This window comes from Vibrio nomapromontoriensis (assembly GCF_050337205.1).
Taxonomy (GTDB): Bacteria; Pseudomonadota; Gammaproteobacteria; order Enterobacterales; family Vibrionaceae; genus Vibrio; species Vibrio nomapromontoriensis.
In genome coordinates this window covers 1-57671 of the sequence record NZ_JAKJSS010000018.1, presented here as the reverse complement: position 1 = coordinate 57671, position 57671 = coordinate 1, and the positions used below count along the sequence as shown (strand labels likewise).

The window sequence follows — 57671 nt, the reverse complement described above, 5'->3', positions numbered from 1 at the left end:
AGATGACGGCCATCTCGAATAACCTAGCCAACGTCAATACGGTCGGTTTTAAGCGCGATCGCGTGGTTTTTGAAGATCTATTTTACAGCATTCAGCGCCAGCCAGGCGCACAAGTCGACCAAGTTAATCAACTGCCAACTGGGGTTCAGCTAGGGAGCGGTGTACGCGTGGTCGGCACGCAAAAAGTGTTTACGCAAGGCAGTGCACAAAATACCGGACAAGAGTTGGATTTAGCGGTCATGGGGCAAGGCTTTTTCCAGATAGAAAATTCCGATGGTCAGATCATGTATACCCGAAATGGCCAGTTTCATGTCAACTCAGAAGGTTTGATGGTGAACAGTCAGGGCTTGCCATTAGAGCCACAAGTTCAGCTGCCTGATAACGCGTTAAGTCTATCGGTTGGAGTTGATGGTACGGTTAGCGCCACTACTGCAGATAGTACAGTGCCGCAAAATTTGGGGCAGATTTCGCTGGCAAAGTTCATTAACCCAGCTGGCTTGGAAGCGGTCGGTGGCAACTTGTTTAAAGAGACTGAAGCCAGTGGTCAGGCAGAAGAGTTGATTCCCGGTGAAGATGGGGCTGGCAGCATTAAACAAGGGGCGCTTGAGGGTTCCAACGTGCAGGTAGTGGAAGAAATGGTCGATATGATCACCACTCAGCGTGCTTATGAGATGAATGCCAAAGTGGTTTCTGCGGCTGATGACATGCTCAAGTTTGTCGCTCAATCAGTATAAGTGGTCGCGTTACGCGTAAGGATTTTTGACATGACATGGCGTTCAATATTGATCACTGCAATGCTATTGCTCGGCGTAACCGGATGCTCTGTCCGTCAAGAGTTCGTGCCGCCAGAGCCCGACGAGCAAAAATACGCGCCACCAGTGCTTAACTACGATTTACCAGAAGCGGAGGGCGGCAGTCTGTATCGCCACCGCTATAACTTAACCTTGTTTCAGGACCGTCGAGCATACCGTGTTGGTGACATGCTGACGATTTTGCTTGCTGAAGAAACGCAATCCAGTAAGAAAGCCGATACCAAATTTGGCAAATCGTCGAGTGTGAACTTTGGAGCGGCCACCATTGGCGGTAAAACGCTGGATGAAACCGCTGTTGGTCTCAATGGTGACCGTAATTTTGATGGCTCCGCCGCCAGTTCGCAGGGCAACAGTTTGGAAGGGGCGATTACCGTCACCGTACATGAAGTGTTGCCTAATGGCGTATTGCGAGTCAGTGGAGAGAAATGGATTCGCCTTAATCAAGGGGACGAATTTATTCGTGTGACAGGGATCGTGCGCATTGATGATGTCGACCGTTACAACCAAGTATTTTCCCATCGTATTGGTGATGCCCGTATCACTTACTCAGGACGTGGCGCATTAGCCGACAGTAACTCAGCTGGGTGGTTAACGCAGTTCTTTACCAGCCCATGGATACCTTTTTAATGAATCGACAACAAATAATGTGCACCACGCTGTTTTTGGTGCTGACACTCGGTATGGTGACGACGACAAAAGCAGAGACGCCGATTCCAATTATGGACTTGGTGGATGTGCAAGGCATCCGCAACAACCAGTTGGTCGGTTATGGTTTGGTGGTGGGATTAGACGGTCAGGGTGACCGTAACCAAGTGAAATTTACCGCTCAGTCCATCATGAACATGTTGCGTCAATTTGGCGTACAAATTGATGATGCCGACAACCCAAAACTGCGTAATGTGGCGTCGGTCAGTGTCACGGCGATGGTCGATCCAATGGCGGGGCCGGGACAAGCCTTAGATATTGTCGTGTCTTCTATTGGTGACGCGAAAAGCCTGCGAGGCGGCACGCTTTTACTTACGCCATTACGAGGCGTCGACGGAGAAGTGTACGCGGTCGCACAAGGTAACTTGGTGATTGGTGGTGTATCGGCAGAGGGTCGAAGTGGTTCGAAAATTGCCGTGAATACGCCAACCTCGGGACGCATTCCTAATGGCGCCATACTAGAGCGAGAAATTCCATCAGACTTTAATAGCCGCGACCAAGTCACCTTGCATCTGCGCAAAGCTAGCTTTACCACGGCGAAAAATATTGCTCGTGAGATTAACGCGACGTTTGGGCCAGATGTCGCCATTGCGGTGAATAAAGCGCGCGTGGATATGCGTGCCCCACAAGATACTCAGCAGCGAGTCACCATGATGTCGATGTTAGAAGAAATGAGTGTGGTCGAAGGGCGTAAGCCTGCGCGTATCGTATTTAACTCTCGTTCTGGCACGGTGGTGATTGGTAAAAATGTCAAAGTTAGCGAAGCGGCAGTGAGCCACGGTAATTTGACAGTGACCATTTCCGAGTCACAACGAGTAAGCCAACCGAATGCGTTTGCCGATGGCGATACCGTCGTTGTTGACCAATCAAAAATCGATATTAGTGAAGACCAAGCTCAAATGGTGATTTGGCCGCCTGGTACTGAGCTAAATACCATTGTGAATGCCGTGAACAGTTTAGGAGCTACCCCAACGGATTTGATGTCTATTTTACAGGCGCTGCACGAAGCGGGTGCGCTTAACGCAGAACTTGTCGTGATTTAGGAGAGCAGTATGAAGATAGATACGACGAATTCGGCGATGAAAACGCAAGTGCTGTATCACGACAATGCGGCGTTAGCGAACATCAAGCACAGTACGGATTCTCAAACGGCACTCAAAGAAGTCGCCGGGCAGTTTGAGGCGATGTTCTTGCAAATGGTGCTGAGACAAATGCGCAGCAGCAGTGATGTGCTTGCCGATGAAGACAGCCCATTTTCATCGCAGCAACAAGGGGTATTTCGAGATATGCACGATGGCCAGTTGTCTATTGAGCTAGCTAGAAAGCAGCATTCCGGTATTGCCGACATGCTGGTTAAGCAATTGAGCCCCTCTCATGCAGAAGTGCAGTTCGATACCAACAGCGCATTGGCCATGGCGTCTGCGAATGATCTGGAAGCAAGCTCACAAGCCTTGCCGATAGAGAACAACAAAGTTGCCTCTGAGGTTAATGCGCCACCTGGCAAGGTCGCCTTTACTTTGCAATCACCGCAAGAGTCTGCCACCACGATGGCATTTTCCCAGCCTCTCATGAGAACAACGGAGCGTGAGCTATTATGAATCTCGTTAACATTGCGTTATCTGGCATGAATGCCAATCGCGTTGCGCTTGATGTGACGGCGCAAAATGTGGCCAATATTAATACCCCAGGCTACAGCCGTCAGCAGGCGATGATGGCGTCCGTCGCTGGGGGAAAGTACAACGCGACTAGCCCGGGTATGGGGGTCGAGGTCACCAGTATTCGCCGTGTTACCGACCAGTATTTAGTGTCTCAAACATGGTCGACTAGCAGCGCTGCCAACTACTCAGCCAGCTACATGAGTAGCATGAGCCAGCTCGAAAGCATGCTCGGTGCTGATGGCTTTAGTTTGAACCAAGGATTGGACTCTCTGTTTGCCTCGCTTAATGATGCGACATCAAAGCCAGAGTCCACACCACTCAGACAGCAAATTATTAATGAATCTGAAGCACTGGCTCGCCGTTTTAATACCCTGACAGAGTCTTTGCACAATCAACACAAAGATACGCACGAGCAGAGAAATGCCGCAATTTCTCATGCCAACAGTCTTCTGGCCAATATCGCAGAAGTGAACAAACAGATTGTTGAGACCAATGGTACAGGCGGCAATCCTGCTCAACTCATGGATACCCGCGATAACCTCATTGGTTCGTTGTCGGAAGTGATGGCCGTGAAAACCACGAATCAACCCGATGGCAGTGTGCAGGTATCACTTGCCTCTGGGCAGCCTCTCGTCTTAGGCGGTGATGCAGGTTCAATTACTGCGATTCCAGATGCCAGTGATCCGTATTTAGCTCAGCTGCATATAAAGTTTGGTCAACAAACTTTTGCCACCAACGGCGATATTGGCGGTAAGTTAGGCGCACTGCATGAATACCAAATCGACGTACTCAAACCTAATCAAGATGCCTTGAATGACATGGCGATGCATCTCGCCGATGAATTTAATACCACGTTATCGGCGGGTTTAGATCTCAATGGCAATGCGGGTAAGCCTTTGTTTACCTATGACCCTGCCAACCCAGCAGCCAGCCTTTCTATCAGTGATATCAAAGCCGATGAATTGGCCTTGTCTGGCGATGGTAATCCGGGTAACAGCGACAATTTAACCGATCTTATTGCTATCAGTAATAAACCAGTAGCGGTGTCGGGGTTTGGGTCGTTATCACTCAATGATGCTTTTACCGCCATGATTGGTGAAACGGCGATTAAAGCCCGCCAAGCCGAGTCTGATTATCAGGCGAAAAACGCTATGAATGAACAAGCTGTTGCAGCGCGCGATAATGTGAGTGCGGTGAGTAGCGATGAAGAAGCGGCAAACCTGATGACGTTTGCCAATGCTCATAATGCCAACATGAAAGTGATCAGCACTGCGAATCAATTGTTTGATTCCGTGCTGCAACTGTTTTAAGGAGCAATGATGAGAATCAGTGATACCCAATTTAGCCAAATGATGCTGCAAAGCTTGCAGTTAAATAATGCCGGTTTAGGCAAAGTGATGCAGCAAATGGCAACCGGGGATAGGCTCACCAAGCTATCGGATGATCCCATGGCGTCGATCAAGTTGCTCAACTTAGAGCGAGAGGGCAGCGCCATTAATCAATATCATCGCAATATTGCCAACGTTAAAACGACGCTGTCGAGTCAGGAAATTCAACTTGATTCAGTGACAGAAAGCTTACAAAGCATGAGAGAACTCGTGCTTTGGGGTTCCAATGGTACGTTAACCGATGAAGACCGTGCTGGCATGATCACCGAGCTTGAAAGCTTGCGAGACTCTGTCGTGTCTTCGTTTAACGCTCAAGATGAAGAAGGGCACTTTTTGTTCTCTGGAACCAAAACGGATACCGCGGCGGTGTCGAATTCAGGGGCCGGTTATACCATTGATGGTAATAGCGATAAACGGGTTGTGACGGTAGCCAAGGGCGTGACGATGACGTCCAACATGACGGCACAAGATATTCTCGACCTTGGTGGAGGCAGCAATGCTCTTAATCAAATTGATGCACTCATTGTCGAATTTAAGAACCCGAGCCCAAATTTTAGACCTGAAGTTGATGCCAGCCTTGCGGCGATCGATGATAGCTTGGGTAACGTTTTGGGGGCGATGACCGAAATTGGTGGGCGTCATAATAATCTCGATCTACTCGATGACGCACACAATGAAAGTCAATTATTTGTTGATAAGGTCACCAGCGATATTTCTGCTTTGGATTACGGAGAAGCCTCGGTACGCCTGAGCAATTATATGGCGGCGTTGCAAGCCACGCAGGCCAGTTATGTGAAAATCAATGATCTGTCATTGTTTGATCGAATTTAACGCATGAAGAGTCAATTAGGGAACGTAATATGGCAGTAAGTACCGTGGAAGTAAGACCGCATAGTATTAAATTAAGCGGGCAGGAAACCACTAATATTGCGCTATCCCAAGCCTCGGAACCAAGCTCATCTCTGTCTAAACGTTACCTAGCGCCCCAAGCGAATATGACGCCTACGTCCTATTCGCTTTCTGGTATTTTGCTCACGCAAGGCCAGCAACAGGCAACATCGGTACAAATCGCTGATAAAGCGCTGCATAGTGTGGGGAAAGAGCTGACTCAGATAAAGCGCACGTTAACTCAGGCGCTTAACCAAGGGGCGTCTCCCGCTCTGACCAATGTACTATCTCGGTCAAAACACAATATTGAATCAGCGCTAGATCAGGCGCGCTTTGATGATAAGCGTGTCGTGGATAATGAGCTTAAGCTGAAATTAAACAGTGCGGATGTCAGGCACTTTTCTATTCCTGGCTTAAACGTCAACAGAATGAGTGAGCGCGGTGAGCAAGTGCGTCTTGATTTTCCCGGTCACGGCACGGTTATCATGCAGTTTGATGGACAATCTCAGGGTGATCGCACCGTTAAGCAATTGGATCGAAATTTGATTCCAATGGGTATGCGAGCAAGCCTTGCTCAGGATGGTAATATCGTGTTTCAAGCACAAGAGTCCGCTTACCTTGCGATGCAGCAACAAGTTAACGTTACCGGACAGGGACATCGTTTCCCCGCAGGTCAAGCGAACACGTTTACCGTAAAAGCAGAGCCAGATGGCATCGCTGAACTGCGTTTTGATTTGGGTTCTCGCGAGGGTATTAAACAGTCTATTACCACCGTGAATCAGCACCTTCAGCAAGCCCAATCTAGCCTGAGAGAGAGCAAACAATTCCAGTCTCAACTTAACGCGCAAATGTCGCGACTTCAAAGCCAATCCAACCTTCCCTCAGCCAATCAGGTGAGTGGTTCTCTGGCGCAATTTAGCCAGCAATCCAATGATTTCACCAGCACCTTCCAAGCCCTCAATGCCCAAGCTAACGTGCGTCGCCACACAGTTGTGGCGTTGTTGAAGTAGTGCCTTAACGAAGCGGTTCTGCTCTTTATCCTAATAACGCCAGCATCAATATAAAAACAGCTTACCCATTGTAATGAGTAAGCTGTTTTTATACCAAAAAGAAAAAATACAAAAAGCAGATAAACGCCAGTAGGGTGGCGGAGAGAGTGGGGTAGATGATATAGCCATCTCTTTGCTGAGTACGGCGAAAACAAAGAAAGCTGAGTAACACGTTGTAGATAACCAATAACAGGCTGATCCCGGTTCCTGCTTTAAGGGTGAGAGTTGGCAACTGGCTTAAGAACAATGCCAGAAGAATATAATCAATAATCACCAACCACAGGAACGCCTTCTTTAGCGAGTCCGGTTGAGACGCAGCAGTATGTGGAGGGGTTTGATTCATAAAGACTCAACTTAAATTCATCAACTGGCGTTCGATTCTTGGTCGGTCACCATTATTCATCACAAACACATGTGTCTATTGCTAGCAAGTTATCTAAAGCATAGAACTTGCTAGCAATAAAACCACTAGAGAGGCTGAGGGGTTATAGGGGGAGAGGTGTCCACCGAATAACCAATCGTGTCGTGCCTGAATACAGGTTGATTGAATTTAGCTTTTTGTCGCGCTTTATTTAGTTCACTGGTTGGTTGCTCGCCAAATAACGTACTGATGACTTGGGCGGCAGGTGTGGTGAGAACAAACAGTTCGATGCGTCTATTTTCGCTCGATTTGGGTTCTTCTCGGTTTAGCAGTGCCCGATCCGACATGCCGGTGACTTGCAATACTCGCTGCTCTGGCATGCCTCCTGCGACAAGGGTTTGCCTTGCTCGATTGGCGCGGGAGGAAGAAAGCTCCCAGTTTGATGAGTCACGAAAGGCTTTTTGATATTGCGTGGCATCGGTATGACCACTAATAATCATCGGGTTTTCAACGCGGTTAAAGATAGGCGCTAAAGCCAGTAATAAGTCTTCAAAAAATGGCGTTAATGTTGAACCACCTCGTCGGAACATATTTTGTTTGTAGTCATCTTGCAGCACGATCCTTAGGCCTTGTGGCGTGACCGTGATGTCGACATTACCTTCAGCGTTAATTTGACGCATCATGTCATTGACGACTTTTGCCAGCGCAGCGAGACGCTCCTGAGTATCAAATGTGCCGTCAATCAGCGAGTCGGATTCGGGCCCATCGCGATCCCCTTGAAAAAAAGAGCTCACCGTATGCACCGAATCATGACGGCTAGCAACAGAAGAGTCTGAAGTCAGATCGATAGGCGAGATACTTTGTGAGGTATCAAAGAGGTTACCTGTACTCTTATCAAAGACACTGGCCATTTGTAGGTGAGCGACAATCGCTTTTCGCTCTTCTTTATCAACGACTTGCATCACCCATAATACGAGAAACAGAGCCATGAGTGCGATCATAAAGTCGGCGAATGCGACTTTCCATGCGCCGCCATGGAATTCTTCTTCATGGCGGCGGCTTGAGCGCCTAAAGACAACGTGCTCTTGTTTTTGCATTATCCCTCCTGTTCAGCGAGCCACCTCTCCATTTGGTTGAAGGTTGGTTTGATGTCGAGCTGAATGTGTTTGCGGCCAGCGTCAATGGCGAGCAGTGTTGGCTTTTTGGCAACATACGCCACTAGGGTGGCGCGGATGCAATCAAAGGCTGACATGTCTCGTTTTACGCGCTGAGCCATGGCGTTACTCGCTGGGTCTAAGCAGCAATAACAGCCAAAAATTCCTAAAAATGTGCCCACTAGAGCCGCGGCAACGTGATAACCAATCATCGCGATTGAACCATCAATGGCCTGCATGGTGATAATAATGCCGCCAACAGCTGCCAAGATGCCAAAACCTGGTAGGGCTTCTGCCGTTCTTTGCATCGAACGTGACGGCAGAAGAAGGTCCGCTTGTATGGCTTCGATCTCTTGTTCTAGTAGCCCCTCTAATTCATGAGGCGACATTTGTCCCATTGCCATTAAACGTAAATTGTCGGTTATGAAAGAAACGAGGCGATAGTCACGGCTAACCAGTGGGTAGCGGTTAAATAATGGGCTTTCTTCTGGATTTTCAATGTGCTTATCCAGCGCTTTAAAGCCGCCGCTGCGCACAGTTTCTAACAGGATTTGTAGTAGTGCCATCAGCTCCATGAAAAAGGCTTGCTCTTCTTTATGGGGTGATAAGATAGAGCGCAGTTGGAGACGCATTTCTTTGAGTACTTGTGGTGGGTTACCAATGATCAGCGAGCCAACCGTTGCACCAATAATGATGAGGAATTCAGCCGGTTGCCAGATCGCCATTAGGCTGCCTCCAGCCCAAACGTAGCCGCCGAAGACACACATCAAAATGATGACCGCGCCCATAAATTTTTGCATAGGTGACTCCTAAGAAGATAACAATTGATTGAGTTGCTTGAGAGCTTGCTTGTGAAGCTGACAGATGCGTGGTGGCGTTAAATCGAGTACTAACGCAATTTCATGAAGATTCATGTCGTGTTGGTAAAACAGGGTCATGAGGAGCTGTTCACGCTTGGCCAATTGACCTAGTGCGACTTCAAGGCTGCGCCGATGGTGTTCATGTTGAGTAGCGTCATAAGCAGAATGAATGTTACCTTCAAGACCACTATCGAGCAGTTGATCGAGGCTTTGCATTTCTCCTGCCATGGAAGCATTAAGACGAGCTAAGTAATCCGCTTGGTCAGTACCCAAAGCGCTGATGATTTCTTTGTCTGTGGGCAGGCGACCTAAAGATTTGGTGAGGTCACGCGTGATGTCGTTGAGTTCGTGGGCTTGCTGACGGTTTTTACGCGAGCGCCAATCGAGCCGACGTAATTCATCTAAAATCGAACCACGAATTCGGCATACGGCAAACGCTGGAAATTGACTGTCATCGATATCGCCATAACGTCGCCCCGCTTCCAGTAACCCAATAAGTCCTATTTGCTGCATGTCTTCTATGCTGCAATGGGTGGTGGCGTGATGACGCAGTTGGTTAACGACGCGTTTGACGAGTATCTGATGCTGACTCAGTAATCGCTGCTCATCAATGGGTACAGAGGGAGATTGAATCTCTTCTTCCATACCGTAACTGTCCTTGTAATTCATATCCAACATAGCGTCACCTACTGCACGACATATTTAGTCAGGAGCACATCGTCAATATCGCGGACGAGGTCCGTTTTCTCGAACGCGCCAAGTACAGTCACTTTGACTTCATCTTGCAGCATCGCTAATGCATTTTCGCCGTGCAGCTCCTCATAGGTTTTTTGGCTAAAGAGGTTGAGCATGGCGTTGCGAACCACTGGCATGTAGTCATTTATATTTTCCATGCGCTCTGGGCGACGGGTTTCAATGGCGAGCTCTAGCATGACAAAGTGAGTTTGCTTCTTTCCTCTCACACTGAGAACTAACTTATCAAGCGCTTGAAAGCTTGGCTGTAGTTGACGCTCTGGCTGATTATTAAATAACTCCGATAGCCATGAATTACTGGTCAAGGTGTCGTTTTTTTCTTGCTGTAGGTACCACGCGGTGCCAAAAATCGTCCCGCCAGAGACTAATGCACTGCAGATAATGGTGGCGATAAAGAGAGCAAAAATTTGTTGTTTGGTCATGACCTATTTCCTTATGAATGCACTAGGCGTGAATGTTGAGCCAGTGGCCAGAAGATGAGTGTGATGAGAAACTCGTCGGCTGCTCATTTCGTTCTCGCGCGGCGAAGATGCCTACCTCTTCATCGCGATTTGGTGTGTTGGAAGAAGGGTTAGGGTTATCACCAGAACCGACTTGCACCTCGACTTGCAGAATATTTTGTTGCTGCAATTCACTGCGTAGCCGATCAGAAACTTGCATTAACGCCTCGCGCGTGGCCGCGGCATTGGCGTTAATTTGCACACTGAGCCTATCGCCCTCGACTCTAACGGTTAGGTCGAGCTTGCCTAAATCAGGTGGGTCAAGTCGAATGCGTGCCTCTTGTAAGTTTTGCTGGGACTGCAAGGTCACTCGGTCATGCAGTACCTGAAGCATCTGCTCTCCCCATTTCCCAGCTTGAGTATCAATACGGACATTGGCCCACTGCGCCGTACTGGTTTCTGTATTGCTACTGACTGCAGGCGGCGCTGGAGAATGCGTGGCTGACGGGCTACTAGCTGCGGTTGCCGTCATTAGTAATGAAGGAATGTCATTGCCTAATGCTGACGTATTGAGTCGCGAGTGAGCCAAAGTCGTAGCATGAGCCTGTTGTCCAATTGATGCTTCAAAAGATCGCTCTGTAGACTGACTAGGTGTGCTTACTCTGGCATCAATAAGTGGACTAACTCCCTGTTCAGAAAGGTGAGCTTGAGCCTGCATAGCACCGTTTTGAACGGTACGGCTTTGTGTAGCCAGTGTCATATTACGTAGCGCGTTCGGTGGTGCGTGAAATGCTCCGTCACTGGGAGGGTGAGGAGTGAGCGGCAATGCCGTGGTCAATGGTGGTACTAGCGTATCTGCGGTGGCATTCATTGCTATCGCGTCGCTAGGCAGCGCATCCGCTTCGTTTGATGATGACGGTTGTGTTTTTTTGTCGCCGACCAATTTTTTGAATGACGCGGGCGGGCTTTGTCGCGCATTTTCTTGGCTTGATGGGGCGATAGAGCGCTCACCCTCAGTTCCGCGATGCGGCGGCGTTTGAGTGGTGGTATTTGTTGCAGAAGGTATGGTTACCATGGGTTACTCCAGACTCATCGCCAGTTGGTAAGCTTGCGCCCGTTCTTTTTGCTCATCGGCTTCACCAAGCTGTGTTTTTAACGCATTGGTTGCTTCGGATAGCGCAATAAATGCTCGTAAGTGCGCTTGTTTTGCCCGCTCTATCTCAGCGGCTAAACGTGGGTCTTGGCGGCCTCCCTTAGTAAAAGGATCATGGGTGACCAAAAGCTCCCTAAGCTGCACGTCGTAGCGCTGAAGGGTGGGCCAGTCTTGTGTTTTTGTCGCAATTTCAATGAGTTGACTTAGGTGTCGAAATCGCTCAGGGGATACCTTATGCGTGTTTGCCAAAATTTAGCCACCCCTCTTTGATTGTGTCCATGACGCGCTCAACGTTCGTCAATCTGTCAATATCGTTGTTGACGCTTGCCTGATACAGTTCGACTTGGCAAAAGTCATAGAGCTGATGGAGATTTTCGGCAATTTCACCGCCAGTATCGGGATCGAGCGCACTGTCGAGCCCGACCAAAATGTTCATGCTTTTGCTGATGCCTTGACCTTTTTCAGCGAGTCGACCTGCCGTGATATGACCGCGCACCCGTTCTATTTCATCGAGTAGCCCATCAATGAGCATTACAACTAATTGATGAGGGGTAGCAGCTGCTGCTTGTGCATTGAGATCGACTTGTTGGTATGAGTCGTAGCCAGAATCCATTAGCATAATTGTGTTCTCCGAGTGCTAACCAAACATGCTCATGGTTTGGTTCATTTGATTCATGATGGTGTTCATCTGCGTAAATTGTTTTAGGTAGCGGTTGTAGGTCATATCGTATTTTCTATCGAGCCCAGCTTGTTTATCGTCGATGCGATCGAGACTTTGTTGTAGGCCATCTTTTCGTCCTTTCAGTAGGCCGGATGAAAAAGAAAGGTAGGGGTCAATCATGTTGTCGATATTATCGAGTAGGTTGTTTTTGCCGTTAAACATGGCTTCAAGAGCAGCACCGTTGGTTTTTTGTGCTTGTTCGAATTTATCTGAATCGAGGGTCATTTTTCCATAACGGTCGATTTCCAGTCCAACTTGGCTCAATCGCAGCCCTTCATATTCGCCGCGCACTAAGCCACTTAATTGACTCTCAATAGAGCGTAATGTGGCATCGCCCGCTAAGACACCGCGTTCGCTATCTTCTCCACCGATTTGGGTGTACTGATCCAGAGTGGAAACAAGAGTGTTATAGGCATCGATAAATCCATTAACTTGCTCTTTTGTGGCTTCAGAGTCCGCCCCAATTTCCATGGTGAGTGGTTGTTCTCCGATGCTTTGTGCTTTCGTGACAGTGAGGTCAACCCCATCGATGACACCAGTGAAAGTATTGCTGCTGTTTTCTAGTTTCAGCCCTGAATCTTTGGCGCCGAGCCAGATCACTGCATCTTGTGGACTGCTGATGGTATTGGTGTTGGTAAAGGCGTCTTCAAACCATGTTGCGCCTGTTGCGGATGCGGACACATTGATGGTATTGGCAGCGCCAGTTTCAGTACCTGATAGCATGAAGTGGGTTTGACCATTTGAGCGCACCAGTGTGGCATTGACTCCAGGATTATTAGGGTCGCTGTTAATCGCAGAGACCAAGTCACTCATGGTCGCGGTGCCACTGCCATTGGTGTCTAATGTTGATAGATCGATCGAGAGGCTTTCACCGTTAACGGTAAAATCTAATGTGCCTGTGGTCGGGATCACTGTGTTCGCATCGAGATCGGCAGGCATACTGGTTGATAACTGGTGCGTTGTTGCAAGTTGCTCAACAAAAATTTGGTAACTGCCTTGCAGTGCATTGGCGTCAGCAGTAGCAGAAAAAAAGCCATCTTGAGAGACACTTGCGCTATTTTTTATGATGCTTGAACCGGCTTCATTCATTGCCTCAACGGCGGACCGAAAGTCGCTTAGTGCCGTTTCAACCTTCCCCCATGCGGCAACTTGCGCTTGAAAGCGAGCTGCCTGGGCTTGATAGCGCTGCTGAAATGGTTGAACCTCTAGCGCGGCGAGCTGCTGTGCCATTGTGGCTGGATCAATCGAACTCATTACTGCTCCTTAGTATGGTCTATAGCCGTTTTATCGAACAAAGCTATGAAGGGTTAAATCAAGAACTATGCCACGCATTCATGTGTTATGAATCAATGGGTTAGTTATCTTCTGTTTTGATTGCGGAAGGCCAGTTTCCAGTGGTGTGGTTCCGCATTTCCACTAAAATAGCTTCTAGCTTCTAGCTTCTAGCTTCTAGCTTCTAGCTTCTAGCTTCTAACTTCTAGGTTGTTATGTTAAGGCGACCAAGGTGTGTGCGGGGTTTAACGGTTATGGTGAGTATTGTGGAAGAGTGAGATCTTGCTTCACGATGTGGTGTTTTAATCAGTGGGATGTGCAGCGTGATTGGTGGTTTAGGACGATAAAAAACCTCCCGAAGGAGGTTCTAAAGGACGGATGAAACGTTAACAAAGGAACATTCATCTTATCCACAATCAGCCGTACGTTAAAAGGTACGGCTGATTAGGATGCGATTAACCTAGTAGAGACATTGCCATACCTGGTAGTTGGTTGGTACGAGATAGAACTGTCGTACCCGCTTGCATCAACATTTGGTTTTTCGTCATGCTAGAAGACTCTACTGCGAAGTCAGCATCGGTGATGCGACCTTTCGCCGCTGATAAGTTTTCGCTCATATTCATCAGGTTAGTTACTGTGTGCTCAACACGGTTGACGTTAGCACCTAGTGCTGAACGTGCAGTACCGATAGTTTCAATGAGACTTTGCATGCCAGCTGCAGAGCCTGCCGCATTAGCCCCTAGTCCACCAATAGCGGTATCAATAGCACCAAGTTCAGTCGAAACATCTACAGAAAGTGCATCTGCTGCTGTTGTACCTAATTGAAAGCTAACTGCTGCTGCACCTAGACCACCGCCTTTTAGTAGTGCTTGACCACCAAAGTTGGTATTCGTCATTATTTTGCCCATTTCAGCGCTAAGTGCTGTAAATTCCGCATCAAGTGCTGTTTGGTCTGCTGCAGTGTTAGAGCCGTTATCGGCTTGTAGTGCAAGGTCGTTCATGCGTTGAGCGATGTTTGTCATCTCATCAAATGCACCTTCAGCGGTTTGCATCATCGAGATAGCGTCTGCGCCGTTACGCATTGCCACTGACATACCACGAGTTTGTGTATCTAGACGGGTTGAAATTTGCATACCTGCCGCATCATCTGCCGCAGAGTTGATGCGGTAACCCGTGCTCAGACGTTCCATCGCTGTGTTTAGTAGGTCATTTGTTTTCGTTAGGTTGTTTTGGCTAACTAACGAAGCGTAATTAGTGTGCATGGTAAGAGCCATTGTCATTCTCCTTGAATTACTATCAATTTGGGACATTCGCCCCGCTCACTAACAAGAGGCGGTCAGTTAATTTCTAGGATTAACTCAAAAGTGAAAAAAATAGCCAAATTGTTGAAATTGGGCGTGAATGTGTGAGGTTGGTTCAAGCGAAAGGAGGGTGAATTCGGTTTATGGGTATAGAGCGGTCCCTGGTGCCTAGCTCCTAGAGGGGAGGAGGAGAGTTGAAAGTGGGTCGACATTATTCGCTTTTGTTGACGATAATTATTCGTCCCACATGCTCTCCTCGAACCTTACATCACTTCATTATGCGCATCGCCAAACGATTTAAATGACATGGCAGTGGGTAAGTCACTGAAATAGCCAAAGTAATAGCTCGCCCCAAGTCGTTTGAATTGCGTTAACTCTTCTTGACTGCAGATACGGCCTGCCACCCATTTTATTTTATGTAGCCGACAAAAACGTACTAATGGTAATAAGGCGCTGCGATCTTGTTTACTCTCAATTGTAACTGCGACTTTAAAGGCATCAGGTGCGAGTGGCAGCAAACGGTCGAGTTGCATTTGTGATGGTGAAATATCAAACCACAATGCGTAGGCGTATTCTTTGAGCGTTTCGCTGAGTGGTTGAGTATCGGGATGCAGCGTACTCGTCTCACTTAATTGCAACGAGGGGATGATGTGATAAAACGCACCAGCATGAAAACGTATGATCTGTTTTAGGAAGAACTGCCCTTGTTGCCACAGCAGCGCATCGTGGCTGATGGGAACGACCACATTGCTGATGAGATCAGGGTGGAATGTTTCAATCTGGAATTTAGTTTGTCGCACTGCCAAATATAAGCTGTAGAGATCCAAGCAAAATCGCATGGACGTCGACAAATCGAATTGATAAACACTTTGCTCGCTATGACTGCCAAAGCGCAGAGTAAGATGCTGATATTCAATATCTCCACTATTGGTGTCTCGAATCGCCTGACAGGCATGATGAATGTCGTTGGCTTCGAACGCAGAAAATATCAACTGGTCGTCTTCCGTGACGACGTGCTGACTGATCAATTGGCTGAGATAGTAATACAGCGCTTGATTTGAAGTGAGATTATCCAAGGTTTCCTACCACATTTATCTGTTTGTTATCTGGAATTTCGTTATATGACAGTACCGCTAATCCTTGTGAGAACGTACGTGCATAGCGAGCGAGCAAGGGTCTTAATTGCGGCATCACCAATAAGATTGGCGCCAGCCCTTGTTGTTTAAGTTGCTGTTTGATTAACGGCATATTTTGTTGGAATTGATTGAGAATATTTGGCTCAATCGGGAAACTATCGAGCATGACAGTGCCGCTGGCCTGCGCCTGTTGCAGGGAGGTCATTAACATCTGTTCCAGCTCATCGGACAGCGCATACACATTTAAGTCTTTACGTTGACCCGCGATCAAATTCACTAATGTACGGCGCAATGCGCAACGAACATCAGCGGCGAGTAAAATCGGGTCTTTAGTGTTGTCAGCCGATTCCAGCATAGTATTGGCAATGGTGCGAATATCTTTAAGGGGTACCTGATCGACAAGCAGTTGCCTGTACACCTTTAATTGTTGTGACAGGCTTAATGCTGCACTTAATGCTTCGCAAAGTTTAGGAGCTTGTTGGCTTAAGCGCAGGTTCATTGCATCGACATCATCGTGATTAAACAGCTCGGCAAGATGGGTTTTCATTATTTTACTGATATGAGTGGCAATCACGGTCGCATCGTCTACTACCTGATAACCCATATTAAGAGCTTTGGCCTTGTCTTGATGTGTTATCCATACCGCTGGTAAGTGATAGGCGGGGTCACTACCCAAAATGCCGTCAATTTCTCCATAGGTTTCGCCCACCGCAATGGCCATTAATCGGTCAGGCTCGATCAAGCCTTCTTCAATGACTTCACCATTGAGAGATAAGGTGTATTGGTTAGGTTTGAGGTTTAAATTATCTCGTATGGCGACCTCGGGTAACAAATACCCCACCTGCTCGGAAAGGTTTTTTCGTACGCCACGGATGCGTTGTGCCAGCGGTGCACCTTGCTCTTTATTAACCAAATGAACCAAGCGGTAGCCTAGCGCTAGCGATAGACTATGGACATGGGGAATATCTTCCCACGCCAATGCAATGTCGGGGTTGTCGTGCATGGCCTGAGAGATCGCTGCGACTTCATCAAGCTGTGGATCGACAGGGGTCGATTTGGACTGTCGCCAGCCAGCAAACCCGAGCGCTGCAGCAAAGGTAAAAAAGGCCAAGTGAGGCATACCGGGAACCATGCCGATGATCAGCATGACGGTTGCTACCGTGAATAAGGTCGACGGAGTCGCCAGTAATTGCTTTTGCATGGTCTCAGCCATGCTATTTTCGCTGTCGTTAATACGAGTCACGATGATAGCGGCTGAGGTTGCCAAGAGTAGAGACGGAATTTGTGCGACTAGGCCATCACCGATGGTGAGTAGGGCATAGGTTTTAAAGGCTTCTGAGGCGGCAAGACCGTGCTCAAATACCCCGATACTGATACCACCAATAATATTAATGAACAGAATCATTAAACCGGCAATAGCGTCACCGCGAACAAACTTTGAAGCGCCGTCCATAGAGCCGTGGAAGTCGGCCTCGTTCGCCACTTCTTGTCGACGTTGTCTTGCCGATTCTTGATCGATGAGACCTGCGTTAAGATCGGCGTCAATGGCCATTTGTTTGCCGGGCAGCGCATCAAGGGTGAAACGCGCGGAGACTTCCGAAATACGCTCGCCACCTTTGGTGATAACGACAAAGTTGATGATCATCAAAATGACAAATATCACCATACCGACGACGTAGTTGCCGCCGATCACGACCTCACCAAAGGCTTGAATAACTTTACCTGCTGCATCGCCACCTTGATGCCCTTCCAATAGGACAATTCGAGTAGAGGCGACATTCAGCGTTAATCGCATGAGTGTCGCGATAAGCAAAATGGTCGGGAAGATTGAGAAGTCCAATGGTCGTTTTGCGGTGGTGCTAACCAGCAGTACTAAGATGGCAAGAACAATATTGAAGGTGAACAACGCATCCAGCAATAGAGGTGGAAGTGGCAAAATGACCATTGCCAGAATCATCAGCAGCACGACAGGGATACCAATGTACCCTTTGCTGGTTCGCTGAAGTTGTTTGATTCGGTTCAACATGAAGGTTCCTTTTTCTCTATAGTTGGCGGTGAGAGATAGTTGGCGATGAGTGATAGTGGTGTACTGCACTCAATATAAATGCCGTAATTTCAACGCTAGTGTTGTAAATGTTTTGGGATCGAAAACTGCGGTATCGGCAGCGGTTTCTCTCCTGCGCCACGGCGAAATGATCTCAGCTGCATGACGTAGGTCAGGATATGTGCGACCGCAATGTAGAGCTGACTCGGTATGGCTTGTTCTATCGCAGTCGTGTGATAAATCGATCGTGTCAGGGGCGGTGAGTTTAAGATCTCCACCTGATTTTCACGTGCGATGCGCTGGATGTGCATGGCGGCTTCATCAATGCCTTTTGCTACCACAAATGGCGCATCCGATAGGCTGGTGTCGTATTTTAAAGCCACCGCATAATGCGTAGGGTTGGTGATCACCACATCGGCTTTCGGCACGGTTTTTTCTATTTTACGACGCGCAAACTGTTGCTGTATTTGTCGAATTCGCTGTTTGACCTCAGGTCGACCCTCATTATTTTTGTACTCTTCTTTGAGTTCTTGTTTGGTCATTTTGAGCTGTTTTAGGTGTTCCCAGCGTTGATAGGGAATGTCGATGACACCGAATATCAACAGTGCCACCCCCATCAATAGTAAGCCTTCGAATAAAATGGTCATCACCATGGTGACGCCTTGGTTTAGGGTGAGCTGTTGCATGCCTAACAAGTGTTGAAGGTTACTGTTGAGGTAGCTGTAGAGCAGAGCAAAAATGACCGAAACCTTGAACGTTGATTTGAGCAACTCGGCCAGTGAGCGAGTAGAAAACATGCGTTTAATGCCAGACAGCGGACTGAGTTTACTGAGCTTTGGTTGGACGTTAGCGGGGCGAAACATCCAGCCACCTAAAATCAGGCTGCTGGCAACCGCGACAATCACAATAACTAAGAACATGGGCAGCAGCATGTCGATTAGGATCCCCAAGCTATGACCGAGCTGCTCAATCATTTGCATTGGGTTGTCAAGATCCTCGCGAGTCAGGCTCATGTTGAAACGAAAAATACCGGAAATATGCGCCCAAATACTGGGCAGTTGGCTGTTAAAAAACAGCGCGACTGCAAGGAAGATAACCGCGGAGGAAAATTCTTTGGCCCGCGGAATTTGTCCCTCTTGGCGCGCTTTTTTTACCTTCTGCGGTGAGGCTTTTTCTGATTTGTCTTGGCTAGATTGTTCGCTCATACGCCCCCCACAACAAATCCATTGAGATGGCGAAGCACCTCATGAACCAAGGCGGTATAGCGACTTGGAATACCCGTAACGGTGAGCAGGATGCTGAATAGACCAAGCAGCATGGTCATCGGAAAACCGAGCGCGTAGACATTTAAGCTGGGTGCGGCGCGATTCATCACACCAAAACTGATATTGGCGAGTAACATTGAAACAATAGCAGGCAGTGCGAGCGCAAGAGCGGAAGCAAACATCCAGCCAAATAGCCCAATTACTTGATTGAGCGCGCTCATGCTGAGACCAGAGCCTACCGGCCAAATCACAAAGCTTTGTACGAGAATATCAATCACTAAAAGGTGTCCTTCTAGCGTTAAAAAAAGCAGGGTGGAGAGCAGTAAAAATATACGCCCTAGAATCGCGACCGACAGCCCGTTTACCGGATCATTCATGATCGCCATGCCTAGCCCCATTTGCATGGAAACAATTTGTCCAAGCATGGTGAAAATAGTAAAAAACAGATGCAAAATCAGACCGAAAAACACCCCCCATAGCGCTTGCTCAAAGGCAAGGAATAAGGATGTCATAGAAAATAATTCGACCGCAGGCATGGGCGGCATAAGGGGCGCGGTAATGACGACGATGGACAGCGCGAGTAAGCTGCGTACCCAAACCGGAATCAGCGCATCACCAAAAAAGGGTAAGGACAGGAATGCCGCCCCAATGCGAAAAAACGGCCACCATAGCTGCCCTAGCCATTGTGATAGATCGGCAAAGGTCAGATGCATTAGCCAATCATCCCTGGGATGTTGTGGAACAGGTAATCGAACAATTCCATGATTTTTCGTAACATCCAGTGGCCAGCAAAAATCACCATTAATAAGGTCGCCAGCAATTTAGGTAAGAAGCTTAGCGTTTGCTCTTGTATTTGAGTTGCTGCTTGAAAAATAGCAATAATCAAACCTACACCTAATCCCGGCAGAACCAGCACCATCACCATGTTGATGATAAGCCAGATGGCATTAGAAAATAGCGTGACGGTCATTTCTGGGGTCATAGGTTGTCCTTTGCGCTATCCAAAGCTGGCCGAGAGTGTGCCAACGGTCATCGCCCAGCCGTCCACTAATACAAAGACCACAAGCTTAAAAGGCAGAGAGACAATGAGTGGTGAAAGCATCATCATCCCCATCGCCATTAGGACACTAGCGACGACGAGGTCTATGATGAGGAACGGGATGAACAGCATGAAACCGATTTGAAATGCGGTTTTGAGTTCGCTAATGACAAAGGCCGGCAAAATCACCGCAAAGGAAATATCTTCAATATTTTGATTCAGCGGCTCGTTGGCGATACGCAGCATTTGCTCTAGCGCGTTTTGCTGGGTTTGTGCCAACATAAAGTTACGCACAGGTTTTTCTGCGGTGGAAAATGCCTGCATCAAGGTGATTTCACTCTGATCGTAAGGTTGAAAAGCATTTTGATAAACGTCGCTCCAGACAGGGCGCATGATTAAAATACTTAGGCTAAGTGCGATGCCGACTAACACGCGATTAGGCGGGCTTTGCTGCAGACCAAGCGCTTGTCGCAAAATGGCGAGGACGACGATGATCCGTGTGAAGCTAGTGGCCATCAAAATAAACGCAGGCAGAAAGCTCAGCGCGGTCATGAGCAGTAAAATCTGTAACTTGACGCTATACGCTTGGTCGGTCTGTCCATCATTGACAGTTAGAAAGGTTAATCCGTTGTCAGCAGCAACAGGGAAACTGATTAAGCTCACCAGTACGATGAGCTTCCAAGGGAGATGACACAGCAAGGTAGGGAGGCGTTTTAGCGGTTTAATAACCTTGTGAGTAAGCGGATGAGACACTAACTATTGCCCCATTGTTGTTAGTGTGGAATCCACTACGTCGATCAGCTTTAAACCGTATTTGTCATTGATGACAACGACTTCTGCGTGCCCCATTAATGAGCCATTCACTTTCACATCGAGAGGCTCACCATTGAGCTTGTCTAGCTCAATAACACTGCCTTCACCAGCACTCATTAGCTCACCTAACGCGATTTCTTTACTGGCGACTTCAAGGGTGACGGTGACAGGAATACTTTTAAAGAAGCTGAGGTCACGTTGGGCTGAAACTGGTGCAGCAAGTGGTGCATCCGTGTCAAAGCCTTCTAGCTGAAAGTCATCAAAGCTCAATTCGTCCCCATCAAATGCATTTTGTTCAGGCGTATCGCTCATGAGTTACTTTCCTTTTCATTATTTAAAATTAAGACCAGTTGTCCGTCTTGCTCTGCGACACGACCGGTAAATAGGCGCTCTTTTCCAATATGGACAGGGACGCTAGAGAGTAAGTTGATAGGTAAAATATCGTCGGGTTGTAGACGTAATACTTGAGTTAATGGCAGTTGAGTTTTACTGAGTTGTACATTAAGCCGCACAGGCGTTGCTTGCAGTGCATGTTGAAAGTCGCTGGCGATATGAGGGTTGGGCGTGAGGGACAGTTCATTCACAAGTGTTTGCACTAACATACTGTCGAGCTGAACGATAAGGTTAGCTTTCATATCACCAAGGGTTGGGTGGCAGTAAGTAATGGACAGGGTCGCAACAATCCCTATCCCCTGATGAGGGGTTGCTTCACTGGGATGCCAGTGATCTATTGGAGCAATCCAAGCGCTGATTAATTTTGCGATTCGTTCCTGAAGCCTTAGGTCACTGGCAGAGAGAGCTTGAGTCGTTCGCTCAATGTTCGCGCCATAAAACTGGTCGGCTAGGTGGATAAGCAATGTGCTGGAGAGATGGATAGACAGCTGTCCACCAGTTTCATGCTGTAAAGCACTGATGTTCTCGAAATCCTGATGTTTATGGCTGTCACTGCTAATCGTGATCGCTTGAATGATAACATCTACATTAGATGAATTGAGCCAAGATTGTATGGCTTGGCGCAAGGAGTGACGAGAGCGCTTAAATTCGTCTTCCAGCTTATTTTTTACTCGATGAATCGGCTTTCCAAGAAGCTCGATATTGAGTGATGGTACGTGATCTAATGTTAAAGAATGCTCAGAATCCATAATATTTCCGAAAAGTGATTGAGATGCTGATATGGCTAAACACTAGCCTCTCAAATTAATAACTAGCCGTTATTGTTTTAGTCTACTCTGATTTTTTTATATCTTTTTAGTCGTAAAATTTAAATTTGTGAGCTTGGTTCATATGTTTGTTTATGCATTATACAAGCATCTTTAAATAAAAAATAAATAGGGTTAGTTTGTTTAAATAATAAATATTATAAAAATCTAAATATAGCGACTATCTATCGAAGCCCTCGATTATGTTTGCTTCGAGCATGGTGTTGCACGATTAAGATTTTGTTTTGAAAGATATAAATATAGTTTCTTTTTGTGTGCCGATATTCACTTGAATATATGAGCCTAGTTACATGTCAGAATTGGTATTGATATGAATAGTAAAGTTATTCGTAATGATGACTTCAAATTAATTACTTTTTTGCAAAGTCTACTTGTGAGGAAGGTGAATAATTCATTCCGGGCGGAAGGGTTATTTCCGCTAGTGGTTTTCTGCATCGTTATTTTTTGGGGCAATGTCTCATTTGCTGCTAAAAATAACATCCCAATGGATATGGTAAATTGGCAATTTGTTCAGAGTGAATTTAAATGTCAGTTGCGTTACTCATTATCTAACTCGGAATATATTTCTTTTGTCGCCGAGCCGAATAGCGCGATGGCACTGATAAAAACGCATGTGAATTACCCTCAAGCAAGGTTGCTACAAACTTCTCCGCCTTGGCAGGCGCCAGCGTACTCCAATACGATTTCAACGTCTCGCCAAACTTCATCGGGTATGGTGGAATTTCGTCATGGTATCGACGCTTTTTTGACAGCGTTTGCTAAAGGGGCGTGGATGCGCTTGGAGTTTGGTCACGAGCGTGACCAAGGTGAGCTTTTAGTCAGTGAAGGCGTTACCGTTCCTTCGGTACGAATCGAGCAAGCGTATAGTCAGTTCAACGATTGTCGCGCAGCATTGCCGAGCATGTCTTATGAGCAAGCTCGAGATGTTGAATTGAGTTTTCGTGTTGGGCAACGAGTACTTGACGCCTCGCAACGCCAAGCGCTGAAAGCGATATCGAGCTATATCCAATCTGACAAAACTGTCCAGCGAGTGTTGATTGATGGACACACAGATAATCTGGGCTCCTCAATGGCGAATCTGCAACTCTCGCGGGTACGTGCCGATGATGTGGCCAGCCTCTTAACTGAGTTTGGCACACCAAATCCGTTAATTGAGGTGAGAGCACACGGTGATCGCTATCCCGTGAGTAGTAATGCGACAAAAAGTGGTCAAGCCAAAAATCGACGAGTGACCGTCAGAGTCATTCGTCAGTCTGTGAACACATTGACGCCTTCTCAGGATGAGAAGACGGGGGTGACATTGAAATGAATAAGGATATTTTACTCGTTGAACCTTGCGACAATGATGCTCGACCGATTATTGATGTATTGCAGCAGCAAGGGTTTCTTGTTCGTCATGTGAGAACAGGGCGAGCAGCATTATTGGAGCCGACGGCGGCGATCAGTTTAGTCAGTTCCAACCTACCGGATATGAGTGTCCGTGAGTGGGTGGTGTGTCAGCAACGTAAGGCGAACGCAGGCGTTGCTATTGCTATTGTTGAACAGGATCAAGGCGTGCTCGCTGCAGAATCTATGAAAGCGGGCGCCACGGATTATCTGTTGCGCCCTTTTGAAGCGATGCAGCTAATCAATTTACTCAATCGTGTCGAAGCGATGGAAAAACCCATGGCCAACATTGTTGCGGAGTCATGGCGTAGCAAGCAGGTGTTGCAACTGGCTCATCGTGCGGCGTGCACCAGCGCCAGTGTCTTGATTTCAGGTGAGTCAGGGACAGGTAAGGAAGTGCTTGCGCATTATGTGCATGACCAATCTCCTCGAGCATCCCAGCCTTTTATCGCAGTGAACTGTGCGGCGATACCGGAGTCAATGCTGGAAGCGGTGCTATTTGGTCATGTTAAAGGCGCATTCACTGGGGCGTCAGGCTCTCAGAGCGGTAAGTTTGAAGAAGCCAACGGCGGCACGATTTTATTGGATGAAATTGGTGAAATGTCACCGGCGGTTCAAGCTAAGTTGCTTCGCGTGTTACAAGAGCGAGAAGTTGAGCGGGTTGGCAGTCATAAGTCTATCAAACTCGATATTCGTGTGATTGCCGCGACCAATAAAGACCTGAGAAGTGAAGTGCAGAAAGGCCAGTTCCGGGAAGACCTTTATTATCGATTGGATGTGCTGCCGTTGTATTGGCCACCACTTCGTGAGCGTCAGGAAGATATCTTGCCGATTAGCCAATTTTTTATCAATAAATATAAAGAGAAGGCGGCTTGCCATCTTTCTGAAGATGCGCAACAAGCGCTTTGTCAGTATCACTGGCCAGGCAATATTCGTGAATTAGAAAACGTTATTCAACGTGCATTAGTGATGCGTCACGGCGATTTTATTACTGCCCAAGATCTGATGCTTCCTATTGAACTTGCGGTATCACCACATTCACTCTCTGCCCCATCCCTGTCAAATACCGAGACGTCTACTCATAGAGCAGCGAGTGCTTCTTTCGGACACGTGGAAGTAAAAAAACAGGCAGAGTTCCAATTTATCCTAGAGCAACTGCGTCAGTTTGGTGGTAATCGAACTAAAACGGCGAACGCGATGGGTGTTTCAACGCGTGCGCTGCGCTATAAGTTGGCGGCAATGCGCGAGCAAGGAATTGATCTGCAGTCGGCATTAGGCTCGGCTGCGTAAAGGAGAAATACGATGGCAATGCAACCTATCAATAGCGCGGTCTCGGCGGAACAACTCATGCTGACCAAGCTTCAATCGATGCAACAACAAATACAACCAGACTTTGTGGTGTCATCAAATCCGGTTGATGCGCAGCAATCCTTGTCACCTTTATCTTTTTCGACGGCGATGAAAGGAGTGTTGGATCGGGTTAATGAGCACCAGTCATTGGCAAGCAGCAAAATGACGGCGGTCGAAACTGGACAAAGTGATGACTTGGTTGGAGCGATGGTCGCGAGCCAAAAAGCGAGCTTATCATTTTCGGCCCTGATGCAGGTTCGTAATAAAGTCGTGTCTTCATTTGATGAAATCATGAAAATGCCGGTGTAGATAATGTCAGAAATAACCTCTCAAGCGATACCTAGCATAACGGCGATGGATTCGTCATCCTCTAATAATCAGCCGCTGACTCAGAGCAAATCAGTCGGTGATGTGAGCCAGAAGTTGAAGCGATTGTGGTCAAGCTCGCAGCGTAACCTAGTGCTGTCAGCCGTACTGGCTGCCATTGTTGCGGCGATTATCGTTGTGGCTTTATGGAGCTCGTCGCAAAGCTATCGCCCTTTATACAGTCAACAAGAACGCTTTGATACCGGTGAAATCATCTCAGTGCTGGAGTCGGAAAGCATTGCTTATCGGTTACAGGAGGAAAATGGGCAAGTCTTAGTCGCCGAAGGTCAGGTGGCAAAAGTGCGTATGTTACTTGCCGCAAAAGGCGTAAAGGCTCAACTGCCGACAGGCTTGGATGCACTGAAAGAAGACAGTTCACTTGGTACCAGTCAATTCATGGAAAACGCTCGTTATCGTCATGGGTTGGAGGGCGAGTTAGTTCGCACCATTATTTCCTTAAATTCGATAGTGAATGCGAGAGTTCATCTTGCTATACCTCGTCAGACGTTGTTTGTCCGCCAGCAAAGTGAAGAGCCTTCTGCGTCAGTCATGCTTGAACTCAAGACCGGTGATGACCTAAAACCGGAGCAAGTGGAGGCCATTGTTAACTTGGTGGTGGGCAGTGTGACGGCAATGAAACCTGAGTTTGTTTCCGTTATTGATCAATATGGTCGATTGCTAAGTGCTGATATTGGCTCGATGGAAGCCGGTAAGGTAAATGCAAAATATCTAGACTATCAGAAGAGTGTCGAAAAGCAGGTGATTCAACGTGCGGCCGATATGCTCACGCCTATTGTTGGACCAAGTAACTACCGGGTTCAAGTTGCTGCCGATCTTAACTTCAGTCAAGTGGAAGAAACGCAAGAGATCCTTGATTCGACTCCCGTCGTTCGTAATGAACACAGTATTCAAAATAATAGCATCGATAATATTGCGTTAGGTATTCCCGGAGCGTTAAGTAACCAGCCACCGGTTACGGGTGAGGTCGAAACACAAGACAGTAAAAATACCAACGCGCGCAGTGAGTTGAATCGCCAGTATGCGGTGGGCAGCAGTATTCGCCGAACGCAATATCAGCAAGGCGAAGTAGAGCAATTAAGTGTGTCGGTATTGCTTAATGAAGCGGCAGCGCCGAATGGTACAGCCTGGACAGACGCTGAACGCAATCAGATTTCGGACATGATTATGGATGCGGTGGGGATCTCTGCAGGTCGTGGCGATCGCCTTAACGTGATGAGCTTTAACTTTACACCGATTGAAATTGACGTTCCAGTTGCCATGCCATGGTGGCAAGATCCGACGGTCCAGCAACCTTTACGTTATGTGATTGGCGGCTTGCTGGGTATGGCGATGATTATGTTTGTGTTGCGTCCTTTGATCATGCATTTAACGGGTGCCGATCAGCGCAATGTAAGCCTTGAGTTTGCTGAGAGTCCTCAGGATGACTATCAAGAGAATGTGCAAACTAGAGAAGAGCGAGAGCGAGAGGAATTACTCAACCGCAAGTTGTCTGAGAAGGGAATTACGTCGGCTTCATCGGGTCTGGATGCGAGCAGCGATATGTTACCGCCGGCGGGTTCTCCGCTAGAGATTCAATTAAAACATCTGCAGCTTATTGCTAACGAAGAGCCTGAGCGTGTCGCAGAAGTACTAAAACAATGGGTGAACGTGAATGAAAACAGCGCAGTCAAAACCAGCCACGCTTAGTCATGTTGAGCGCACCGCGCTTGTATTGCTAGGGATGGGAGAAGATGCCGCCGCACAGGTATTTCAATATTTCACCCGTGATGAAACCCAGCGTGTGACCAAAGCAATGGCACGGTTGAGTGGTATCAAAAGTGATAATGCTAAGCAGGTGATTCAACATTTTTTTGATGACTTTCGTCAACATAGTGGCATACGCGGCGCCTCCAAAGCGTATTTATCGAATACGTTACGTAAAGCTTTGGGGAATGATTTAGCCAAAGGGCTGCTCAATAATTTATATGGCGATGAGATTCGCAATAACATGCAACGGCTGCAGTGGGTTGATGCGGACACGCTGGCTCGTTTTATTTCACAAGAGCACCCTCAGATGCAGGCTATTTTCTTGGCTTATTTGCCCCCAGAAACGTCCTCTAAGGTATTGGAGCAGTTACCGGCGGATTACCATGATGAGCTGCTGTATCGGATTGCTCGCTTACAGGACATCGACCATGACGTGGTCAGTGATCTTAATGAGTTGATTGAACGTTGTATTGAGCATGTATCTAGCAGCCAAAGTGCGCCACTATCTGGTGTTAAACAGGTGGCGGATATTATTAATCGTTTCTCTGGAGACAAGGGCATGCTGATGGAAATGCTCAAACTTCATGATGAAGACGTGGTGAATGAAATTGAAGAAAACATGTTTGACTTTATGGTGCTTGGACGACAGCGTGAAGACACGATGGACCGGTTGGTGCAGCAAGTGCCGCTTGAGTTATGGGGGACAGCACTGAAAGGGGCGGAAATTGCTCTGCAACAAGCAATAAAACGCTCTATGCCTCAGCGTTTAGTTCAAGCGCTGGAAGATGATATGCAATTGCGGGGCGCTGTTCCTGTTAGTGCAGTTGAGCGGGCGCGCAGTGAGATTATGCAGATGGTTAAGGCCATGTCTGAGGCGGGCGAAATAGAATTGGTGTTGTATGAAGAGCAGACGGTGGAATAGTGATGACTCAGAAATACAGAACGTCATTTTCAGCAAAAAACGCTCTTGCCGTAGAGAATAAACCGATACTTCGCTTAGCCGCTTCTGAGTATAGACCTCATCGCTTCCCTCCTGTCGCCCCTGTAATTCAGGATAATGAGCTTTCTTCGGAAATGATGTGGGGAGAAGAAGCGTCACAGGCAGACGTGCAAGAAAAACTCGAGATAGGATTTCAGCAAGGGCTTGAGCAAGGGCATCGAGAAGGGGTGCAACAAGGTCTTGAACAAGGGCAGCAGCAAGGGCTGCTTGAAGGGCAGAAGGAAGGGTTTCAAAAAGGGTTTATTTCCGGTGAGCAGTCAGGAAAGCAGGCTTTTTTGGAGGCAATTAAGCCCGTCAACGAGATTTACCATCATTTAGAGCGTTGGCAGGAAGAGAAAGATCAACAGCAGCGCCACGTGATTTGTGAATTAGTGCAAAAGGTTGCCCAGCAGGTCATTCGTGCAGAACTGACGCTTATGCCGCAGCAAATACTTGCACTGGTGGATGAAACGTTGGAAGCGATGCCAGGTAAGACTGAAAAAGTGACGGTGCATTTGAATCCGCAAGATTTAGAGCGTATCGCCAACATCAATGCCGAACTGCCACATAATTGGAAATTGGTGGCAAAAGCAGAACTTCCAGTGGGCGGTTGTCATTTGGTCACGGATGATGCAGAAGCGGATGCCAGTTGTGATGCACGCTTAGAAACGTGTATGGATAATGTGAAGAATCATCTACTTGATGAAACATTGCCAGCGCGACATGAGTCCAATCATGACTAGCGCTGCATTGTTACCTTTGACGGCGAGGCTTCATGATGCGATGGCGTCACTGGAGGCGGTGCCGGTTGCGAAAGTGACAGGCCGCTTAGTTAAAGTGAATGGATTAATGCTGCAAGCGGTGGGTTGCCGTTTTAAGCTTGATCAACGATTTTTGGTTGAAACGGCAGAAGGCGACATGATTGAAGCGCAAGTGGTTGGGTTTGATCATACGATAGCTTATCTCATGCCGATCCGTCGCTTAGGAGGCTTATTTGCCGGCGCTAAGGTGATTCCATTAGAAGGGGACAGCCATGTGCACCTGGGGCATCACTGGTTAGGGCGTGTGGTTAATGGTTTAGGTGAAGTTCTTGATGATGGGGCGCCGCTAACCGGGGGGGATCGAGTATCGCTGGATCCTCAGCCGATTAATCCATTAAAACGTCGTCCGGTAGACACACCCCTTGATGTGGGAGTGCGTGCCATTAATGGTTTGCTCACCGTGGGAAAAGGCCAGCGAATTGGATTAATGGCTGGCAGTGGAGTCGGGAAAAGTGTCTTGATGGGGATGATTACCCAAAACACCGAAGCTGATGTCATTGTGGTCGGGCTCATTGGTGAGCGAGGTCGTGAGGTGCGTGAGTTTGTTGAGCGTAATCTCACACCAGAATCCCGACGCAAAGCCATTATTATTGCCGCGCCCGCGGATGAATCACCGTTGATGCGATTACGAGCTACATTGCTGTGTCACCGAGTCGCCGAATATTTTCGTGACAAAGGTAAAGATGTCTTGTTGTTGATGGATTCATTAACACGTTATGCCATGGCTCAGAGAGAAATTGCTTTAGCATTGGGAGAGCCACCTGCTTCACGGGGGTATCCGCCTTCAGTCTTTAGTATCTTGCCGCAATTGTTAGAAAGAGCAGGGAACAGTGAGCACCCCGATGGCAGTCTTACGGCGATCTACACGGTACTAGCGGAAGGTGATGATCAGCAAGACCCGGTGGTCGACTCTGCGCGAGCTATATTAGATGGTCACGTTGTGCTTTCTAGGCAGCTTGCGGAGCAAGGGCATTATCCAGCGATAGATATTAATGCGTCGATTAGCCGATGCATGAATGCTTGTACTGAAAAGCCACATCACATGATTGCTAATCAATTTCGTCAATGCTATGCCAGCTACTTGCAGGTCAAAGAGCTGTTGCCGCTAGGCGGTTATCAACCTGGGCAAGATCCCGAGCTTGATCGCGCAGTGATGATGCATCCTCAATTGAAAGCCTATTTACTTCAAGGCGCTGACGAGACGTTGGATTACTCGCAAAGCTTAACGCAATTGGCGCAGCTCTTTGCCAGTGAAGCGACATCGTCGTAAGAGTGCCAATATTGCGTGCTGACTATCAGGGAAGGGTATCATGGAGAGTAAAATAAAAGCGGTCGGTGCGTTGACTATGCTTGAAGAAACTCAACGCGACCGAATTGGATCACAACTGGATGCTGCACGTCAACAAACCGAGAAACTCGAGTCGCGATTATCGGCATTAGCTGAACTGAAATCCTTTCACCATGGTCATGGAGTGCAATCTCGTAGTCGACTGAGTTTGATGAACATGACAATGGTCGATCGTATGTTGCAAGGCATGTTAAACCACCAAGTTCATGAGCAGGCGGTGATGCAGGCGGAGTGTCATGCTATACAGGCACAATTGCAGCAAAAGTCGCAGCGCGTACATGGCTTAGAGCAAGTGCTTGAGCGTTGGAAAAGCAAGCAAAAATATGAAAAAGCCAAACGTGATCAAAAGCTAATGGAAGACATAATTAATTCGCGACTTAAGCTGAGAAAACTGTAAATATCTGGACATTTATCCAGTATAAATTACCATTAGCATTAGACGAAACGCTGATGGCTGACCAAACATGCAATGGATAATTGATCACCAAACTCTCCTACTTTCAATCACTTCAATCTCTACCTGCCTGGGTTTTTCGGCAGCCGCCATATTTCATTTTAAAGCGCGACAAACCGCTGAAATCATCGAGCAAAAAGCAGACATGGTTCAAATGAACTTAGAACAAGAGATTGACCGTTTGCAGCAGGCATTAAAAGAAGCCAAGCAAGAGTTAGACGAGCTTGATGATGAGCGAGATAAATCGGCATTTGAGCTTAAACAAGCCCACGGTAAGGTGATGGCTGCGGTGGAAAAACTGCGCTATTTTGAGGCGGTGAAACAAGAGCGTCAGCACTATGCTGAGGAACTTGAACGTGTGCGTCAGGCGCGCGCCTTATCGGAAACCGAATTACGCGAGCAGCTGGCCACCTTTCAACAGCAGCAGCGTTCAGATACCGAAAAGTTGCAGCTTCTTGAGCAATCGGAGTTGCGATTAAAAGAGCAATTTGAGCGCTTGGCTAACCAAGTGTTAGAAGCCAATAGCAATAAAGTGGATGCGCAGAACCGCCAGAGTCTTGATGGTATTTTAACGCCTTTAAAACAACAGCTTGAAGGGTTTAAAAAGCAGGTCAATGACAGCTTTAACCAAGAAGCGAAAGAGCGCCATACCCTAGTACATGAACTGAAAAACCTGCAGCGCTTGAATGATCAGATGACTCGCGAGGCGATGAACTTAACTCAGGCACTCAAGGGTGATAACAAACAGCAAGGTAACTGGGGAGAAGTGGTGCTTGCACGCGTACTCGCCGAGTCTGGCTTACGTGAAGGGCATGAATACGAAACTCAGGTGAATTTGCAAAATGAAGCGGGTAAGCGTTTTCAACCAGATGTGATTGTACATTTACCACAAGATAAACAAGTTGTGATTGACTCTAAAATGGCGCTGGTGGCTTTTGAGCGTTATTTCAATGCCGATCTAGATACAGAGAAAGAGCAGGCGTTGCGCGATCACTTACTAGCGCTAAGAAATCACATTCGTGGTTTATCACAAAAAGACTATCACCAACTGAAAGGTATTCGTTCACTGGATTACGTATTGATGTTTATTCCAGTTGAGCCTGCTTTTCAGGTCGCGATTCAAGCTGATCCAAGTTTGGTAAAAGATGCGATGGAGCACAATATTATTGTCGTGAGCCCGACCACACTGTTGGTGGCCTTACGTACCATCGATAATTTGTGGCGTAACGAAAGGCAGAATCAAAATGCGCAAATTATTGCCGATAAAGCAAGCAAACTGTATGACAAGCTAAGATTGTTTGTCGATGATATGGAAGCACTAGGCGGCGCATTAGATAAAGCGAATCAGAATTATCAAGGTGCCATGAATAAACTGGCGACTGGGCGAGGAAACGCCATTCGTCAGGCTGAAAGCTTTAAAGAGCTGGGTGTGGAAGTGAAACGCTCAATTTCTTCCTCCATCACAGAAATTGCACAAAATGATGCGTTGGTGGAAAGACAACCAGAGACGGATAAAGTAAACTGACCGTCGGCAGCGCCGGGGTAATGTTGCGCTGCGTATGAGGAAGGATAATGACGGATACTAACGTGCAATCGAATCAAGTAAATCAACAAGATGAAACCACGCATTTTGGTTTCGAAACGGTTTCTAAGGGTGAAAAAGTCACGCGTGTTGCGGAGGTTTTTCACTCAGTAGCCGCTAAGTACGACATTATGAACGATCTAATGTCGGGCGGAGTCCATCGATTATGGAAACGCTTTACGATTGATTGCAGTGGTGCAAGACCGGGTCAGCGTATTCTTGACTTAGGTGGCGGTACTGGCGATCTTACGGCGAAGTTCTCACGTATTGTCGGTGATCAAGGCCACGTTATCTTGGCGGATATCAACAACTCCATGTTGAATGTGGGTCGTGATAAGTTAAGAGATACGGGCATCGTTGGTAATGTTCATTATGTCCAAGCGAACGCTGAAGAACTGCCATTCCCAGACAACTATTTTGATTGTATTACGATCAGCTTCTGCCTTCGTAATGTCACGGACAAAGATAAAGCGTTACGTTCAATGTATCGCGTGCTTAAGCCGGGTGGTCGTTTATTGGTTTTAGAGTTCTCTAAACCTATCTTAGATCCGCTGTCAAAAATTTATGACGCCTACTCTTTCCACTTATTGCCGAAAATAGGTGAAATTGTGGCAAATGATGCCGAGAGTTACCGTTATTTGGCCGAGTCTATCCGTATGCACCCAGATCAAGAAACATTGGAAGGGATGATGCAAGAAGCCGGCTTTGAACATACTAAGTACTTTAACCTGACCGGTGGTATTGTCGCCTTGCACCGCGGCTATAAATTCTAAGGATAGGTAAATGCCATTTGATCCACTAGTGACGGCGGTGGTTGAGACCACGCTGAATACTTTGATTAAAGATGATGATGACCTCGTTAAACGCGTGGCTCGTTTAAAAGGTCAAGCCATCCAAATTCACCTGCGTGAGTTCAATAAGTCGCTGACCTTTATCTTTAGCCATCAATTAGATGTGTTAGCGAACTATGAAGGGGTGGCGGATTGTTCGCTGTCGCTGAATTTATCTGTGCTACCTGAACTAAGAGAGCAGGCCAATATCACTCGTTTGATTAAGCAAGATAAGCTTGAACTTGAAGGCGATATTCAACTGGCACAAAAGTTTGCTCAATTAATGACTGATTGTAAGCCTGATTTGGAAGAGTGGTTATCTCGTGTGACGGGCGATGTCGTTGCACATACCCTTGTACAAAGTGCCAAAGGGGCGGTTAGTTTTGTTTCTTCTCAAGTAAGAAAGCATCAAGATCACTTGGGACAAGTGCTGACGGAAGAGTGGAAAATAGCACCTGCACCACTGGAAATTGCAGCGTTTTGCGATCAAGTGGATGATGTGCGCAGTGCGGCAGACAAGCTTGCTGTGCGTATTGAGCGTTTATTGGAAGCCAATGCGTTGAATGCGCTTGCAGCTTCGAAAGAAGATAACTCGGAGCCCCTATGACTCCGAGTGAAATGAAGCGGTTATATCAAATTGTCAAAGTGCAGCTAGAGTATGGCTTAGATGAGTTGGTTCCAACGCATCAGTTAACCAAGGCTCCTTTACTAGCACGAAAATCCCTATTTTGGATTAAAAATGCTCACCCAGAAAAGCCCCTAGGTGAGCGTTTACGTTTAGCTTTGCAGGAATTGGGACCGGTTTGGGTGAAGTTTGGTCAAATGATGTCGACGCGCCGAGATCTGTTTCCCCCTCATATTGCTGACCAGCTTGCTTTGCTACAAGACCAAGTCTCTGCGTTTGATGGTGAGTTGGCAAAGACGCATATTGAAAACGCATTGGGTGGTTCAGTTGAACAATGGTTTAGTGACTTTGATGTACAACCACTCGCATCAGCGTCGATCGCTCAGGTTCATACCGCCAAGCTAAAAGAAAGTGGACGCGAGGTGGTGCTCAAAGTTATTCGCCCTGATATTCGTCCTGTCATCGATGCGGATATTAAGTTGATGTATCGCTTGGCACGTATTGTTGAAAAAGCGCTACCAGAAGCTCGTCGTCTGAAACCGGTTCAGGTTGTAAGAGAATATGAGAAAACGCTGCTAGATGAATTGGATTTGCGTCGCGAGGCAGCCAATGCCATTCAACTTAGACGCAACTTTGAAGGCAGTGAAGAGCTGTATGTTCCTGAGGTATTACCGGATTTTAGCAGTGAAAGCCTGATGGTTTCCGAGCGAATCTATGGGATTCAAGTAAGCGATATTCCTACCTTGCAAGCCAATGGCACCAATATGAAATTGTTGGCTGAGCGTGGTGTGAGTGTCTTCTTCACGCAAGTTTTTCGAGACAGCTTTTTTCATGCAGACATGCACCCTGGTAATGTGTTTGTTAGTTATGAGCATCCAGAGAACCCTAAATGGATTGGTTTGGATTGTGGCATTGTCGGTACGTTAAATAGTGAAGATAAGCGTTATTTGGCTGAAAACTTATTGGCGTTCTTTAACCGAGACTACCGAAAAGTAGCGGAGCTGCATGTGGACTCTGGTTGGGTGCCAGCCGATACGAATGTGGATGAGTTTGAGTTCTCTATTCGTATGGTGTGTGAGCCGATTTTTGCTAAGCCGTTAGGTGAAATCTCGTTTGGTCATGTTCTACTTAATTTATTCAACACTGCTCGTCGCTTTAATATGGAGGTTCAGCCTCAATTAGTGTTGTTGCAAAAGACGTTATTGTATATTGAGGGGTTGGGTCGCCAGCTATATCCACAACTCGATTTGTGGGAAACCGCGATGCCATTTTTGGAAAAGTGGATGGCCAATCAAGTGGGACCTCAAGCCGTTATTAATGGTATTAAGGAACGCGCACCATTTTGGGCAGAAAAGTTACCTGAATTACCAGAGTTGCTGTACGATAGCTTGAAACAAGGTCGCATGATGAATCAGCGTGTAGACACGCTTTATCATGGGTATCGTGAAACAAAACGGCAACATGCGACTGGACAATTTTTATTTGGCGTTGGTGCGACTTTAATCGTATGCTCAGCCATATTGCTAGAAGGGTCTTACCAAGAGTTATCCGGTGTATCCGGTGCTGTCGGTATCACATTTTGGCTGTTAAGTTGGCGTAGTTATCGACGTTAAGCGATAAACTTCAATTTTATTATTCTTTGTTAATCAAGACCCGAGGTAAAGAAAATGGGTGGTATTAGTATTTGGCAACTTCTTATTATTGCTGTCATCGTTGTACTGTTATTCGGCACTAAGAAATTACGCGGAATTGGTGGTGATTTAGGTGGTGCAGTAAAAGGCTTCAAAAAAGCCATGAGCGAAGATGAGTCTGCGGATAAGTCTAAGACAAAAGATGCGGACTTTGAGCCGAAGAATCTTGAGCAACAGAAAACGGAAGCTCAAGCGGAACCAACGGAAACTAAGAAAGACAAAGAGCAGGTTTAATCTGTGTTTGATATCGGTTTTTGGGAACTGGTACTCATATCGGTGGTTGGTTTAGTCGTTCTTGGACCAGAGCGTTTACCAACTGCTATCCGCAGCGTCTCTCGTTTCATTAGTTCAGCAAAGAGCATGGCAAATAATGTCAAAGACGAGCTCGCGCATGAACTTAAGGTTCAGGAGTTGCAAGAAAATTTGCGTAAAGCTGAGAAAATGGGCATGGAAGACCTGTCTCCAGAGCTGAAAAGTTCTGTAGAAGAACTCAAGCAAGCTGCGCAAGAGGTTACTCGTCCTTATGCTAAGGACAAGGCGAAAACAACCACACCAGATGCGTCAGAGCCTTCATCAGTCGTTGAAGAGGTGGTTAAACCTGTGGAAACTGAGTCGCCAGATAAAAAAGTGCAATAAGGGCGGTAATCCGCTCTTATTTTTTATATATCGAAGATAGCCCTGCTTTAGTTTAGTCATCTTCTTATTTGTTTGAGGTTTTCATGTCTACCGTTGAACAGACGCAACCTTTAATTAGCCATTTGCTCGAACTTAGAAACAGATTGTTGCGTGCAATTGGTGCCGTACTGGTTGTATTTCTTTGTTTGATTTATTTCTCTGGCGATATCTACGATTTTGTTTCCAAACCACTCGTTGAGCGTTTGCCTGAAGGGGCAACGATGATTGCGACCGATGTGGCATCGCCGTTTTTTACGCCACTTAAATTAACGCTCATCGCTTCAATATTTATATCCGTACCTTTTATATTACATCAGGTATGGTCGTTTGTTGCGCCAGGCTTGTACAAGCATGAAAAACGCTTAGTCATGCCGCTGATGTTTTCTAGCTCATTGCTATTTTATTGTGGTGTGGCGTTTGCCTACTTTGTGGTCTTTCCCTTAGTGTTTGGTTTTTTTACTGCCATTTCATTGGGTGGTGTTGAATTTGCTACCGATATATCGAGCTATCTCGATTTTGTGTTAGCGCTGTTTTTAGCGTTTGGTATCGCCTTTGAAGTACCCGTTGCTATCATTTTATTGTGCTGGACTGGCGCAACGGATGTAAAAAGCTTGAAAGAGAAGCGCCCGTATATTGTGGTTGGGGCGTTTATTGTCGGCATGATGCTAACGCCACCCGATATGATTTCACAAACATTGTTAGCGATTCCAATGTGTTTGTTGTTCGAAGTCGGATTGTTCTTTGCTAGGTTCTACACTCGTAAAGATGATGAGTTAGAAGAGCAAGACGAAGATTAAATCAAAGACAAATAAAAATAGCGGCGATTGAGCCGCTATTTTTTTAACTTTTCACCCTGATGGTATAGCCGCATGCACAGCAAATATAGATTTGCTTTATTCCAATAAGCTTTTGCCAAATGGAACGCTTATGGCGTAGTAGCAAGGCTCCGTGCTCACACATGTTTATCTCCGTATTGTCCATAAAATGCTCTTACTGGGCGGCATCGACAATGCATTCTATTGACAGTTAGATTGACTGGGAATGCCAATCTGGAAGCAATATCACAATTTGATATAAATGGAGTGAATGGGGTTTGGATTAAGTGTGAGGACTATATATTTGTCAGGCGATGCTGAATGTCAGTCGTGAATTGAGCCTAGGGCGGCTGAATCAGTCTTGGAATGTTATATGAGAACAGATAGCTCGGATTAGATAGACAAAAGCCACCTTTGATGACGGTGGCTTGATTTTGTAGACGTAGAGTTGGGTCGGCTATCTAACAATGACCGTATGGCCGCACCCTGAGCAAATATAAATTTCTTTAATGCCCTTTAATCGTTGCCAAAGCGTACGTTTTTGTCGTTGTAATAAACTGCCGTGTTCGCACATACTCACCTACCTAATATGACTCAGAAGTTGGTATGACGACCAACCAATATGCTATGGGTGAGTATTCTACTTGTTGCCCTTGTGTTGTTCTATCTTTTTGTGATGTTAATTCAATATTTGTATATGCTTTTTATATAGTTACAGCGAAAATAGCGCTTTTGCATTGCCTGTTGTCATCTCGATCAGCGATGCCTTATCGGTCTCTTTATACTGCGCCATTCGATCAACGATCAAAGAGGTATAGGCAGGCTCATTGCGTTTCCCTCTATGCGGGACTGGCGCTAAGTAGGGGCAATCAGTCTCAAGAAGCAGCCACTTTGCATCGAGCTCAGGAATAACTTTATCCATACCCGCATTCTTAAATGTTGAAACGCCACCAATGCCTAGATGAAAGCCTAATTCATTGATCGCTTTTGCTTCTTCTAAGCTACCGCCAAAACAGTGGAAAACCCCTTTCAATGTACCGTCTTGTTCTTTTCTAAGCAGCGAAAGAGTTTCTTCAATGGAATCTCGAGTATGAATCACAACGGGAAGGTTACGCTCTTTAGCCCAATTGAGTTGGGTGATGAAGGCATATTCTTGCTCGGCTTTGTAAGTTTTATCCCAATAGAGATCGATGCCAATTTCACCCACGGCAATAAAGTTGTGTTTATCGAACCAAGCATGGATCTCGTTGAGGGTGTCTTTGACATTACCATCGACGTAACAGGGGTGCAGACCCATCATTGAACGACAAATGGATGGATAAGCCGCTTCGGTGGCGAGCATAGGCTCAATTGATGCTAAATCGATGTTCGGTAAGAGGATCTTTTCTACGCCAGCAGCAAGTGCGCGTTGTACTACGTCATCTCTATCTGCATCAAACTCTTCGGCGTATATGTGGGCATGGGTGTCGATCATAGGATTACTTTACTGTCTAAATGATGGTGTAAGTATATACACAAGTTCTTGCGGCGAAAATCACTGTCGTGATATCAACCGATACAATATATAGGGCGATGCAATTGAATGTGGATCGGCATTTTCCAGTATTACTACTAGCATGCAGCATTGAGAGTGCTATGCTTGGTTTTCGCATTTTCCAGACAAGGAGCACAAAGTGTCTGTATCGATTCAAGGTCAATTTCCAGCAAGACGTATGCGCCGTTTGCGCAAGCACGATTTTAGCCGTCGCTTGATGGCGGAAAACCAGATTTCTGTCGATGATTTGATTTACCCAATGTTTATTTTGATGGGTAAAAATCGTCGTGAATCGGTGGAGTCGATGCCAGGTGTTGAACGCCTGTCTATTGATTTGATGCTGGAAGAAGCCGAGTACTTAGCAAAGTTGGGCGTGCCAGCAATAGCGCTATTCCCGGTCGTCAACCAAGATGCCAAAAGTATCTGCGCAGCTGAAGCCTACAATCCAGAAGGACTTGTGCAACGCGCGGTGAAGTTACTGAAGCAAAACGTACCAGATATGGGTGTCATTACTGATGTGGCTTTGGACCCGTTCACTACTCATGGTCAAGATGGCATTATTGACGATGATGGTTATGTACAAAATGATGAGACAACCGAAGTGCTGATCAAGCAGGCGTTGTCGCATGCTGAAGCAGGGGCTGATGTGGTTGCCCCGTCTGATATGATGGATGGACGTATCGGAAGAATTCGTGAGGCGCTAGAAGAAGCGGGTTATATTCATACTCAAATCATGGCGTACTCAGCAAAATATGCATCTAACTACTATGGGCCATTCCGTGATGCCGTCGGTTCAGCATCGAACCTGAAAGGGGGAAATAAGAAAAATTACCAGATGGATCCTGCCAATAGTGATGAAGCCTTGCACGAAGTGGCAATGGACATCAATGAAGGGGCGGATATGGTGATGGTGAAGCCAGGAATGCCATATCTTGATGTGGTACGCCGAGTGAAATCTGAACTTCAGGTACCGACGTTTGCCTATCAAGTCTCGGGTGAGTATGCGATGCACAAAGCCGCGATTCAAAATGGTTGGCTTAAAGAGCGCGAGACGGTGCTTGAATCACTGGTTTGTTTCAAGCGAGCGGGAGCCGATGGCATTCTTACCTATTTTGCTAAAGATGTAGCAGAATGGCTTGCTGAAACGAATGGTGAGGCAAAAAGTCACCTTCGTTAAGTGGAAGTATTAGTGTGTCATGAAGGTCGGCATCTGCCGACCTTTTTTATGGGAGAAAGGTATGTTGATTCGTGAAGGTAGCTTGAAAGAAGTCGCTGACATTGTTGCGACCATAGATGAGTTTTCTCAAAAGGAAAGTGTAGAGAGCCTAGCGTCTCGTTTAAGTGACAAACGCAGCCTTGTTTTGGTGGCCGAAAGCAATGGCGAGCTACTTGGGTTTAAAATCGGTTATGAAATTGATAATCACACTTTTTATAGTTGGTTTGGAGGAGTGACAAGCCACGCTCGTCGACTCGGGGTTGCACAGGCGTTACTTGAGTGGCAAGAACGCTGGGTGACTGCACAGTCTTACCAAGCCATTACAGTCAAATCCAGAAATCAGTTTCCTTCAATGTTGAGATTGCTGCTTAAAAATGGCTACTTGATCGAGGGATATGAACAAAGGACGCCTTTGATAGAGTCACGGATCATGTTTATCAAAACGCTAGGCAGTGGAAATAAAAGCACGGCTAATTAAATGATAATAATTCGCAATTAGTTGTTGACGATTTAAATGAGAATGATTATTATTAGTCTCGTCTTAAGGGGAAACACTCCAGATAAGCCTATCTTTTAAGCGGTGCTTTTAGGGTAGAGGTTATCAGCGGAATGGATTCGTTTTTGACACGACATTGCTCACATTGCTTCCAGTGTATTTATAGCTTTTGGTAGGGTAGATGTACTCAGTTTTGAGATGCCCATCCCTCTATTTTGCTAGGCGACATCTATGATGTCGCTTTTTTTCTATCTAAAATTTGTTCGTTCTATCTACACAGCTTGTCAGCACTGTATTCTATACCATGAGATTTCCCGCCAAAATGGTTTTCCACATTGCGTGATCTATTAAGGATCATCTTTGTTATGGTTGATCTGTATTATTTCCCTTTTAAAACAGTCTATTACCTGTGTTTTTTTTAGCGGCTTGTAAAGTTATTCTCAAGCGTTAACAACACTATAAACAGACTTATCCACAGGCGAGGGGAGAGATTACCTTACTAAAAGGTGATCGCTGTGTATCTAACCAGTGAAAGGTCATAGCATAGTGTAAACAGACGTGGCATCCTTAGACTAAATCCCCCAATTTTGGATGACTAGACATGGCTCATATACCAGACAACCCGCTGATTCTTATTGATGGCTCTTCTTATCTTTATCGCGCATTTCACGCTTACCCTGAAACGATGAGTAACGGTGAGATCCCCACCAATGCGGTTTATGGTGTTGTGAATATGCTGAGAAGCATGATGCGACAATTTGCCTCTGATCGTATTGCGGTTGTGTTTGATGCTAAAGGCAAAACATTCCGCGACGATATGTATCCTGAATACAAAGCGAATCGTCCCCCTATGCCTGATGATCTTCGTTGCCAAATTGAGCCGCTGCATAATGTTATTCGAGCGATGGGGTTACCACTGATTTGTGTACCCGGCGTGGAAGCAGATGATGTGATTGGAACATTAGCTCACCAAGCTTCTCAAGCCGGTATGCCGGTACTAATCAGTACTGGTGATAAAGATATGGCTCAATTGGTTGATGAGAATGTGACACTTATAAATACCATGACGAATACCGTCATGGATGTTGAAGGTGTTGTCGAGAAGTTTGGTATTCCACCTGAGTTGATTATTGACTATCTAGCCTTAATGGGTGACAAAGTTGATAACATTCCAGGCGTACCCGGCGTTGGGGACAAGACCGCTACCGCTTTATTGCAAGGTATCGGTAGTATCCAAAGTATTTATGAGCGTCTTGATGATATCGCAGCCCTCGGTTTCCGCGGGTCGAAAACGATGGCTAAAAAGCTGGTAGAGCATAAAGATAACGCGACGCTTTCTTATGAACTCGCTACGATAAAACTCGATGTTGAGCTTGATTACAAACCAGATGAGCTACTGAAACAGACGCCAAATACCGATGAGTTGACGACCTTATTTGCTCAGTTGACGTTTAAGTCGTGGTTGAATGAGTTGCTAGAAGGTGGCACTGGTGAGGTTGTTGCGGACTCTCGTTCAGCATCAGGTTCTGCTTCTTCGAAAGACTCTGACTCTGATATGGATGTGTCTGCGGTAACGATTGATCGCAGTGAATATGAGACGATTTTAACCGAAGCGCAGTTTGCTACTTGGCTTGAAAAGCTTAAGTCGAGCTCGGTATTTGCCTTAGATACTGAAACCGACAGCCTTAATTATATGGTGGCGAACCTTATTGGCTTGTCATTTGCTACTGAAGAAGGTGTTGCTGCGTACCTTCCTGTTGCGCACGACTATATGGGCGCACCAGAGCAACTTGATAGAGATTGGGTACTTGCACAGTTAAAGCCTCTACTTGAAGACCCAAGTCTAAAGAAAGTGGGTCAGAACTTGAAATACGATGCCAGTGTATTAGCTCGTTATGATATCGAGCTGAAAGGTATTCAATTTGACACCATGTTAGCGTCTTATGTTTACAACAGTGTGGGTGGTAAGCATGACATGGATAGTCTGGCACTGCGATTCCTACAGCATAGCTGTATTTCTTTCGAACAAATTGCAGGTAAGGGCAAGTCTCAGCTGACATTTAACCAGATTGAATTAGATGAAGCTTCTCCTTATGCCGCGGAAGACGCAGATGTGACGCTAAGACTGCATCAACGCTTAAACAGTGAAATTGAGAAAAATGAAGCCCTTCAGCGGATCTATCAAGAGATAGAAGTCCCACTGGTTCCTGTACTGTCACGCATCGAGCGAACCGGCGTACTCATTGACGATATGTTATTGGGGGCACAATCTCAAGAACTAGCCGTTAGACTAGATGAACTTGAGCAGCAAGCTTACGACGTTGCCGGTCAAGAGTTTAACCTGAGTTCACCAAAGCAATTACAAGCTATCTTATTTGAGAAAATGGCACTGCCTGTGATCAAGAAAACGCCATCAGGTGCACCTTCTACCAACGAAGAAGTGTTGCAAGAGTTAGCGTTGGACTATCCGTTACCAAAACTAATTTTAGAGTATCGTGGCTTAGCAAAATTGAAGTCCACGTATACCGATAAGCTACCGAAGATGATTAACCCAGAAACAGGCAGAGTCCATACGTCATATCACCAAGCGGTGACAGCGACAGGCCGTCTCTCGTCGACCGATCCTAACTTGCAAAATATCCCAATCAGGAATGAAGAGGGGCGTCGGATTCGTCAAGCGTTTGTTGCACCGCACGGTTGGAAGATTTTGGCTGTCGATTACTCTCAAATTGAGCTGAGAATTATGGCGCATTTGTCCGGTGATCCGGCACTTCTGGAAGCTTTTAAATTGGGCAAAGATATTCATGCTGCTACCGCGGCTGAAATTCTTGGGGTTGATATTGAGCAGGTATCGACAGAACAGCGCCGCCGAGCGAAAGCGATCAACTTTGGTTTGATTTATGGGATGAGTGCATTCGGTTTGTCGAAGCAATTAGGTATTCCACGCCGCGAAGCTCAAGAGTATATGGATACCTATTTTGAGCGTTATCCTGGTGTGATGCAGTATATGGAAGATACTCGTTCCGCCGCGTCTGAAAATGGCTATGTGGAAACGATCTTTGGTCGTCGTCTGCACTTACCTGAAATTAAGTCTCGTAATGCGATGCGTCGTAAAGCGGCAGAGCGAGCAGCGATCAATGCGCCAATGCAAGGCACAGCGGCCGATATTATTAAGAAAGCTATGCTGCTTGTTGATGAGTGGGTTGAAAATGAAGGCGATGGAAAGGTTCGTATTTTAATGCAGGTTCACGATGAATTGGTATTTGAAGTGGAGTCGTCATTCTTAGGCGAAATTGAAAGTAAAATACAAGAATTGATGGAATCTGCAGCAGATCTTGCTGTACCGTTAGTTGCCGATTCTGGTCATGGAGACAATTGGGATCAGGCTCATTAGACAGTTATTGACCATTATTAGATGAAAATCATGAGCCAGTGCACAAACACTGGCTTTTTTGTATCAAGAATAAAGCGATATTCGTTTGATGCATTTCGTTGGTTAATAAAAAACATGGTGAAAAAAAACTACAAAATCTGTTTCATTTTTAGATCAGTTGTTGTACATTGGTCGTGTAGGGTACAGAGGTAAGATGTTCTATCTTTCAGACCTTTTGTTTCACGTTATTGGATTAGGCTGATTCAGCCGCCCCAGTCAGTATTTGACTGGGGCGTTTTTTCTTGTGCGAAAGAAAAAATTAATTCAGCCCGCTTTTCCTTTATTTTCTCGTTGTTTTAGACCATTCATGTGTCTTTATTATCTATCGTTTTGTAATTTAATCACCTTCACACTATTGATAATTTCAGTATGAAATCAAGTCTGTAGAAGTTTACGGAAATGTGTTTTTAAGATATTGAAAAATATGGAATAGAATCAGTTTTTCTTTGTGTGGTTTACGAGGAAGTAAAGAGAGGGAGAGCCGAGGAGGTCACATTTTACAGACCATTGAATTGAAAAAATAGTTATCTTGATGAATTCTTACATCAAACAATAACTAAATCTTCTCTCTCCCATTGCCCTGCCAGGACGGCGGGGCGTTTTGTTTCTATCGTTGGGAAATTACAACGAATTATTCAGACGGCTTTTGGACGGCGTCTTCGTCTTGTGCTTCAGCTTCTTCTAAGTGTGCAAATGCTGGAGCAAACCACGTATCGAGTTTACGACGAAGTTGTTCGACCCCCATCCCTTTCAGTGATGAGAATGCATCTACTTGTACGTCACCATCAAACGTAGCTTCTGCTTGCTCGCGAATCTTTAGAATTTGAGCGTTGCGAGCGCCACTTTTTAGTTTGTCTGCTTTCGTTAGCAACACTTGCACTGGGATATTGGATTCAACTGCCCAAACAATGAGTTGCTGATCAAGATCTTTCATTGGGTGACGAATATCCATGAGAACAACTAATCCTTTTAAGGATTTGCGTTTTTGTAAATACTCACCAAGCGAACGCTGCCATTTTTTCTTCAATTCTAATGGAACCTGAGCAAAACCATATCCCGGCAGGTCGACGATATGACAGCCTTCATCCACTTTGAAGAGGTTTATTAACTGAGTTCGACCAGGTGTCTTACTGGTTTTAGCCAGACTTCTTTGGTTGGTAAGTCGGTTCAATGAACTCGATTTACCTGCGTTGGAGCGTCCTGCAAACGCAATTTCGATACCTTCATCTTCTGGTAAGTGACGGATATCGGGCGCACTTGTTATAAAATGCGTGTTTTGATAATGAATTTTTACGCTCACTGTTAACTCCATCTCGACTTTGTGTAGTCGATTGATTACTTTTTTGTGAAATTGTGTAAAATAACCGTGCTCGGCATATGGCCACACATTGTACCATGAACGGTGTTAATTGCCCGAGTTACCTTATTTTGCTCGTCAAACGAATAATAAACGTGTAACTCTGATGGAAAGTGGTACTGGAAGCTTGATAATTATAATGGAATGTCATGAAAAAATTAGCGCTAATCTTGAGTCTTGTAGCCAGCTGTTCAGTATGGGCTGAAGGCAATATTGAAGCTGGTAAAGCAAAATCCCTAACTTGTGTTGCTTGTCATGGTACTGACGGTAACAGTCAGTTGACGATGTACCCTAAAATTGCAGGCCAGCACGCAAAATACATCGAAAAACAATTGAAAGACCTAAAACTGGGCATGACGAGTGCTGGTAAGCAAGGTCGTTACGATCCCGTAATGGGTGGTATGGCAATGCCGCTATCTGAAGAAGATATGGCTGATTTGGCTGCCTACTATGCATCAATGCCAATTTCAGCGAATAGCACGCCAGAAAATGTCGTTGAACAAGGCAAGAACCTTTATACGGCTGGTGATGCTGAGCGTGGTATTACCGCATGTATCGCGTGTCATGGGCCAAGAGGTAACGGCACCGAGCTATCTGGTTTCCCTAAAATATCAGGTCAGCATGCCGAATACATTCAAGCCCAGTTGGAAAAATTCCGCAGTGGCGATAGAAATAACGATATGAACGCCATGATGCGAGATATCGCGAAGAAATTGAACGATGAAGATATTACGACATTGTCGAAGTACGTTGGTGGTTTGCACTAATAGATTGCCCGACACTGTTTAGAATACGTGAGCCCAACGTCTGTTTCTTTTTGCCCGTATCCGAGCTAACAAAGCCCTTCATTTGAAGGGCTTTGTTATTTCTAGGCATCGCGCACATATTGCTGTAGAGAGGTGAGCGCCATAGATGATACTTTTCTGAGGGTGGTGTGAGACATTTGCCATACTTACTATCGCTGATTACTAGTGCTTTGTCTCTAAGTGGTTGAATGATAGTGTTTTAATTCGATGTCGAGAAATGATGGCTCATAATTATTTTCAAGCGGTTGTTTTTGTTTTTCGTTCGAGTAAATTAGTCCGAGTCGACAGGGTGTTGCGAGATGGATTTGGTGTCAGGATGACCACCAAGGATGCTTGGCTAGGAAGCTAAGAAGAATAAATGGAAAACTTGAACTTGGAGTTCAGGTTTACAGGGATGGTGACCTCTCTCAAGGCTGAGAAAATTAAGGGACAGGGTTTAGGAAGAACTCTCGCAGATGGTTTTGCTAGGGAATATGAAAACGCATCAGGATGATGACAAATAAGAATTAGCAGTGGAAGCACTAATAATAAATGGATATTTATGAGGCATTAATAATGCCGACTGATTTCGCCAAATGGCGATAGAAAGCGACAGGTTATCCTGTCGCTTTTTTTACATCTTTATAAAGTTAAATGAGAGTTAATATCATTTAACTTGCGACTGCATTTGAGATCGATTATCATTTGCTCATCTACAGGGGATGTGCAAATGACGACTCACAAGCAACCAGTTACAAAAACGCTAAATGTACCGACCAAGTTACTTAGGCCGCTATGGTTTAGAAGCCGAGAGAGCTTGCTGGATGATGGGCTTGTCTATGATCCTATCGCAGCGTATGCATGCCGTCGGTGCCATCTTGCCTCTGATTGTCTATCTGGTAACGTCGACCAAGGGCAGCTGCTGCACGCGACTTTGACGCAAATCTGTGACCTGCAAGTTAGACGTTTCTTGGAGTCGAACCCTAATGGTTTAGTTATTAATGTTGGGGCAGGGTTAGACACACGTTTTTATCGACTCGATAATGGCCGTTGTCGTTGGATAGAAGTGGATACCAATGAACATTTAGTTTGGCGCCAACGATTATTTCATCGTAGTGAACGTTATCAACTGATGTGTGGTTCGATCGATGACATGACTTGGCTTCATGAGTTGCCGAGCGAACAATCCCAACCCGTTTTGGTGGTTTGTGAGCAAGCGCTTTTGGATCGAAGAGAGAATCGAGTGGCACATTTTGTTCAGTCTATTGGTTGCCATTTTCAACACGCTCAAGCGTGCGTTGTATTAGCGGGTGACCTGAGTCAAAACCGTTTGGGTCAGAGAATGGGCTGTGAAGAGTATCAACACGGTTTTAAAAGGCCTACTCAGTCTCTGCTGAATTGGCTGCCATGGATTCACCGAGCTACTCTGATTTCCCCAATAGATCAGCATTGCCAGCGTTGGAGTCGCTGGCAGCGAGTTCTTGCTAAATTACCCGTCTACAAGAATAGATTGACACCCAATGTTATCAATATTCAGTGGTAATTCAGCAGCTTCATAGCATAATAATTTTTTTCATACTGTCTACCCATTAGGATTAGCGATACCATTACCTCTTTGCTGTGTTTGTTTGCCATGATTGCAATGGTGATGTGTCGAGGTTGGTGTGCTATCAAATCCGTTTTCGCTTTTACTTAATATGTCCCTACATCGTAGGGTATTGTTGCTCGCTATCCCTATGGTTCTGTCCAATATTACGGTGCCTTTACTTGGCCTTGTCGATGCCGCTGTCATTGGGCATCTCGAGCATGCGTGGTTCTTAGGTGGTGTTGCGTTAGGTAGCACGATGATCAGTGTGACATTTTGGCTACTTGGGTTTCTGAGGATGTCAACAACTGGACTTACCGCTCAGGCCTATGGAGCGCAGGATAAACGTCAGCTCGCCTTAGTGTTTTTGCAAGGCAGTTTGATGGCATTAGGTTTTGCCGCCCTTTTTTTAGTGTTTCACTCGTGGTTGTCTGACGTGGTGTTCTCACTGAGCAGTGCAAGTGATCAAGTGAAATACTATGGCGCGCAATATTTTGCGATTCGAGCTTGGAGTGCCCCAGCGGCGCTGATGAATTTCGTTCTATTGGGTTGGCTATTGGGTACCCAAAATTCGAAAGCGCCAATGTGGATGGTACTGATTACCAATGTTATCAACATTGTGCTCGATGTTGTCTTTGTTATTGGTTTTGAATGGCAGGTGGAAGGTGCGGCATTCGCTTCCGTGATTGCTGATTATAGTGGTTGTCTCTTCGGCTTACTGTGCGTCGCTAAAACATGGAAAAGCCGACACTTACCTAAGCTCACTTCTCTCTACGCGGAAGCGACACAAGATATTGCTCGTTTCGTACGACTAAATCGAGATATATTTCTACGTTCGTTATGTTTGCAAGCGACATTCAGCTTTATGACGTTTCAAGGCGCGGCGTTTGGTGACGATATTGTTGCTGCCAATGCAGTATTGATGAGCTTTTTGATGATAATTTCCTATGGAATGGACGGCTTTGCTTACGCCATGGAAGCGATGGTTGGAAAGGCGATGGGGGCCAAAAGTAGATCGGAGCTCGTGGAATCATTGATCGGAACATTTTTCTGGAGTTTCATTATTTGTGTCATGCTAACCGTAGTTTTTGCTATTGCGGGGACATCATTGATTGGTTTGATTACTTCGATAGAGACGGTGCAGTTGCAAGCTCAACATTTTTTACCTTGGTTAATTGCGATGCCCTTGGTATCTATGTGGTGCTTTCTATTTGATGGTATTTTTATAGGTGCAACAAAAGGAAAGGAGATGAGAAATAGTATGTTTATCGCGACATGTTGCTTCTTTCTTATTTTCTCTCTGTCAGCTGGTTGGGGAAATCATGCCTTATGGTTTGCTATGATCAGTTTTATGTTAATGCGCGGAGTTGGGTTGGCGGTCATTTTTATCCTGCAGTGGCGTAAAGGGGAATTTTTAGCAGCTTAAAGTGTGGAATAAGTTAGGGTGAGTGCATTCTTGATTTGAAAAACAGAACGAAGTAAATATCGTCCTGTTTTTATCAGCAAGGATGTTACGCGTTGAGGTCGACGTTTAAAATAAGCGATTGAGTCCATTTAACGCGGCAACTCGATACGCCTCTGCCATGGTGGGGTAGTTAAATGTGGTATTAACAAAGTACTCGATGGTATTTGCTTCTCCTTTTTGCTCCATAATGGCCTGCCCGATATGAATGATTTCAGCGGCTCGCTCGCCAAAACAGTGTATCCCCAAAATCTCTTTGGTTTCTCGGTGAAATAGAATCTTAAGGCTCCCTACATCTTTGCCGGCTATTTGCGCTCTGGCAAGATGCTTAAAGGAGGAGCGTCCTACTTCATAAGGCACTTTTGCTTCCGTCAGTTCTTGTTCGGTTTTACCGACAGAGCTAATTTCAGGAATGGTGTAAATCCCTGTTGGAATATCTTCAATCAGTGTGCCTTCCGCTTCACCTTGTGTGATGGCTTGGGCGACAAATCGCCCTTGGTCATAAGCGGCGCTCGCTAAGCTCGGGTAGCCAATAACATCACCGACTGCGTAAATATTATCGATTTCTGTTCGATAATTACCATCTACTTTTAGCTGACCGCGTGAATCTGGTGTTAGACCGACAGAGGAGAGGTTGAGCGCATCAGTATTACCGGTGCGACCATTAGCGAAGAGAATACAGTCAGCACGCATTTTTTTGCCAGAGTTGAGATGGACAATAACGCCATCTTCCGTACCTTCAATTTTTGCGTAAGTCTCGTCATTACGAATCATCATACCGCTGTTCCAAAAGTGATAGGACAATGAGTCAGACATTTCGTTATCAAGGAAGGCGAGCAATCGGTCTCGGGTATTGATGAGGTCGGTCTTCACGCCAAGCCCACGGAAAACGGAAGCGTATTCACAACCAATGACACCTGCGCCGTAAATAATGATATGACGAGGGTCGTGTTCTAGCGACAAAATGGAATCACTGTCGTAGATACGCGAGTGGTCAAAATCCACATCATCAGGGCGATAAGGGCGTGAACCTGTGGCGATAACAAATTTATCCGCAGAATAAGTATCAATAGTGCCGTCTTGCTTGGTGACCTCTAGTGTATTTGCGTCAGTAAAGCGTGCTGTTCCAAAAAGAAGCGTGCACTCATTGCGGTCATAGAAGCCTTGACGCAAGCGAGTTTGCTTGTCGATAACGGATTTCGCATGACCGAGAATATTGGAAAAGGTCGAATGTAAGCTGGTGTTATTTTTGCAAAATAGTGGGTTACTATTGAATTCGATAATTCGACTCACGGCGTGGCGCAGGGATTTAGATGGGATGGTACCCCAGTGTGTACATCCGCCGCCGACACTGGCTTCTTTTTCTATGATCGCGACATTTAGACCTGCTTTGGTCAAACCCATAGCAGCCCCTTCGCCACCAGGACCACTACCAATAACGATTGCATCAAAGTGTTTGGAGCGACTCATAAAATAATCCTCGTTTCGCGGTAATACCAAGCAATACCCTATATTGGCTTTAAAGCGCCAGAGGAAAGTGGGAGGGCATATCGTTAATTAAGGTGGACTAACGTTATTGCTGGTTAACATCGCGTAAATTTATGTTATCGAGATTCTAACGGATTATTAACGCAGGTAAACGGATCTGAGGCGATACAGTGTGAATGATCACGGACTTTGCACTGAAATTACAGCGCAGTAGAGATTTAGATAATAGCATTATCACTTTGATGTGTTGTGATTGGTTACAAACTGAAGTGAGAGTTGTAAAAGGTTTTAGTAAAAATCCTTTTCCCTACACTTATACAAAATCACTATTCGCGCTATATTACTGGCTCTCCCTCGATTACCGCCATGAGCGGTAAACAACAAGTACACCTAGGTTAAGTATGAAATCAATGGGAATCCGTGCACAACAAAAAGAAAAAACGCGTCGTTCATTGATTGATGCTGCGTTTAGCCAGTTAAGTGCTGATCGCAGTTTTTCCAATTTGAGCTTGCGTGAAGTGGCGCGAGAAGCGGGCATTGCCCCAACTTCTTTTTATCGTCACTTTAAAGACATGGATGAACTGGGTCTCACCATGGTAGACGAAGGGGGCTTACTGCTTAGGCAGTTAATGCGACAAGCGCGCCAACGTATTGTCAAAGAAGGCAGTGTGATTCGCACTTCGGTCGAAACTTTTATGGAGTTTATTGCGAGTAGTCCAAATGTTTTCCGACTATTGTTGAGAGAACGTTCGGGCACGTCGTTTGAATTTCGTGCCGCGGTAGCAAGGGAAATTCAGCACTTTTCTGCAGAGCTGACTGAGTATTTGGTTAGTACTGGTATGGATCGTGATGAAGCATTTGCCCAGGCAGAAGCGTCGGTCATTCTGGTATTCAGTTCAGGTGCTGAAGCACTTGATTTGAGTAAAGCGGAAAGATATGAACTCGCTGAAAGGTTGATTGTCCAATTAAGAATCGTGGCCAAGGGCGCACACTGGTACCGTAAAGAACGTGAACGAAACCGTCTAAAAGAAGGGTCGAACTGATGTCTAAAGAAATTTCCTCTGAAAGCAGTAACAGCGGTAAAAAAACACTGGTACTAGCACTTATCGCTGGTATGTGTGGTAATGCTATGTTGTCTTGGTTGACGATTAGCGAAATGACTTTCTCTATTTTTCCTTTGATTGCACTCGTGCTATCACTGCAGGCGCTTTATCAAGAGTACCTAAAAAATCCGATTCCTGAAGATTTTCCTATGGTTGGCCTAGCGGCATTTTTTGTTGGGGCATTTGGACACTCTGCGTTTACTAAGGCGCAGTATCCGGATGCAGGTGGCAACTTCTTCGCGATTATTGTCGTGCTGGTGCTGCTTTTCTGGATTGGTAAGAAATTAGGTTACATCATGAAAGAAGCCTAAGTTGAATATAGAAATAAAAAAACGAGCCTGATGGCTCGTTTTTTTATTTCTGGCAGTTGAACAATATTAGTCAACTTTGCGCTCTAACATGACACCCGCTTCAATGTGATGTGTGAACGGGAATTGGTCAAAAAGTGCGAACCGAGTAATAGTGTGTGTTTCACCAAGGAGGTCAAGGTTGTCTTTTAAGGTTTCAGGGTTACACGAAATGTAGAGAATACGTTCGTAGCCTTGCACCATTTTACATGTGTCTACATCCATTCCTGAGCGGGGTGGATCGACAAAAATCGTATTGCAGTTGTAGCTTCTTAAGTCGACATTTTGCTGTTTTAGGCGGCGGAATTCACGCTTTCCTTCCATTGCTTCAGTAAAATCTTCTGCTGACATTCGAATAATTTGCACATTATCGATGTGGTTTGCTGCAATGTTGAATTGTGCAGAGTCAACAGAAGGCTTGGCAAGTTCAGTCGCAAGAACACGCTCGAAGTTTTGTGCCAGAGCAAGAGAGAAATTACCATTTCCACAGTAAAGCTCCAGCAGATCGCCTTTGCTCTCTTGTGTACAATCTACTGCCCATTCCAACATTTTCTGCGCCACAGGACCATTGGGTTGTGTGAAGCTGTTTTCAACTTGTTGGTAGTGGTATGGCTGATTGTTTACGTGCAACGTTTCCATCACGTAGTCTTGGTCTAGTACGATTTTCATTTTTCGGGCACGACCAATTAGATTGAGTTTAAAGCCCTCGTCATTCAATCTTTGCTTCAGCGCTTGAGCGTCAACCTTCCAAGCGTCATCCAGCTGACGGTGATAAAGCAGGGAAACTAAAATCTCACCGCTGAGCGTGGAAAGAAAATCTACTTGGAATAGCTTCTTACGTAAAACGTCATTACCTTTCATCGCATCGATAAGGAGCGGCATCAAATCATTGATGAGGCGGCTCGCTGCTGGGAATTGGTCGACACGATACTTTTCACGAGTTTCTTGGTTGAACATGACGTAGTACATGTCTTCACCTTCGTGCCAAACACGGAATTCAGCACGCATGCGATAGTGCTTCTCAGGAGAAGTAAAGACTTCGAGTTCAGGAGCAGAATAAGGCGCCATCATGTCGATCAGTCGTTGAGATTTTTCGTCGAGCTGAATTTGGTAGCCTTCTGGTGTGAAGTCGAGGTTTGCCATTATAGTTGCCTATCGTCGGTAATGAGTTTTTAAAGGAGGGCAGATTTTATTCAATCTCCCGGCGTTGTCCAGTTTTTCCCAGAAATGTCTTTTATTAGGGCTGTATATCTATAGCTTAGTTCAATCTGTTATGGACAAATTATCATGTTGTTAATACCATGCCGCTTAGCTGGTGTGAGAATGACAAAGGAATCTCACTGAAAAGGGAATCTGGTGTAAATCCAGAACTGACGCGCAGCGGTAAAAGAGAACGAACACTCATAAGACACTGTATTGCATACGGGAAGTCGAGTTAATAGGTTTAGGAACATGATGTTCCTAGTGCTCTTAAGTCCGAATACCTGCCAGCAGCCAAGCTGCTCACTCAATAACCAATGTGAGCGACTCGGAAGGACTTACGCGATTAGGACAATATAACAATGAACCAATCTATTTTGGCGATAGCAGTGGCTGCATCGCTCTCTTCTTATGCTTCTTTTTCACTGGCGCAAGAGCAAGAAAAGCCAACCCAAGAAACCATGGTCGTCACAGCGAACCGTGTTGAACAGAAACTCACTAATGTTTTAGCACCAATTGAGATTATTGATAGGACTCAAATTGATGCTATCCAAGCTAAGTCACTATCTGAGGTGTTGAGGCGCTTGCCGGGTGTTCAAATCGCTAATCAAGGTGGCGTTGGACAAAGTGCAGAGCTGTATATACGTGGTCGTTCGACCAAGAATACCCTTGTGCTGATTAATGGCGTGAGATTAGGTAGCGCCACGACAGGTTCTGCGAATATTTCGGCAATGCCATTAGATGGTGTTCAGAGAATTGAAGTGATTCGTGGGGCTCGTGCAGCGGTCTACGGATCTGATGCGGTAAGTGGAGTAGTTAATATCATTACTACTAATCAGAATAACGTTCCTAGCAGAGTGAAGGCAGGGGCAGGTAGCTTTGGTAGTTATAATGTTGGTGCAACTCTATCATTAGGGGACGTTCACTCTGGGTGGTTGAATTTAACAGCAACGCATCAAACAAGTGAGGGTTATAATATACAGCCAACAAGCACTAACCCGATAGATGCCGATAATGATGGCTACGAAAGCCAATATCTTGTTCTTGATACGGGGAAAAGGCTGAATGATGCGTGGCTACTTAAAGCCAATGGCTATTATCAGAAGCACTATACTGAGTTTGATAATCCGTGGACAGGCGTCGATAAATCCGATAGTGATTTGTACAGTTTGAGTGTCGCTAGTGAATATAGTAGTGAAGGTTTTGATTCGGCATTATCGTTATCCACAAATCAAGATAAGGCTAAATCCTACGGACAAGGCCAGCCTGAGGGGACGATATCAACAAATCGGGTTGCTATAAATTGGAACAACAATTTAAAAGTTACTGAGCAACTAAATGTAATTGGTGGTGTGGATTGGTATAAGGATAATATCGACAACACGACTAAGTTGATGACAAAGGACAGTCGTGACAATGGCGCTGTCTTTGCCGGAGCACTTTATCAGCAAGGAATTGTTACGTTCGAAGGTAACGTCAGACACGATGATAATAGTGCCTATGGTAACTACACAACTTATCAGCTTGGTGGCGGCGTTAGTGTTACTGAGCAATTGAAGGTTGTTGCGATGCATGGAACAGCCTTCAAAGCGCCAACGTTTAATGAATTATATTGGCCTAAAGAGTGTGGTTCTTGGGGTTGTTATGAAGGAAACCCAAACCTAGTACCTGAGGAGTCAGCCACATCGGAAATCGCACTGGAAGGTGATTTTTCTCGTTTGGATTTTCGTCTTGCGGCGTATCAAAGTGACGTGGATAAGATGATTGCAAGTAATGGTTCTACGAATGTGAACATTAATAAAGCAAAAATCGAAGGCGTTGAAGTTCTCACTAGATTTAGTTCTGGGGTTATTGTTCACGAAGTGTCATATGACTATTTAGATGCAAAGGATGAAGCGACAGGAAACTTTTTAGCCAGACGAGCGCGCCATAGTGGCAAATGGAATGCATCATATAGTTTAGAGGCTTGGCAGTTCGATTTAAGCTATCTATATCAAGGAAAGCGTTATGATGATTTGGCCAATACAAAAGAATTAGATCCATATTCGCTAGTGGATATAGCCGGAACATACTTCTTTAGTAATGGGTTTAGCTTAGGCGCTAAAGTGGGTAACCTGCTTAACGAAGAATACGAGATGGTTAAAGGATATAAAACGCCTGAACGTAACTACTATGTCAATGCTATGTATGAGTTCTAGGAGAATCAGCCGTCAATAATGGCGGCTTTTTTGTATTATTATGAAAAATATTATTATCAGCTGGTCATCAGGAAAAGATTCTACACTAACCTTAGAAAGGTTAATGGAGTCTGAGGATTACCATGTAGTAGGGTTGTACACGACGCACGTAAATGGTGAAGTCCCTTTTCAAGTGACGCCATTATCTGTCGTAGAGATGCAAGCCCAAAGACTAGGTCTACCGCTCGTAGCCATAGAGTTGCCGGCCGTCTTTCCTAGTAACGAGATCTATCAGTCTAAAGTGATTCAAGGAATACAAACATCTGGATTGCCAGTTGATGGCATCGCCTTTGGTGACATGTTCTGTAACGGCATTGTTGATTACCGCAAGAGTTATGTCGAACCGGCGGGTTATGAGGCTATTTTCCCGCTACTGGGAGAAGATAGTTATACTTTGGCTCAAGAAATACTACAGCGTGGCATTGAAACGGTAATGGTGACGGTGGATCGCAACGTGTTACCAGAGTCCATCTGTGGACGGGTTTATACTCAAGAGCTAATTGATAATCTACCTAAGCATGTTGACCCTTGTGGCGAGGATGGGGAGTTTCATACCTTAGTAGTTAATTCTCAATATTTTTCGTCGTCACTTGAATTAGAGCATTGCGACATTGAAACCGCAGAACGATTTAGCCATCTGCGCTATCGCGTCGTGTCAGATTAACATTAACTTGGTTTACGCTAACCATGCTTGTCAGTATGATTAGCGGCAATATCGCTAAAGTTTTGTTGTTATGTCGAATCAAATGACCAAGAAAAATATTCTCATCTTTGACTCTGGTGTCGGTGGACTCTCAGTTTTTAAAGAGATCTATGCTCGATTGCCTAACGAGAATTATATCTATTTGTTTGATAATGAAGCCTACCCTTATGGCGAATTGGCTCAAGATGTCTTAATTACTAGAACTTGCGCGTTAGTGAAGCAAATGGTGTCGGTGACGAAGATTGATATTATCGTAATTGCTTGCAATACGGCGAGTACGATAGTGTTGCCTCATTTGCGTCAGCAGACATCTATTCCCGTTGTTGGTGTCGTTCCTGCAATAAAGCCAGCCTCCATACTGTCGAAGACCGCAGTAGCATTGATTGCGACTCCGGCCACAATAACGAGACAGTATACACAAGACTTGATTCGTGACTTTTCAACAGATAGAGAAGTTAAGCTTATTGGTTCAACTCGCTTAGTTGAATTAGCGGAAGATAAACTGAGAGGCTGTGCTATAGACCAAAGTGAGATCGGGCAGATCCTTTCATCACTTAACAACAATATTGATGTAGCAGTTTTAGGGTGTACTCACTTTCCTCTATTAAGAGAAGAGATCGGTCACGCACTCGGTGATAATGTTGAATTGATTGATTCTGGTGAAGCTATAGCAAGAAGAGTCGCGAGTCTTTTAGGAGAAATAGAGGAAGAGACGGAAGAAGGGCTATTGAGTATTTTTTGTAGTGCGCCCCCTATAGAGGAGGCGGCACTAAATAACGCAGTACAATTGTTAGGCTTTACACCTATTCAACTATTTCCCCTTCAGGGTGTTTAGGGTCGTTAGCGACACGAACTTTCAATGTACGCTGCATGTAATCTTTTTCGTTGATAGCATTGATAGCGGCATCGACATCAGAACTAGCCATAACAACAAATCCAAAGCCTCTGCGTTTACCTGTTCTTTTATCCTTCATTAGCCTCACAGCAAAGACCTCCCCGTGTTCACCAAATAGATCTCTTACATGAGACTCATTAGCTTTATACGGTAGGTTCCCTACATAGAGAGTTTTAGTTGAATTCGATGATTCGGATACTTGCTTAGGTGTGGAGGTTGAAAGCTTTACGACGAAAAAAGTGGCAACCACACCAACAACAAATGCGAGAGCTGGCGAAACTGTAAGTTGAGAGAAGATGATTCCCCCTAATACGGCAACAGCGATCACCAGAAAGACTGATTTTTTAGAATCCATATTTAAATACTACTTTTCTTAATTGCGAATAATGACATCTATCGTTAAAAAATAGATATAAGAATATTACGTAGTTGAGGGGGATTTTTCCAATTAATTGATGTGATGTATTTCAAATGTTGGATTTTAATCAAGAAAAAAGCATCTTGATGGCATTTTGAGCAAACAATAATTAATTTGGAAAAAACACTTGTCATCAGTTGAGTGATCTCTATAATGCCGCCTCACCGACACGGAGTGAGACGAAAGTCACATTGGCGAGTCGGTTTGGAGTAGAAAAGAAAGTTTGAAAAAACATCTTGACTCTCCAGTCGGGAAGCGTAAGATACGCACCCCTAACGACGAGACGCTAAGCGACGAAGACGTTAGAAATGTTCTTTAAAAATTTAGACCTATATCAATCTGTGTGGACACTTGTTGATGATAATCATTATGTTTACTTCTGCTTTGAGCGGAGATAAACAACTTCTTAGGAAGTAAAATGGTTTTCAATGAACACGTGACCTAAGGGTAGTAAGTTCGCTTACTGTCACACAGTCAAAATTCATTATCGTTCTGTTGGAACGATAATAGCTTTAAAATTACTTCTTACTTTTTAAGTAAGGGACAGTTTTGAAGTCAGTATTCATTGAGCCGACAAAATCTTAAATTGAAGAGTTTGATCATGGCTCAGATTGAACGCTGGCGGCAGGCCTAACACATGCAAGTCGAGCGGAAACGACAACATTGACCCTTCGGGTGATTTGTTGGGCGT

56 protein-coding genes, 1 pseudogene and 1 riboswitch (1 of these 58 running past the window's edge) are annotated in these 57671 nt (G+C 45.6%); of the genes and pseudogenes, 34 read left to right on the top strand and 23 right to left on the bottom strand.

The features are described 5' to 3' along the window. The 7 genes in view from flgG to L4D05_RS20800 are tightly spaced (at most 30 nt apart) and all read left to right on the top strand, a layout consistent with a single transcriptional unit that may run on beyond the window. Positions 1-734, top strand: partial view of a flagellar basal-body rod protein FlgG gene (gene flgG / locus L4D05_RS20830; protein ID WP_428753834.1) — the 3' portion only. The gene continues 52 nt to the left of window position 1, outside the view; 734 of the gene's 786 nt are visible here — the last part of the coding sequence; its start codon lies off the left edge, out of view; it ends in the stop codon at positions 732-734. 30 nt (positions 735-764) lie between these two features. Beyond that, the gene (gene flgH / locus L4D05_RS20825) at positions 765-1439 is read left to right on the top strand and encodes a flagellar basal body L-ring protein FlgH (protein ID WP_428753832.1); all 675 of its coding nucleotides are present in this window, start codon (positions 765-767) and stop codon (positions 1437-1439) included. After that, positions 1439-2560, top strand: a complete 1122-nt coding sequence (locus L4D05_RS20820; protein ID WP_428753831.1) for a flagellar basal body P-ring protein FlgI — start codon at positions 1439-1441, stop codon at positions 2558-2560. The genes flgH and L4D05_RS20820 overlap by 1 nt, the downstream gene beginning before the upstream one ends. 9 nt (positions 2561-2569) lie before the next feature. Further along, positions 2570-3115, top strand: a complete 546-nt coding sequence (locus L4D05_RS20815; RefSeq protein ID WP_428753830.1) for a rod-binding protein — start codon at positions 2570-2572, stop codon at positions 3113-3115. Then, positions 3112-4485: a flagellar hook-associated protein FlgK gene (gene flgK, locus L4D05_RS20810; protein WP_428753828.1), complete on the top strand. Its 1374-nt coding sequence runs from the start codon at positions 3112-3114 to the stop codon at positions 4483-4485. Before L4D05_RS20815 ends, flgK begins: the two co-directional genes overlap by 4 nt. A 9-nt stretch (positions 4486-4494) precedes the next feature. Further along, positions 4495-5394 (top strand): flagellar hook-associated protein FlgL, encoded by a 900-nt coding sequence (gene flgL / locus L4D05_RS20805; RefSeq protein WP_428795207.1) that lies wholly within the window; start codon positions 4495-4497, stop codon positions 5392-5394. 29 nt (positions 5395-5423) lie between these two features. Further along, positions 5424-6461, top strand: a complete 1038-nt coding sequence (locus tag L4D05_RS20800) for an MlaD/PqiB family protein (RefSeq protein ID WP_428795169.1) — start codon at positions 5424-5426, stop codon at positions 6459-6461. Positions 6462-6549: 88 nt separating this feature from the next. On the opposite strand, the gene L4D05_RS20795 is transcribed toward L4D05_RS20800, so the two are convergent. The 18 genes from L4D05_RS20795 to L4D05_RS20710 all read right to left on the bottom strand — a co-directional run bounded on the left by L4D05_RS20795 (position 6550) and on the right by L4D05_RS20710 (position 21954). Further along, positions 6550-6843: a hypothetical protein gene (locus tag L4D05_RS20795; RefSeq protein ID WP_265675177.1), complete on the bottom strand. Its 294-nt coding sequence runs from the start codon at positions 6841-6843 to the stop codon at positions 6550-6552. Positions 6844-6968: 125 nt separating this feature from the next. Next, positions 6969-7958 carry a flagellar motor protein MotB gene (locus tag L4D05_RS20790; RefSeq protein WP_428795168.1) on the bottom strand — a complete coding sequence of 330 codons (990 nt, stop codon included), beginning with the start codon at positions 7956-7958 and terminating at the stop codon, positions 6969-6971. Continuing rightward, positions 7958-8815: a flagellar motor stator protein MotA gene (gene motA / locus L4D05_RS20785; RefSeq protein WP_428753821.1), complete on the bottom strand. Its 858-nt coding sequence runs from the start codon at positions 8813-8815 to the stop codon at positions 7958-7960. Before motA ends, L4D05_RS20790 begins: the two co-directional genes overlap by 1 nt. A 9-nt stretch (positions 8816-8824) precedes the next feature. Beyond that, entirely contained in the window at positions 8825-9553 is a 729-nt protein-coding gene (locus L4D05_RS20780) for a FliA/WhiG family RNA polymerase sigma factor (RefSeq protein ID WP_428795167.1), read from the bottom strand. An 8-nt stretch (positions 9554-9561) separates the two neighbouring features. Continuing rightward, entirely contained in the window at positions 9562-10050 is a 489-nt protein-coding gene (locus L4D05_RS20775; protein WP_428753819.1) for a flagellar basal body-associated FliL family protein, read from the bottom strand. Positions 10051-10072: 22 nt separating this feature from the next. Beyond that, the gene (locus L4D05_RS20770) at positions 10073-11143 is read right to left on the bottom strand and encodes a flagellar hook-length control protein FliK (RefSeq protein ID WP_428795166.1); all 1071 of its coding nucleotides are present in this window, start codon (positions 11141-11143) and stop codon (positions 10073-10075) included. Between the two features lie 3 nt (positions 11144-11146). Then, positions 11147-11470, bottom strand: coding sequence for a LafD (locus L4D05_RS20765; RefSeq protein ID WP_250618808.1), 324 nt, complete (start codon positions 11468-11470; stop codon positions 11147-11149). Continuing rightward, entirely contained in the window at positions 11454-11840 is a 387-nt protein-coding gene (fliS, locus tag L4D05_RS20760) for a flagellar export chaperone FliS (RefSeq protein ID WP_428753816.1), read from the bottom strand. The genes L4D05_RS20765 and fliS overlap by 17 nt, the downstream gene beginning before the upstream one ends. A gap of 18 nt (positions 11841-11858) precedes the next feature. Then, complete coding sequence (gene fliD, locus L4D05_RS20755; RefSeq protein WP_428795165.1) at positions 11859-13196, bottom strand: flagellar filament capping protein FliD; 1338 nt, start codon at positions 13194-13196, stop codon at positions 11859-11861. 473 nt (positions 13197-13669) lie between these two features. Further along, on the bottom strand, positions 13670-14488 hold the full coding sequence (lafA, locus tag L4D05_RS20750) for a lateral flagellin LafA (RefSeq protein ID WP_428753812.1): 819 nt from the start codon (positions 14486-14488) through the stop codon (positions 13670-13672). A 290-nt stretch (positions 14489-14778) separates the two neighbouring features. Next, on the bottom strand, positions 14779-15591 hold the full coding sequence (locus L4D05_RS20745) for a diguanylate phosphodiesterase (RefSeq protein WP_428753810.1): 813 nt from the start codon (positions 15589-15591) through the stop codon (positions 14779-14781). Beyond that, positions 15584-17677, bottom strand: a complete 2094-nt coding sequence (locus L4D05_RS20740) for a flagellar biosynthesis protein FlhA (protein WP_428753809.1) — start codon at positions 17675-17677, stop codon at positions 15584-15586. The genes L4D05_RS20745 and L4D05_RS20740 overlap by 8 nt, the downstream gene beginning before the upstream one ends. 95 nt (positions 17678-17772) lie before the next feature. Continuing rightward, a complete protein-coding gene (gene flhB, locus L4D05_RS20735) occupies positions 17773-18900 on the bottom strand; it encodes a flagellar biosynthesis protein FlhB (protein WP_428753808.1) in 1128 nt (375 codons plus the stop codon). Continuing rightward, a complete protein-coding gene (fliR, locus tag L4D05_RS20730; protein WP_428753806.1) occupies positions 18897-19673 on the bottom strand; it encodes a flagellar biosynthetic protein FliR in 777 nt (258 codons plus the stop codon). Before fliR ends, flhB begins: the two co-directional genes overlap by 4 nt. Continuing rightward, positions 19673-19942 carry a flagellar biosynthesis protein FliQ gene (fliQ, locus tag L4D05_RS20725; RefSeq protein WP_250618800.1) on the bottom strand — a complete coding sequence of 90 codons (270 nt, stop codon included), beginning with the start codon at positions 19940-19942 and terminating at the stop codon, positions 19673-19675. Before fliQ ends, fliR begins: the two co-directional genes overlap by 1 nt. Positions 19943-19957: 15 nt before the next feature. Then, the gene (gene fliP, locus L4D05_RS20720) at positions 19958-20698 is read right to left on the bottom strand and encodes a flagellar type III secretion system pore protein FliP (protein WP_428795206.1); all 741 of its coding nucleotides are present in this window, start codon (positions 20696-20698) and stop codon (positions 19958-19960) included. Positions 20699-20755: 57 nt separating this feature from the next. Then, entirely contained in the window at positions 20756-21124 is a 369-nt protein-coding gene (gene fliN, locus L4D05_RS20715; protein WP_428753804.1) for a flagellar motor switch protein FliN, read from the bottom strand. Then, complete coding sequence (locus L4D05_RS20710; protein ID WP_428753803.1) at positions 21121-21954, bottom strand: FliM/FliN family flagellar motor switch protein; 834 nt, start codon at positions 21952-21954, stop codon at positions 21121-21123. Before L4D05_RS20710 ends, fliN begins: the two co-directional genes overlap by 4 nt. Before the next feature lie 388 nt (positions 21955-22342). Here L4D05_RS20710 and L4D05_RS20705 point away from each other — a divergent pair, with 388 nt between their 5' ends. From L4D05_RS20705 to tatC, 15 genes and pseudogenes are all read left to right on the top strand, one after another. After that, positions 22343-23341: a MotY family protein gene (locus L4D05_RS20705; RefSeq protein ID WP_428795164.1), complete on the top strand. Its 999-nt coding sequence runs from the start codon at positions 22343-22345 to the stop codon at positions 23339-23341. Continuing rightward, positions 23338-24708, top strand: coding sequence for a sigma 54-interacting transcriptional regulator (locus L4D05_RS20700; protein ID WP_428753799.1), 1371 nt, complete (start codon positions 23338-23340; stop codon positions 24706-24708). The genes L4D05_RS20705 and L4D05_RS20700 overlap by 4 nt, the downstream gene beginning before the upstream one ends. Before the next feature lie 12 nt (positions 24709-24720). Continuing rightward, positions 24721-25077, top strand: coding sequence for a flagellar hook-basal body complex protein FliE (gene fliE, locus L4D05_RS20695; RefSeq protein ID WP_428795163.1), 357 nt, complete (start codon positions 24721-24723; stop codon positions 25075-25077). 3 nt (positions 25078-25080) lie between these two features. Then, positions 25081-26841: a flagellar basal-body MS-ring/collar protein FliF gene (fliF, locus tag L4D05_RS20690; RefSeq protein ID WP_428795162.1), complete on the top strand. Its 1761-nt coding sequence runs from the start codon at positions 25081-25083 to the stop codon at positions 26839-26841. Further along, positions 26807-27823: a flagellar motor switch protein FliG gene (locus L4D05_RS20685; protein WP_428795161.1), complete on the top strand. Its 1017-nt coding sequence runs from the start codon at positions 26807-26809 to the stop codon at positions 27821-27823. Before fliF ends, L4D05_RS20685 begins: the two co-directional genes overlap by 35 nt. A 2-nt stretch (positions 27824-27825) precedes the next feature. Beyond that, positions 27826-28623: a flagellar assembly protein FliH gene (gene fliH, locus L4D05_RS20680; RefSeq protein WP_428795160.1), complete on the top strand. Its 798-nt coding sequence runs from the start codon at positions 27826-27828 to the stop codon at positions 28621-28623. Beyond that, positions 28616-29971: a FliI/YscN family ATPase gene (locus L4D05_RS20675; RefSeq protein ID WP_428753792.1), complete on the top strand. Its 1356-nt coding sequence runs from the start codon at positions 28616-28618 to the stop codon at positions 29969-29971. The genes fliH and L4D05_RS20675 overlap by 8 nt, the downstream gene beginning before the upstream one ends. Before the next feature lie 40 nt (positions 29972-30011). After that, complete coding sequence (fliJ, locus tag L4D05_RS20670) at positions 30012-30446, top strand: flagellar export protein FliJ (protein ID WP_428753790.1); 435 nt, start codon at positions 30012-30014, stop codon at positions 30444-30446. A gap of 247 nt (positions 30447-30693) precedes the next feature. Continuing rightward, a pseudogene (gene rmuC / locus L4D05_RS20665) lies at positions 30694-32028 on the top strand (DNA recombination protein RmuC); the annotation flags it as partial. 47 nt (positions 32029-32075) lie between these two features. Then, positions 32076-32858, top strand: a complete 783-nt coding sequence (ubiE, locus tag L4D05_RS20660) for a bifunctional demethylmenaquinone methyltransferase/2-methoxy-6-polyprenyl-1,4-benzoquinol methylase UbiE (protein ID WP_428753788.1) — start codon at positions 32076-32078, stop codon at positions 32856-32858. Between the two features lie 10 nt (positions 32859-32868). Then, positions 32869-33522 carry a ubiquinone biosynthesis accessory factor UbiJ gene (locus L4D05_RS20655; protein WP_428795159.1) on the top strand — a complete coding sequence of 218 codons (654 nt, stop codon included), beginning with the start codon at positions 32869-32871 and terminating at the stop codon, positions 33520-33522. Then, the gene (ubiB, locus tag L4D05_RS20650) at positions 33519-35153 is read left to right on the top strand and encodes a ubiquinone biosynthesis regulatory protein kinase UbiB (RefSeq protein ID WP_428753786.1); all 1635 of its coding nucleotides are present in this window, start codon (positions 33519-33521) and stop codon (positions 35151-35153) included. Before L4D05_RS20655 ends, ubiB begins: the two co-directional genes overlap by 4 nt. 54 nt (positions 35154-35207) lie before the next feature. Next, complete coding sequence (gene tatA / locus L4D05_RS20645) at positions 35208-35465, top strand: Sec-independent protein translocase subunit TatA (RefSeq protein WP_250618787.1); 258 nt, start codon at positions 35208-35210, stop codon at positions 35463-35465. Between the two features lie 3 nt (positions 35466-35468). After that, entirely contained in the window at positions 35469-35867 is a 399-nt protein-coding gene (gene tatB / locus L4D05_RS20640) for a Sec-independent protein translocase protein TatB (protein WP_428795158.1), read from the top strand. An 83-nt stretch (positions 35868-35950) separates the two neighbouring features. Beyond that, a complete protein-coding gene (gene tatC, locus L4D05_RS20635) occupies positions 35951-36703 on the top strand; it encodes a twin-arginine translocase subunit TatC (RefSeq protein WP_428795157.1) in 753 nt (250 codons plus the stop codon). Between the two features lie 730 nt (positions 36704-37433). Here the strand turns inward: tatC and L4D05_RS20630 are convergent. Then, a complete protein-coding gene (locus tag L4D05_RS20630) occupies positions 37434-38195 on the bottom strand; it encodes a TatD family hydrolase (RefSeq protein WP_428753780.1) in 762 nt (253 codons plus the stop codon). A gap of 199 nt (positions 38196-38394) precedes the next feature. On the opposite strand from L4D05_RS20630, the gene hemB reads away from it, so the two are divergent. The 4 genes from hemB to spfP all read left to right on the top strand — a co-directional run bounded on the left by hemB (position 38395) and on the right by spfP (position 43602). Continuing rightward, the gene (gene hemB / locus L4D05_RS20625) at positions 38395-39432 is read left to right on the top strand and encodes a porphobilinogen synthase (protein ID WP_428753779.1); all 1038 of its coding nucleotides are present in this window, start codon (positions 38395-38397) and stop codon (positions 39430-39432) included. A 61-nt stretch (positions 39433-39493) separates the two neighbouring features. Beyond that, a complete protein-coding gene (locus L4D05_RS20620; protein ID WP_428795156.1) occupies positions 39494-39949 on the top strand; it encodes a GNAT family N-acetyltransferase in 456 nt (151 codons plus the stop codon). Between the two features lie 619 nt (positions 39950-40568). Then, positions 40569-43361 carry a DNA polymerase I gene (polA, locus tag L4D05_RS20615; RefSeq protein WP_428753776.1) on the top strand — a complete coding sequence of 931 codons (2793 nt, stop codon included), beginning with the start codon at positions 40569-40571 and terminating at the stop codon, positions 43359-43361. Between the two features lie 193 nt (positions 43362-43554). Further along, positions 43555-43602, top strand: a complete 48-nt coding sequence (gene spfP / locus L4D05_RS24095; RefSeq protein ID WP_438356636.1) for a small protein SpfP — start codon at positions 43555-43557, stop codon at positions 43600-43602. Positions 43603-44031: 429 nt separating this feature from the next. Here spfP and yihA read toward each other — a convergent pair whose 3' ends face one another. After that, the gene (gene yihA, locus L4D05_RS20610) at positions 44032-44712 is read right to left on the bottom strand and encodes a ribosome biogenesis GTP-binding protein YihA/YsxC (protein ID WP_428753920.1); all 681 of its coding nucleotides are present in this window, start codon (positions 44710-44712) and stop codon (positions 44032-44034) included. A 194-nt stretch (positions 44713-44906) separates the two neighbouring features. Here yihA and L4D05_RS20605 point away from each other — a divergent pair, with 194 nt between their 5' ends. The 3 genes from L4D05_RS20605 (at position 44907) to dinF (ending at position 48553) form a co-directional block, all read left to right on the top strand. Continuing rightward, entirely contained in the window at positions 44907-45524 is a 618-nt protein-coding gene (locus L4D05_RS20605) for a c-type cytochrome (protein ID WP_428795155.1), read from the top strand. A gap of 748 nt (positions 45525-46272) precedes the next feature. Then, the gene (locus L4D05_RS20600) at positions 46273-47085 is read left to right on the top strand and encodes a class I SAM-dependent methyltransferase (protein ID WP_428753775.1); all 813 of its coding nucleotides are present in this window, start codon (positions 46273-46275) and stop codon (positions 47083-47085) included. A 154-nt stretch (positions 47086-47239) separates the two neighbouring features. After that, positions 47240-48553: an MATE family efflux transporter DinF gene (gene dinF / locus L4D05_RS20595; RefSeq protein ID WP_428795154.1), complete on the top strand. Its 1314-nt coding sequence runs from the start codon at positions 47240-47242 to the stop codon at positions 48551-48553. Between the two features lie 105 nt (positions 48554-48658). Here dinF and sthA read toward each other — a convergent pair whose 3' ends face one another. Continuing rightward, positions 48659-50059 (bottom strand): Si-specific NAD(P)(+) transhydrogenase, encoded by a 1401-nt coding sequence (gene sthA / locus L4D05_RS20590; protein ID WP_428753772.1) that lies wholly within the window; start codon positions 50057-50059, stop codon positions 48659-48661. A gap of 419 nt (positions 50060-50478) precedes the next feature. Between sthA and fabR the strand changes: the two genes are divergently transcribed. Next, on the top strand, positions 50479-51120 hold the full coding sequence (fabR, locus tag L4D05_RS20585) for an HTH-type transcriptional repressor FabR (RefSeq protein WP_250618775.1): 642 nt from the start codon (positions 50479-50481) through the stop codon (positions 51118-51120). After that, a complete protein-coding gene (locus L4D05_RS20580) occupies positions 51120-51491 on the top strand; it encodes a YijD family membrane protein (protein WP_265675213.1) in 372 nt (123 codons plus the stop codon). The genes fabR and L4D05_RS20580 overlap by 1 nt, the downstream gene beginning before the upstream one ends. 66 nt (positions 51492-51557) lie before the next feature. On the opposite strand, the gene trmA is transcribed toward L4D05_RS20580, so the two are convergent. After that, a complete protein-coding gene (gene trmA, locus L4D05_RS20575) occupies positions 51558-52670 on the bottom strand; it encodes a tRNA (uridine(54)-C5)-methyltransferase TrmA (protein ID WP_428753770.1) in 1113 nt (370 codons plus the stop codon). A gap of 153 nt (positions 52671-52823) precedes the next feature. Then, a riboswitch (cobalamin riboswitch) is annotated at positions 52824-53033 on the top strand. Positions 53034-53089: 56 nt separating this feature from the next. Here trmA and L4D05_RS20570 point away from each other — a divergent pair. From L4D05_RS20570 to murI, 3 genes are all read left to right on the top strand, one after another. Continuing rightward, entirely contained in the window at positions 53090-54925 is a 1836-nt protein-coding gene (locus L4D05_RS20570) for a TonB-dependent receptor domain-containing protein (protein WP_428795153.1), read from the top strand. A gap of 37 nt (positions 54926-54962) precedes the next feature. Next, complete coding sequence (locus L4D05_RS20565) at positions 54963-55628, top strand: Dph6-related ATP pyrophosphatase (protein ID WP_428795205.1); 666 nt, start codon at positions 54963-54965, stop codon at positions 55626-55628. A 70-nt stretch (positions 55629-55698) separates the two neighbouring features. Continuing rightward, complete coding sequence (murI, locus tag L4D05_RS20560; protein WP_428795152.1) at positions 55699-56502, top strand: glutamate racemase; 804 nt, start codon at positions 55699-55701, stop codon at positions 56500-56502. Here murI and L4D05_RS20555 read toward each other — a convergent pair. Next, positions 56471-56917 carry an RNA-binding protein gene (locus L4D05_RS20555; RefSeq protein WP_428795151.1) on the bottom strand — a complete coding sequence of 149 codons (447 nt, stop codon included), beginning with the start codon at positions 56915-56917 and terminating at the stop codon, positions 56471-56473. The genes murI and L4D05_RS20555 overlap by 32 nt on opposite strands. Between the last annotated feature and the right edge of the window lie 754 nt (positions 56918-57671).

Excerpts from the sequence above, each read along its gene's own strand:
- flgH (WP_428753832.1), top strand. The coding sequence starts at position 765 with ATGACATGGCGTTCAATATTGATCACTGCAATGCTATTGCTCGGCGTA.
- L4D05_RS20820 (WP_428753831.1), top strand. The coding sequence starts at position 1,439 with ATGAATCGACAACAAATAATGTGCACCACGCTGTTTTTGGTGCTGACA.
- L4D05_RS20815 (WP_428753830.1), top strand. The coding sequence starts at position 2,570 with ATGAAGATAGATACGACGAATTCGGCGATGAAAACGCAAGTGCTGTAT.
- flgK (WP_428753828.1), top strand. The coding sequence starts at position 3,112 with ATGAATCTCGTTAACATTGCGTTATCTGGCATGAATGCCAATCGCGTT.
- flgL (WP_428795207.1), top strand. The coding sequence starts at position 4,495 with ATGAGAATCAGTGATACCCAATTTAGCCAAATGATGCTGCAAAGCTTG.
- L4D05_RS20800 (WP_428795169.1), top strand. The coding sequence starts at position 5,424 with ATGGCAGTAAGTACCGTGGAAGTAAGACCGCATAGTATTAAATTAAGC.
- L4D05_RS20795 (WP_265675177.1), bottom strand. The coding sequence starts at position 6,843 with ATGAATCAAACCCCTCCACATACTGCTGCGTCTCAACCGGACTCGCTA.
- L4D05_RS20790 (WP_428795168.1), bottom strand. The coding sequence starts at position 7,958 with ATGCAAAAACAAGAGCACGTTGTCTTTAGGCGCTCAAGCCGCCGCCAT.
- motA (WP_428753821.1), bottom strand. The coding sequence starts at position 8,815 with ATGCAAAAATTTATGGGCGCGGTCATCATTTTGATGTGTGTCTTCGGC.
- L4D05_RS20780 (WP_428795167.1), bottom strand. The coding sequence starts at position 9,553 with ATGTTGGATATGAATTACAAGGACAGTTACGGTATGGAAGAAGAGATT.
- L4D05_RS20775 (WP_428753819.1), bottom strand. The coding sequence starts at position 10,050 with ATGACCAAACAACAAATTTTTGCTCTCTTTATCGCCACCATTATCTGC.
- L4D05_RS20770 (WP_428795166.1), bottom strand. The coding sequence starts at position 11,143 with ATGGTAACCATACCTTCTGCAACAAATACCACCACTCAAACGCCGCCG.
- fliS (WP_428753816.1), bottom strand. The coding sequence starts at position 11,840 with ATGCTAATGGATTCTGGCTACGACTCATACCAACAAGTCGATCTCAAT.
- fliD (WP_428795165.1), bottom strand. The coding sequence starts at position 13,196 with ATGAGTTCGATTGATCCAGCCACAATGGCACAGCAGCTCGCCGCGCTA.
- lafA (WP_428753812.1), bottom strand. The coding sequence starts at position 14,488 with ATGGCTCTTACCATGCACACTAATTACGCTTCGTTAGTTAGCCAAAAC.
- L4D05_RS20740 (WP_428753809.1), bottom strand. The coding sequence starts at position 17,677 with ATGTTGAACCGAATCAAACAACTTCAGCGAACCAGCAAAGGGTACATT.
- flhB (WP_428753808.1), bottom strand. The coding sequence starts at position 18,900 with ATGAGCGAACAATCTAGCCAAGACAAATCAGAAAAAGCCTCACCGCAG.
- fliR (WP_428753806.1), bottom strand. The coding sequence starts at position 19,673 with ATGCATCTGACCTTTGCCGATCTATCACAATGGCTAGGGCAGCTATGG.
- fliQ (WP_250618800.1), bottom strand. The coding sequence starts at position 19,942 with ATGACCCCAGAAATGACCGTCACGCTATTTTCTAATGCCATCTGGCTT.
- fliN (WP_428753804.1), bottom strand. The coding sequence starts at position 21,124 with ATGAGCGATACGCCTGAACAAAATGCATTTGATGGGGACGAATTGAGC.
- L4D05_RS20710 (WP_428753803.1), bottom strand. The coding sequence starts at position 21,954 with ATGGATTCTGAGCATTCTTTAACATTAGATCACGTACCATCACTCAAT.
- L4D05_RS20705 (WP_428795164.1), top strand. The coding sequence starts at position 22,343 with ATGAATAGTAAAGTTATTCGTAATGATGACTTCAAATTAATTACTTTT.
- L4D05_RS20700 (WP_428753799.1), top strand. The coding sequence starts at position 23,338 with ATGAATAAGGATATTTTACTCGTTGAACCTTGCGACAATGATGCTCGA.
- fliE (WP_428795163.1), top strand. The coding sequence starts at position 24,721 with ATGGCAATGCAACCTATCAATAGCGCGGTCTCGGCGGAACAACTCATG.
- fliF (WP_428795162.1), top strand. The coding sequence starts at position 25,081 with ATGTCAGAAATAACCTCTCAAGCGATACCTAGCATAACGGCGATGGAT.
- L4D05_RS20685 (WP_428795161.1), top strand. The coding sequence starts at position 26,807 with ATGAAAACAGCGCAGTCAAAACCAGCCACGCTTAGTCATGTTGAGCGC.
- fliH (WP_428795160.1), top strand. The coding sequence starts at position 27,826 with ATGACTCAGAAATACAGAACGTCATTTTCAGCAAAAAACGCTCTTGCC.
- L4D05_RS20675 (WP_428753792.1), top strand. The coding sequence starts at position 28,616 with ATGACTAGCGCTGCATTGTTACCTTTGACGGCGAGGCTTCATGATGCG.
- fliJ (WP_428753790.1), top strand. The coding sequence starts at position 30,012 with ATGGAGAGTAAAATAAAAGCGGTCGGTGCGTTGACTATGCTTGAAGAA.
- ubiE (WP_428753788.1), top strand. The coding sequence starts at position 32,076 with ATGACGGATACTAACGTGCAATCGAATCAAGTAAATCAACAAGATGAA.
- L4D05_RS20655 (WP_428795159.1), top strand. The coding sequence starts at position 32,869 with ATGCCATTTGATCCACTAGTGACGGCGGTGGTTGAGACCACGCTGAAT.
- ubiB (WP_428753786.1), top strand. The coding sequence starts at position 33,519 with ATGACTCCGAGTGAAATGAAGCGGTTATATCAAATTGTCAAAGTGCAG.
- tatA (WP_250618787.1), top strand. The coding sequence starts at position 35,208 with ATGGGTGGTATTAGTATTTGGCAACTTCTTATTATTGCTGTCATCGTT.
- tatC (WP_428795157.1), top strand. The coding sequence starts at position 35,951 with ATGTCTACCGTTGAACAGACGCAACCTTTAATTAGCCATTTGCTCGAA.
- L4D05_RS20630 (WP_428753780.1), bottom strand. The coding sequence starts at position 38,195 with ATGATCGACACCCATGCCCACATATACGCCGAAGAGTTTGATGCAGAT.
- L4D05_RS20620 (WP_428795156.1), top strand. The coding sequence starts at position 39,494 with ATGTTGATTCGTGAAGGTAGCTTGAAAGAAGTCGCTGACATTGTTGCG.
- polA (WP_428753776.1), top strand. The coding sequence starts at position 40,569 with ATGGCTCATATACCAGACAACCCGCTGATTCTTATTGATGGCTCTTCT.
- yihA (WP_428753920.1), bottom strand. The coding sequence starts at position 44,712 with ATGGAGTTAACAGTGAGCGTAAAAATTCATTATCAAAACACGCATTTT.
- L4D05_RS20605 (WP_428795155.1), top strand. The coding sequence starts at position 44,907 with ATGAAAAAATTAGCGCTAATCTTGAGTCTTGTAGCCAGCTGTTCAGTA.
- L4D05_RS20600 (WP_428753775.1), top strand. The coding sequence starts at position 46,273 with ATGACGACTCACAAGCAACCAGTTACAAAAACGCTAAATGTACCGACC.
- dinF (WP_428795154.1), top strand. The coding sequence starts at position 47,240 with ATGTCCCTACATCGTAGGGTATTGTTGCTCGCTATCCCTATGGTTCTG.
- sthA (WP_428753772.1), bottom strand. The coding sequence starts at position 50,059 with ATGAGTCGCTCCAAACACTTTGATGCAATCGTTATTGGTAGTGGTCCT.
- fabR (WP_250618775.1), top strand. The coding sequence starts at position 50,479 with ATGAAATCAATGGGAATCCGTGCACAACAAAAAGAAAAAACGCGTCGT.
- L4D05_RS20580 (WP_265675213.1), top strand. The coding sequence starts at position 51,120 with ATGTCTAAAGAAATTTCCTCTGAAAGCAGTAACAGCGGTAAAAAAACA.
- trmA (WP_428753770.1), bottom strand. The coding sequence starts at position 52,670 with ATGGCAAACCTCGACTTCACACCAGAAGGCTACCAAATTCAGCTCGAC.
- L4D05_RS20570 (WP_428795153.1), top strand. The coding sequence starts at position 53,090 with ATGAACCAATCTATTTTGGCGATAGCAGTGGCTGCATCGCTCTCTTCT.
- murI (WP_428795152.1), top strand. The coding sequence starts at position 55,699 with ATGTCGAATCAAATGACCAAGAAAAATATTCTCATCTTTGACTCTGGT.
- L4D05_RS20555 (WP_428795151.1), bottom strand. The coding sequence starts at position 56,917 with ATGGATTCTAAAAAATCAGTCTTTCTGGTGATCGCTGTTGCCGTATTA.